The sequence below is a fragment of the Moorena sp. SIO3I6 genome, assembly GCF_010672095.1.
Genome location: NZ_JAAHHU010000039.1, coordinates 1 through 51719, shown reverse-complemented (window position 1 = coordinate 51719; position 51719 = coordinate 1). Strand labels below are relative to the sequence as shown.

General features: G+C 45.5%; 27 protein-coding genes and 1 pseudogene. 15 read left to right on the top strand and 13 right to left on the bottom strand.

Annotated elements, in window-relative coordinates; translation table 11 throughout:
* Positions 1 to 1248 precede the first annotated feature (1248 nt).
* From F6K49_RS14070 to F6K49_RS14055, 4 genes are all read left to right on the top strand, one after another.
* Complete coding sequence (locus F6K49_RS14070; RefSeq protein WP_293017305.1) at positions 1249 to 11430, top strand: type I polyketide synthase; 10182 nt, start codon at positions 1249 to 1251, stop codon at positions 11428 to 11430.
* On the top strand, positions 11427 to 14483 hold the full coding sequence (locus tag F6K49_RS14065) for a type I polyketide synthase (RefSeq protein WP_293017304.1): 3057 nt from the start codon (positions 11427 to 11429) through the stop codon (positions 14481 to 14483). The genes F6K49_RS14070 and F6K49_RS14065 overlap by 4 nt, the downstream gene beginning before the upstream one ends.
* Before the next feature lie 145 nt (positions 14484 to 14628).
* Entirely contained in the window at positions 14629 to 21462 is a 6834-nt protein-coding gene (locus F6K49_RS14060; protein ID WP_293097502.1) for an aminotransferase class III-fold pyridoxal phosphate-dependent enzyme, read from the top strand.
* Positions 21414 to 23420 carry a KR domain-containing protein gene (locus F6K49_RS14055; RefSeq protein WP_293097499.1) on the top strand — a complete coding sequence of 669 codons (2007 nt, stop codon included), beginning with the start codon at positions 21414 to 21416 and terminating at the stop codon, positions 23418 to 23420. The genes F6K49_RS14060 and F6K49_RS14055 overlap by 49 nt, the downstream gene beginning before the upstream one ends.
* A 76-nt stretch (positions 23421 to 23496) precedes the next feature.
* Here the strand turns inward: F6K49_RS14055 and F6K49_RS14050 are convergent, their stop codons facing one another.
* The 3 genes from F6K49_RS14050 to F6K49_RS14040 all read right to left on the bottom strand — a co-directional run bounded on the left by F6K49_RS14050 (position 23497) and on the right by F6K49_RS14040 (position 27171).
* Positions 23497 to 24996, bottom strand: a complete 1500-nt coding sequence (locus tag F6K49_RS14050) for a reverse transcriptase domain-containing protein (RefSeq protein ID WP_366514178.1) — start codon at positions 24994 to 24996, stop codon at positions 23497 to 23499.
* A 678-nt stretch (positions 24997 to 25674) separates the two neighbouring features.
* Positions 25675 to 26064 (bottom strand): zinc ribbon domain-containing protein, encoded by a 390-nt coding sequence (locus F6K49_RS14045; RefSeq protein WP_293097493.1) that lies wholly within the window; start codon positions 26062 to 26064, stop codon positions 25675 to 25677.
* A gap of 471 nt (positions 26065 to 26535) precedes the next feature.
* Positions 26536 to 27171: a hypothetical protein gene (locus F6K49_RS14040; protein ID WP_293097490.1), complete on the bottom strand. Its 636-nt coding sequence runs from the start codon at positions 27169 to 27171 to the stop codon at positions 26536 to 26538.
* 95 nt (positions 27172 to 27266) lie between these two features.
* Here F6K49_RS14040 and F6K49_RS14035 point away from each other — a divergent pair, with 95 nt between their 5' ends.
* The 3 genes from F6K49_RS14035 (at position 27267) to F6K49_RS14025 (ending at position 31319) form a co-directional block, all read left to right on the top strand.
* The gene (locus F6K49_RS14035; RefSeq protein ID WP_293097487.1) at positions 27267 to 27911 is read left to right on the top strand and encodes a class I SAM-dependent methyltransferase; all 645 of its coding nucleotides are present in this window, start codon (positions 27267 to 27269) and stop codon (positions 27909 to 27911) included.
* 15 nt (positions 27912 to 27926) lie between these two features.
* Positions 27927 to 29780, top strand: a complete 1854-nt coding sequence (locus F6K49_RS14030) for a KR domain-containing protein (RefSeq protein ID WP_293097511.1) — start codon at positions 27927 to 27929, stop codon at positions 29778 to 29780.
* Positions 29781 to 29933: 153 nt separating this feature from the next.
* Positions 29934 to 31319: a condensation domain-containing protein gene (locus F6K49_RS14025; protein WP_293097484.1), complete on the top strand. Its 1386-nt coding sequence runs from the start codon at positions 29934 to 29936 to the stop codon at positions 31317 to 31319.
* 127 nt (positions 31320 to 31446) lie between these two features.
* Here the strand turns inward: F6K49_RS14025 and F6K49_RS14020 are convergent, their stop codons facing one another.
* The 3 genes from F6K49_RS14020 to F6K49_RS14010 all read right to left on the bottom strand — a co-directional run bounded on the left by F6K49_RS14020 (position 31447) and on the right by F6K49_RS14010 (position 33828).
* Positions 31447 to 32073, bottom strand: coding sequence for a hypothetical protein (locus F6K49_RS14020; protein ID WP_293017300.1), 627 nt, complete (start codon positions 32071 to 32073; stop codon positions 31447 to 31449).
* A 78-nt stretch (positions 32074 to 32151) separates the two neighbouring features.
* Complete coding sequence (locus tag F6K49_RS14015) at positions 32152 to 32760, bottom strand: MFS transporter (RefSeq protein ID WP_293017299.1); 609 nt, start codon at positions 32758 to 32760, stop codon at positions 32152 to 32154.
* Between the two features lie 636 nt (positions 32761 to 33396).
* Positions 33397 to 33828 (bottom strand): RidA family protein, encoded by a 432-nt coding sequence (locus tag F6K49_RS14010; protein ID WP_293017298.1) that lies wholly within the window; start codon positions 33826 to 33828, stop codon positions 33397 to 33399.
* A gap of 400 nt (positions 33829 to 34228) precedes the next feature.
* Here F6K49_RS14010 and F6K49_RS14005 point away from each other — a divergent pair, with 400 nt between their 5' ends.
* Entirely contained in the window at positions 34229 to 35563 is a 1335-nt protein-coding gene (locus tag F6K49_RS14005; RefSeq protein WP_293017297.1) for a glutamine synthetase family protein, read from the top strand.
* Positions 35564 to 35941: 378 nt separating this feature from the next.
* On the opposite strand, the gene F6K49_RS14000 is transcribed toward F6K49_RS14005, so the two are convergent.
* Entirely contained in the window at positions 35942 to 37840 is a 1899-nt protein-coding gene (locus tag F6K49_RS14000; RefSeq protein WP_293083496.1) for a tetratricopeptide repeat protein, read from the bottom strand.
* Between the two features lie 268 nt (positions 37841 to 38108).
* On the opposite strand from F6K49_RS14000, the gene F6K49_RS13995 reads away from it, so the two are divergent.
* From F6K49_RS13995 to F6K49_RS13975, 6 genes and pseudogenes are all read left to right on the top strand, one after another.
* Positions 38109 to 38750, top strand: a complete 642-nt coding sequence (locus tag F6K49_RS13995) for a hypothetical protein (protein ID WP_293069240.1) — start codon at positions 38109 to 38111, stop codon at positions 38748 to 38750.
* On the top strand, positions 38751 to 39239 hold the full coding sequence (locus F6K49_RS13990) for an amidohydrolase family protein (protein ID WP_293097508.1): 489 nt from the start codon (positions 38751 to 38753) through the stop codon (positions 39237 to 39239).
* A gap of 496 nt (positions 39240 to 39735) precedes the next feature.
* Positions 39736 to 40044 (top strand): annotated as a pseudogene (locus F6K49_RS53355) (anhydro-N-acetylmuramic acid kinase); the annotation flags it as partial.
* Positions 40045 to 40098: 54 nt separating this feature from the next.
* A complete protein-coding gene (locus tag F6K49_RS13985; protein WP_366514180.1) occupies positions 40099 to 41481 on the top strand; it encodes an anhydro-N-acetylmuramic acid kinase in 1383 nt (460 codons plus the stop codon).
* Between the two features lie 271 nt (positions 41482 to 41752).
* The gene (locus F6K49_RS13980) at positions 41753 to 42199 is read left to right on the top strand and encodes a hypothetical protein (RefSeq protein WP_293017293.1); all 447 of its coding nucleotides are present in this window, start codon (positions 41753 to 41755) and stop codon (positions 42197 to 42199) included.
* Between the two features lie 248 nt (positions 42200 to 42447).
* Complete coding sequence (locus tag F6K49_RS13975; protein WP_293017292.1) at positions 42448 to 43980, top strand: serine/threonine-protein kinase; 1533 nt, start codon at positions 42448 to 42450, stop codon at positions 43978 to 43980.
* 290 nt (positions 43981 to 44270) lie between these two features.
* Here F6K49_RS13975 and F6K49_RS13970 read toward each other — a convergent pair whose 3' ends face one another.
* The 5 genes from F6K49_RS13970 to F6K49_RS13950 all read right to left on the bottom strand — a co-directional run bounded on the left by F6K49_RS13970 (position 44271) and on the right by F6K49_RS13950 (position 48982).
* Positions 44271 to 45089: a tetratricopeptide repeat protein gene (locus tag F6K49_RS13970; RefSeq protein ID WP_293017291.1), complete on the bottom strand. Its 819-nt coding sequence runs from the start codon at positions 45087 to 45089 to the stop codon at positions 44271 to 44273.
* A gap of 242 nt (positions 45090 to 45331) precedes the next feature.
* Positions 45332 to 46795: a Re/Si-specific NAD(P)(+) transhydrogenase subunit beta gene (gene pntB / locus F6K49_RS13965; RefSeq protein WP_293069238.1), complete on the bottom strand. Its 1464-nt coding sequence runs from the start codon at positions 46793 to 46795 to the stop codon at positions 45332 to 45334.
* A gap of 63 nt (positions 46796 to 46858) precedes the next feature.
* Complete coding sequence (locus tag F6K49_RS13960; protein WP_293097472.1) at positions 46859 to 47056, bottom strand: hypothetical protein; 198 nt, start codon at positions 47054 to 47056, stop codon at positions 46859 to 46861.
* A gap of 166 nt (positions 47057 to 47222) precedes the next feature.
* A complete protein-coding gene (pntA, locus tag F6K49_RS13955; RefSeq protein ID WP_293097505.1) occupies positions 47223 to 48788 on the bottom strand; it encodes a Re/Si-specific NAD(P)(+) transhydrogenase subunit alpha in 1566 nt (521 codons plus the stop codon).
* Between the two features lie 56 nt (positions 48789 to 48844).
* Positions 48845 to 48982, bottom strand: a complete 138-nt coding sequence (locus F6K49_RS13950; protein ID WP_229423957.1) for a hypothetical protein — start codon at positions 48980 to 48982, stop codon at positions 48845 to 48847.
* Between the two features lie 1013 nt (positions 48983 to 49995).
* On the opposite strand from F6K49_RS13950, the gene F6K49_RS13945 reads away from it, so the two are divergent.
* Complete coding sequence (locus F6K49_RS13945; protein ID WP_293097466.1) at positions 49996 to 50529, top strand: DUF2808 domain-containing protein; 534 nt, start codon at positions 49996 to 49998, stop codon at positions 50527 to 50529.
* Between the two features lie 253 nt (positions 50530 to 50782).
* Here F6K49_RS13945 and F6K49_RS13940 read toward each other — a convergent pair whose 3' ends face one another.
* Positions 50783 to 51025, bottom strand: a complete 243-nt coding sequence (locus F6K49_RS13940; RefSeq protein ID WP_293097459.1) for a hypothetical protein — start codon at positions 51023 to 51025, stop codon at positions 50783 to 50785.
* Positions 51026 to 51719: the final 694 nt, after the last annotated feature.

The following is a 51719-nucleotide window of genomic DNA, read 5'->3' as shown; positions in this document are numbered from 1 at the left end:
GTACTTAGATAGATTTTCTTTGGCTTAAGTGCTCTTCATGGCTTATGATACACTGTCAAGTTTTCACTGTCAAATTTTCGGTCAATTTACAGTGATTTTATCACTTTCTTTCAATGCGATTACCCTGACGCACCATGGGATTGGTTAAGAATGGTTTGGGTTCAATTTGTATACCGATGGTGCGTTACATTTCATTAACGCACCCTACAAGAGCTTATTCACTCTATTTTTGTATTTATTTCAGTATTAATAGATCCAAAATGACAGGTGTTTACCCTGTTTATGAGGTTTGAGCTGAGGTTTATGAGGTTTGAGCTGAGGTTTTATATGAGGTTTTATATGAGGTTTATGAGTTGAAAAATACTTTTAATTAGAGTTAACCTTTATAGTCAAGGAAGTAAACTTTCCTTTCTTGAATACAATTACGAGTTGTGATTATGATCAAAAAAACGTAAGCATATGCGCTACGCGCACGCTGCGCGAACAGCAGTCAGCACTCAGCAGTCAGCTTTATGACATAGGCCACAAGTCCTGTGACAACACTGCAGCATTATTCCAATGCTTACCGATTTTATTCAAAAGCTGTTCGGTGTAGCTTGCCCTATGCTCATAAGCACATCAAGTAGTGTGGCACAGGCTTTGGCCTTTGGCCACGCTGTGCGACACTACTTGATGTGACTGATTAGCACCTCAAGTAGCGTGCGCATTAGCTGATAGCTGATAGCTGATAGCTGATAAGTACCTGGACAAAAATAAACCTAACTGTATTAATTTGTGTAAAGTTGCCAAAAGTCCCTCTGCTCCCTGCTCCGAAGTCCCTGCTCCCTATTTAAAGAGTTAATTTTAGTTTTGTCCGACTACTTAGCTGATAGCACCTCAAGCAGCGTGCGCGTAGCGCATTAGCTGATAGCTGAATACTTACAAAAAAACTCATGCCCAAGCATGTCTAGCACGTACTAACCAATCTGTTGCTGTGGGAACAGGTCAAAGTTGCTGAACAAATGAACTATCTACCATCAGAGCAAGCTTACACCCACGAGGGGGCATGAGATTTAGTTCAAATGTTCTGCAATTGTGACATGCTCCCGATTTAACCCAAGTGTCTTGCAGGTTACAGCAGTAAACGTTAGGGGTAAACAGGGAAAGGGAAGAGTAAGGAGGATAGCAGGAGAGTAGAAGTAAAGTAGGCAAAAGGGAAGAGATGGAAAAAGTGAATTGTACTTGACTTGGGGGAAGCTAGAGAAGCAAATGTTAGATCTAATTAACCGCTATGCTCATGGATTTGTGGCTATACCAGTTATTTGGGCATGTAGAGAACGAGGAATATTTGAGTTACTGGCTCAGAAACAGTCACTGTATTTAGAGGAGATAGTAGAGCATTTCCAGGCAAATAGCGGGCATCTGCAGGTAGCCCTTAGACTTCTACAGTCACTAAAAATCCTAGAAAAAAATGATGTGGGGGCTTACTCGTTTGGGGATAGAGGTCAAATTCATAAAAAAATACCTAACGATATGGTCAGCCTCTATAAATTCCCCTTTGATTTGTATTTGAAAGGAGAACATAAAAAGGGAATAGGAAGCTGGATTGAGCGTTCGGAACGACGATGGTATATTAATGATTCAAGGTTAAGTGATTTTCTAGATGGAGTATTAGTTGTTCCTATACTGTTAGCCTTGAAAAAAGAGAAGTTAATTGCGGGTAAGTCTGGTTCGCTGTTTTCGGATTTGAAGGATTCGGTAAAGCAAGAATTGACGACTCTGTTTGTTAATTTAGGATGGGCGATCGCGGAAAAGGAAGGTATAAATTTAACGAACGTCGGTCGTTTCATGTCACAGAGGTCTATGAACTTAGGGGTAACAGCATCCTATACTCCGATGTTGTTACAGATAGACGATCTGCTATTTGGGAATCCTCATAAGGTGTTTCAGAGAGATGATGGGGGACATGAAATACATGTCGATAGAACGTTAAACGTAGTGGGTAGTGGTTTTCAACACGAGAAATTTTTTGCGGATACAGAAGAAATTATTATATCTATATTTAATCAACGACCTTTTGAAGAGCAACCTAGCTATGTAGTTGACATGGGTTGCGGCGATGGAACGCTTCTCAAGCGAATTTACAATGTAATTATAGGGAAATCTGCTCGTGGGGAAGTATTAACAAAGTATCCAGTTTATATCGTGGGAGTAGATTACAATCAGGAATCATTGAATGTAACAGATAAAAATTTAGCTGAGATTCCTCATCGGGTTATTCAAGGAGATATTGGAAATCCCGAACGATTATTAGCAGACTTGAAGGCAGAGGGGATAGATCCAGAAAAGGTTTTACATGTCCGCTCATTTTTAGATCACGATCGCCCATTTATTCCTCCGACAGACACGGAAACGGCGGGATCGCGTTCCCGGTTGGATTATCAAGTTGTGGATGTAGACGAAGAGGGAAAACTGATAGCTCCTCACATTGCCGTACAAAGTTTAGTGGAGCATTTAGGAAGATGGTCGAACATTGTGACCAGACATGGATTATTGCTGTTAGAAGTTCACAGTTTAACTGCTTCAGTGGTACAAAAATTCCTAGATGAAAGCGAATCTCTACATTTCGATGCGTGTCAAGCTTTTTCAAAACAACATTTGGTAGAAGCAGATGTTTTTCTAATGGCAGCGGCTGAGGTAGGTCTATTTCCGAAAGCAAAATATTTGAGAAGATATCCAAAGATTTTACCATTTACCCGTATTTCCTTAAACTGCTTTGAGAAGAGAGCCTATAAAATTAGACATCCCTATGCTGAAGATATTGCAGCATTGGTAAATATTGAGAAAAAATGCTGGCCGGAGCATTTACAATTGTCGGTTGGCGAAATTCAGCAACGACTAGAAGAGGGATATAGTAACCATCTGGTCCTGGAAATAGACAGAGAAGTTGTCGGTGTAATTTACACCCAAAGAATAAAAAGCGTTGAAAGCTTAAAATCGGCAAATTTCAAAACTTTGCCAGAACTACACGTAAAGGATGGTCCAGTGCTTCAACTTCTGAGCTTGAATGTAAATCCAGAAAGGCAAGGCTTGGGGTTGGGGGATATGCTACGTCAATTCACCCTTCAATGGGCAGAGTTAAAGGAGGGGATTGAGTGCGTAGCAGGCGTGACTCGTTGCAAGGACTATGCAAATCATTCTCATATTTCAATCAGGGAATATATTGAAAAACGCAATGAAAGAGGTCAAATATTCGATCCAATACCTCGGTTCCATATAGAAGGTGGCGCAACAGTAGTTAGTATTGTCCCTAACTACCGCCCAGAGGATGTGGACAATCAAGGGTTTGGGGTACTGATCAAATACGAACTACAGGAGAAGCTAGAAGCTCCAAAGGCGGAGTGGACGGCAGTTGAGTCTCTGGATAAGCTTGACGATACCGAAAAGCTTGGGGATGTCACGGTTTTAATAGAGCGCTCTATTAAAACTGTGTTGGGGAAAAAACGGATGGAGGCTTTCTCATATAAGCGACCCCTCAGGGAGATGGGTCTCGACTCTTTGGATTTACTAGAGATAAAAAGTCTACTGGAGAAGAAGTTAGAAACTTCGTTGGATTCGACATTTTTCTTCGACTACGGCACGCCAGCAGCGATCGCGGGTTACTTCAACCAGTTAGGACGTGAGATTTCGTTGCCAGATGAAGTATTAACACCGACAAGACCTCGTGGAAGAGACGGGAAGGAAGAGGCGATTGGCCAAAAAGTCAAGACTGGGAGGAAATCGCAGAGGAAAAGCGGTGCTATTCTTCCAGAGGACGGTGTGGCAATAATTGGCATGGCTTGTAGGTTGCCTGGAGGGGTAAATAGTCCCGAGGATTATTGGCAGCTACTTCGGTTGGGCAAGGACGGGATATCGGAAGTGCCTCAAAGTCGGTGGGATGTTAACAGTTACTTTGACCCCGAACCGCAAAAACCAGGCAAAATGGTAAGTCGGTTTGGAGGTTTTATAGACCGGGTGGACTCTTTTGATGCGGGTTTCTTTCATATAGCACCGCGAGAAGCAACCTATACAGACCCACAACACCGTTGCTTGCTTGAGGAAAGTTGGCATGCGCTAGAGTATGCGGGAATAGCTCCCGAATCTCTGGTCGGTAAGCGAGTGGGGGTGTTTGTGGGAATAATGTCCCATGACTACGAACTGCTCTTTGTCAAGCAAACTCAACCTGCTGATTTTGGGGCATACTTTAGTACTGGCAACTCGGCATCGGTGGCAGCGGGTCGTATAGCTTATTTCTACGGACTGCAAGGAACGACTATGTCGGTGGATACGGCTTGCTCGTCTTCGTTAGTAGCGGTTCATCTGGCTTGTCAAAATCTGCTGCATAATGAGTGTCACCTGGCTTTGGCAGGGGGTGTTAATCTGCTGCTTTCTCCGGAATTGAGCATAACTTACTCCCAAGCCAGCATGCTTTCTCAAGATGGTCGTTGCAAAACTTTTGATGCTTCCGCAGATGGCTATGTCCGCAGTGAGGGCTGTGGGGTAGTGGTTCTCAAGCGCTTAAAACAAGCAATAAAAGATGGGGACAATATCTTAGCAATAGTGCGGGGTTCGGCTGTCAACCAGGATGGGGCAAGTAATGGTTTAACGGCACCTAACAGACAGGCTCAGGAAAGTCTGATCAAAAGGGCTTTGTCTGAAGCGCGGGTTTCACCCCACGAAGTGAGCTATGTCGAAGCTCATGGTACGGGAACTTCTTTAGGCGACCCGATCGAGGTCAAAGCTTTAGAAGGGGTTTTCGGCCAAGGGCGATCGCAAAATAACCCCCTAATGATTGGCTCGGTGAAGACGAATATCGGGCATGCAGAGGCAGCCGCAGGTATGGCTGGATTGATAAAAGTGGTTTTGTCACTCCAACACCAGCAGATACCCCCGCACTTGCACTTTAACAAGCTCAATCCCCATATCACGGGAGATGGGTTGCCTTTGGCGATACCTACTTCTCTCTTGGACTGGAAACAGATTGATCGAGAAAAGCCCCGCTTGGCAGGAGTCAGTTCCTTTGGATTTAGCGGCACTAATGCGCATGCGATCGTCCAAGAAGCACCAGTGTTAGCACCGAAGCAGGAGGCCAGACCCGATCGCCCTTGGCATATACTCACAGTTTCGGCAAAGGAAGAAACAGTCCTGGGAGAGTTGGCGGGCAAATATGCAACCTTCTTAGAGGAAAACCCGGAACTGGCTTTGTCGGACATTTGCTTTACCGCAAATACAGGTCGATCGCACCTAAAGCATCGCCTGGCTGTAGTGGGAGAATCATCGGCGGAAGTGATGGAACAGTTGCAGGACTTGCACTCGGAGACAGGGGCGATCGTAGGTCAAGCAGAGGAACGGGTTCCAAAAGTGGCGTTTCTGTTTACGGGACAGGGGTCCCAGTATGTTGGCATGGGACGGGAACTGTACGAAACAGCACCGGTATTCCGTCAGGAACTCGATCGCTGCGAGGTACTGTTGCGAGGCGAGTTGGAATGCCCGCTGCTGGAAGTATTAACCGATGATAGTCAGGATGAGTCGGTACTGCATCAAACTGCTTACACCCAACCAGCTTTGTTTGCCATTGAGTATGCCTTGGCTAAGTTATGGGAATCCTGGGGCATAAAACCGGATGTGGTGATGGGTCACAGTGTGGGAGAATATGTGGCAGCTTGTGTGGCAGGGGTTTTCAGTCTCGAAGATGGTCTGAAATTAATTGCGGCACGGGGCAGGTTGATGCAGCAGTTGCCTGGTGGAGGCGCGATGGTTTCCCTGATGGCTTCTGAGTCCAAGGTACGAGAGGCGATCGCGCCCTACGTAGAGCGAGTAGCGATCGCAGCCATCAACGGACCGAAAAGCATAGTAATTTCTGGGGAGTTGGAAGCAGTAAACCAGATCCTCAATACCCTAGAATCACAAGGAATCAAAAGCAAACAACTACAGGTGTCCCACGCTTTCCATTCCCCGATGATGGAACCAATGCTGGGTGAGTTTGAAGCCGCAGCTAAAGCAGTAACCTATAGCAAGCCTCAGATAAAACTGATATCTAATGTCAGCGGACGTCAAGTGGAAGATGAAATCACGGAAGCTGCATATTGGACCGGTCATGTTCGACAACCAGTACGGTTTGCTGACAGTATGCAAACTTTGCTGGAGCAAGGATATGAGTTATTCCTAGAAATAGGACCCAAACCCATTCTGTTGGGGATGGGGCGTCAGTGCTTGGGGGAAGATAAGGGAGTATGGTTGCCAACGCTGCGTCCCCCAAAAACAGAATGGCAGCAGATACTTGAAAGTTTGGGACAGCTATATGTGCAGGGATCCCAAATAGATTGGTTTGGGTTTGACACAGAGTACGGGCGTCGGAAAGTCGTAGTTCCTACTTATCCGTTCCAGAGGGAACGTTATTGGATAGAAAATTTAAATAAATCCTATAAAAAACGGTATGTGTCGAAAAAAAGCCACCCTCTGTTAGGTGAAAGATTAAATTGTGCAGGGGAACAACAAATTTTTGAATCGTACATCGAGGAAAACTCTCCAAGCTACCTGAGCCACCACAGAGTATTCAATAAAGCCCTATTTCCGACAACAGCCTACTTGGAAATGGCAGCGTCAGCAGCTCATTACCGATTTAAGACTCCCAGGGTCGTGGTAGAAGATCTAGTAATTGGACGTGGATTGAGTTGGTCTCAAGGGGAACAGTTTTCAGTTCAGACAATACTGACACCATTAGATCAAGAAACATACAAATGGCAAATATTCAGTCAGAAGTCAAGTGCAAGCAAAGAAGGGGAAGTATGGCCCCTCCACGGAACAGGGAAAATAAAACCCCTGCCGCCAGAGACAAGCAAAGCGAAAGTAGACATAGAAAAGTACTTGGCTGATTGTAACCAAGCCATAGAAGTAAAACAACATTATCAAAAATGTCGGGAAATAGGGCTTAACTACGGCAGCAGTTTCCAAGGCATTAAAAGTTTGAGTGCTGGCCCAAACCAAGTGCTAGCGCAGATAAAATTACCCGAAGAGCTAGAAGGAGAAGCAAGACAGTATCAGTTTCATCCGGCACTGTTAGATGCAGCGTTGCAGATAACCTATCACCTACTGCCTGAGACAAACAATGACAAAACTTACTTGCCAATAGGGATAGACAAGTTAGAAATACATACTCGTTCGGGAGTAGAGCTGTGGGCGATCGCGTCCCTAACGGAGTCTGAGGTCAAAAGTGCAGAAAGTATCAGCACGCAAGTGACCCTGGTCAGTCAAGAGGGAGAGATAGTTGCGAAAGTAGAAGGGTTGCGAGTAAAACAGGCAACCCCTCAAACGCTACTGGGAACAGAAGCGAAATCTATTGATGACTGTTTGTACGAAGTAGAATGGAGAGCAAAAGGGCGTTTGGGTAGACTGCTCCCAACCTCGGATATGCTGGAACCGTTAGAAATAGAGGAGCAGTTGAGTCAGAGTCTAATAGAATTAGTAGCAACAGTAGACCAGAAAAGATCCTCCCAAAGCGCTGCTAGTTTAGAAGAATTAAGTGTAGAGTACATAGTGCAAGCATTGCTGGAGCTGGACTGGCCGTACTCGGTAGGCGATTGCTTTTCTACAGAGGCAGTTAGCCAAAGGTTAGGTATAGTTCCCAGCCAAAGACGACTATTCAAGCGAATGCTAGAAATAATGGCTTCTGAGGGAATAGTGCGGTATTCCCAGCAGGAGTGGCAAATGCAACAGACCTTAGACCCAGTCCAGCTGGGAGAAAAAATTGAGACTCTAATCACTCAATATCCCGATGCAGTGGCAGAATTGACTCTACTGAATCGTTGTGCATCTCAACTAAGTGAGGTTTTGCGGGGAACGCAAGATCCAGTGCAGCTGGTATTCCCATCAGGAGATTTGACTACAGCAACACAACTGTATCAAGATACCCCCATAGCTAAAGTGATGAACGCGATCGTGCAGCAGGTGATCGTCAAGTCAATAGAGAAGATCCCGCAACAACGAGGGATAAGGTTGTTAGAAATAGGAGCGGGAACGGGAGGGACGACAAGCTATATATTGCCCCATCTAAATCCAAATCAAACAGAATATCTGTTTACGGATATAGGGAAATTATTTACAAGTAAGGCTCAAGAGAAATTCAAGGAATATCGATTCCTGCGCTATGCAGCATTAGATATTGAGGAGGATCCGACAACTCAAGGATTTGACGCTCATCAATACGACGTGATTATTGCAGCCAATGTTCTTCATGCAACCAGGAGTATGAAGCAGACATTAACAAACGTGCGGAAAATGCTGGCACCAGGGGGCATGTTGGTATTACTGGAAATAACAAGTTGTCAACGATGGCTGGATTTAGTATTCGGATTATTGGAAGGATGGTGGAGATTCCAAGATAGTGAATTGCGACCGGACTATCCGCTGTTGAGTAGAACTACATGGAAGCAATTACTTGGTGAAATGGGTTTTACTCAAGTAGTCACCATGCCGGAAATAGAGGGAATGCCGGAAATATTGTCTCAACAAACGGTGATAGTGGCTCAAGGGTCGAAAACCAGGTTTTCACAAACAGCATCAGAACGCAAAGGTTGGTTGCTGCTAGCAGATAAACAAGGGATAGCCCAAAAGTTAGCAAAGCAACTGCGAGCACAAGGAGACTCTTGTACGTTAGTATTTGCAGATGAGCAATACAAACAAATAACAGCAGAAGAATTTACCATTAACCCCAATAACCCAGAAGATATAGAGCAAGCCATTGCTCAGGTAACCGACAAAAACCCGTTCCTCTATGGAGTGGTTCAATGTTGGACAGCGGAAACGGGAATGGCAGAAAATATGAATGCTGAGGAATTGGCTAATTTATCCTTACTGGGGTGCGGCACCACCTTGTTTTTGGTTCAAGCATTGGTAAAAAGGAAATGGGTCCAAACACCACGGTTGTGGTTAACGACGTCAGGCTCTCAAACACTATCGGGAGATCGAGGGATAATCCCAGGAGTGAGCCAATCTTCAGTCTGGGGAATGGGGAAAGCGATCGGCTTGGAACACCCAGATTTACACTGCACGCTGATAGATTTAGACCCAAACCAGACAGTAGAGCATCAAGCAGATGTACTGTTCCATGAAATTTGGTCAGAGGATATAGAAAACCAGGTGGCATTACGAGGAGACAAACGTTACGTACCTCGGTTAGTTGCAAGTCATCATCGTCAAGCAGCAGCACGACAACTGAAAATTCCATCAGAACCTTTCAGACTGGTAATGTCAGAGAGGGGAAGTTTAGACAACTTAACTTTAGAGCCATTAACCAGGCGTGCTCCAGCAGCAGGGGAAGTAGAAATTAAAGTTAAGGTCACGGGGCTAAATTTCCGAGACGTGCTGATAGCTTTGAATATATATCCGGGAACTCCGATAATGGGCGGAGATTGTGCAGGGGAAATAGTAGCTGTGGGAGCAGGGGTAAAAGAGTTTAAGGTGGGAGACGCGGTGATGGCAATGGCTCTGGGAAGCTTTAGTCAATACATCACCGTTAAGGCGAGCTTAGTCGCCCTCAAACCAGAAAAAATCAGCTTTGCAGAAGCGGCATCGATTCCGGTTAATTTTTTAACAGCATATTATGCTTTGCATCATTTAGCTAAGATTTCAGCAGGTGATCGGGTTTTGATCCATGCCGCTGCAGGAGGAACTGGGATGGCTGCAGTGCAAATTGCCCAGAATGCAGGAGCGGAAGTATTTGCCACTGCTAGTCCACCCAAGTGGGAAACCCTACGACAAATGGGTGTCAAACATGTCATGAACTCTCGCACAGTAGAGTTTGCGGACAAAATAATAGAAAGCACTCAAGGAAAAGGAGTAAACATCGTACTAAACTCTTTGACATCAGGGGAATTTATTAGCAAAAGCCTCTCAGTATTAAGTTCCCAAGGTCGGTTTGTGGAACTGGCGGTTCGAGATATTTGGGAAGCAGAGCAAATGACACGGAATAAGTCAGACATTTCATACTTTCCAGTGGATCTCACCCAAATAGCTCGGGAACAACCAGAGTTAATCCAATCAATGTTCCAGCAGTTAATAGAAAAGTTCGAGCGAAGTTGGCTAAAACCACCACCATTAAAGTTATTCCCCATAGAGTCTGCCCTCGAAGCATTCCGTTACATGCAACAAGCCAAACATATTGGCAAGATTGTGGTAACTCAAACAGAACAACCAGGGGTAGACACCAAGGAAAAGCCTTTAACTTTCCGTGGAGATGCAAGCTACTTGATTACAGGAGGTATGGGCGGTTTAGGTTTACTGGTTTCCCGTTGGATGGTGTCCAAGGGAGCCAAGCATTTAGTATTGGTAGGACGCAGGACACCGGATGCTGCTGCGAGGAAGAAAATAACTGAGTTAGAAAAAGCAGGAGCATCGGTGGTAGTAGAAAAAGCAGACGTGTCAGATTTAGAATCTATGACAAGAGTGCTCTACAATATAGAGCAGTCAAAGATTCCTTTAGCAGGGGTGATCCATGCGCCAGGGATTTTATCAGATGGAGTTCTTCAAAACCAGACTTGGCAGAGTTTTGCTAAGGTGATGGCTCCGAAAGTGCAAGGGAGTTGGCATTTGCATAAATTGACCCAACACCAACCATTGGACTTTTTTGTACTATTTTCTTCTACAGCATCTCTTTTAGGTTCAACCGGTCAAGGAAATCATTCGGCAGCGAATTCGTTTCTAGATGGTTTAGCCCATTATCGTCGTAGTATGGGGTTACCGGGGTTGAGTATACATTGGGGTACGATTTCTCAAATAGGAAAAGCAGCAGAACGCGGTGCAGATATAAGTTTTCAGCAGCAAGGTATCCAACCAATCGCGCCACAACGGGTTCTAGAGTCACTAGAGTTACTAATGAGTGGTGCCAGTGTGGAAGTAGCGGTAGTGCAGATGGACTGGTCTGCTTGGCAAGACCGAATGGCACAATGGCCGTTTTTGGCAGATTGGAAACAAACAGCTATGACAACTGCCGAGACCGTGAAATTAGGGTTGATACAGCAGTTGAAAGAGGTGGTTTCCAGCCAACGAAGAGAGATGTTAGTAGAGCTTGTGCGCAGTCAAGTAGGCCGAGTGCTAGGAATAAAGCATCCAGAATCAATTTCATTAGAAAAAGGCTTTTTTAGTATGGGAATGGATTCATTGACATCGGTAGAGTTGAGGAATAGGTTGCAAACAAGTTTGGAATGTGGTCTGCCATCAACGCTATCTTTCGACTATCCGACAGTTAATAAGCTAGTAGATTATTTGCTTAAGCATGTACTGGTTGAAAGAGATCTGGGATTAGATGATGGCGAAGTCTCAGAGGAGGACAAGGGAGATTTGGTTATAAAATTGGAACAGACTGCTAAAAAATTGGCAGAACAATTAGGTGCAGATTGGGAGGATATGACATGAGCAATAACCAGGAACAAGGCTACGCCAAGCTAATGGAAATGGCCTCTAAGAAGATTGCTAAGTTAGAAGCCGAACTAGAGGCAGTAAAAGGTAGGGACAAAGCAGAACCGATCGCGATTGTTGGGATAGGTTGTCGCTTCCCCGGAGGTGCATCGACTCCAAAGAAATTCTGGGAACTATTGGAAAACGGAGTAGATGCCATCACTGAAGTGCCAAAAGACAGATGGAATGTTGACGATCTGTACGACCCGGATCCGACAACTCCTGGCAAAATATGTACTCGTTATGGAGGGTTTATCGATGGCGTGCAGGAGTTTGATGCTGATTTTTTTAGCCTGACTCCTAAGGAAACGATAAGTCTAGACCCTCAACAAAGAATATTATTAGAAGTAACTTGGGAAGCTATAGAAAATTATGGGAAAAATCCCGAAGAATTGAAGGGGAGCAAAGCGGGCGTATTTATTGGTATATGTAGTAATGAATACATGCAACGTGTAGTCAGTCAAGGTAAGGAAAAAATTGATGCCTATATGGGTACCGGGAATATCAACAGCGCAGCAGCTGGGCGAATTTCCTATACTTTAGACCTGGTTGGACCTTGTTTTGCCGTAAATACAGCTTGTTCATCTTCTTTGGTAGCCATTCATTTAGCCTGCGCTAGTTTGAGAAATAAAGAGTGCAATCTAGCATTGGCTGGGGGAGTGAATCAATTGGTTTCTCCAGAGTTGAGTATTAACTTTTCTAAGGCTCAGATGCTATCGCCAGATGGTCGGTCCAAGACTTTTGATGCTTCTGCCAATGGGTTCGTCCGTGGTGAAGGATGCGGGATGATTGTACTCAAACGTTTGTCAGAAGCAGTAGCTGATGATGATAATATCCTGGCGGTTATTCGCGGAACAGCTATTAATCAAGATGGTTATAGCAGTGGTTTGACGGTACCTAAAGGTCCTTCTCAGCAAGCAGTTATTCGTCAAGCTTTGGAAAATGGGGGAGTAGACCCGGGAAATGTCAGTTATATCGAAGCTCATGGTACAGGAACTTCCTTGGGAGACCCCATTGAAATAGGAGCGATCGGAACCGTATTTGAAAAAAACCACTCTCAAGAACGACCTTTGCTCGTCGGTGCAGTTAAGACGAACATTGGTCACTTGGAGGGGGCTGCAGGCGTAGCAGGTTTGATTAAAGTAGTCCTGCAATTACAACATCAAAAAATAGCGCCTTTACTGCATCTGAAAAAGCTGAATCCTTATATTAATTGGTCAGAATTACCAGTAAAAGTACCGATCCAGATCATGCCTTGGCAAACGAATGGAACTCGCATTGCCGGTGTTAGTTCCTTTGGTTTTAGCGGCACAAATGCTCATGTAGTCTTGGAAGAAGCACCGCTACTCGAAAGGCAAAAGTCAAAAGGCAAAAGTAGCGAAGACATAACAGAACGCTCTTTCCATCTATTAACGCTGTCGGGGAAAAAGTCAACAGCACTTCGGGAGTTAGTCCTTCGTTATCAAAAATATCTAGCAGAACGAAGCAATGCTGAGAAAGAAGAGTTGGATAACATTTGCTATACAGCGAACGCAGGACGCGCCCATTTCAACCACAGACTAGCAGTCATAGCCTCTAACGAACGAGAATTAGCGGCCAAACTGGGAGAGTACCAAAAGGGACAGGAAGTAGCGGGAATATCGTCGGGGGAATTTTCCGGCGAGGCAGCACCGAAAATAGCCTTTTTATTCACCGGTCAAGGTGCTCAATATGTCAACATGGGCAGGCAATTGTACGAGACGCAGCCGTTATTTAAAAAGACTGTAGACCAGTGTGCCGAAAAGCTTTCATCCTACATGGACAGACCAATATTGGAAGTTCTCTACGGATCGGAAACAGACGAGTCGGTTTTGGAACAGACGGCTTACACTCAACCAGCTCTATTTGTTATAGAATACGCTCTATGCAAACTATGGCAATCTTGGGGTATCGAACCGGATGCAGTCATGGGTCACAGCGTGGGTGAATATGTAGCTGCAACTGTGGCGGGAATTTGGAGTTTGGATGATGGTCTCAAACTCATTGCAACCAGGGGACGGTTGATGCAACAGTTGCCCCCAGGTGGCGTGATGGTTGCAGTCATGGCGTCAGAGTCCCAGGTGCGAGAAGCGATCGCATTTTGTAGTAAGCACTTTAGTGCTTCTGTTAGTGCTTCTGTTGGTAGTAAACACTTTAGTGTTTCAATCGCAGCGATCAACGGACCCCAAAGTGTGGTAATATCTGGGGAGGCAGAGAAAGTAAAGTATTTACTACAAACATTAGAAGCTGGAGGAATCCAAACAAAGCAACTGCAAGTATCCCACGCTTTTCATTCACCGTTAATGGAACCCATGTTGGCCGAGTTTGAAGCAGTGGCGAAGCAAATAACCTACAGTCAAGGGCGGATCCCAATAATATCTAACGTCACGGGAGGTAAAGCAGACAATAGCATTGCTACGAGTAAATATTGGGTAAATCACGTGCGCCAACCAGTCAGGTTTTCGCAAAGTATGGAAGCTTTGAGGCAAATGGATCTATTCCTGGAAATAGGACCCAAACCAATATTATTGGGTATGGGAAGGCGATGTTTGCCGGAAGGTGTAGGAGTGTGGTTGCCTTCATTGCGTCCGGGTATGGATGAATGGCAGCAGATGCTATCGAGTCTCGGTGAACTATACGTGCGAGGGGTGAAGGTTGATTGGTTTGGTTTTGACAAAGACTATCTAGGGCGGCGCAAAGTCTCTCTCCCCACCTATCCCTTCCAGCGACAACGCTACTGGGTAGATGAGACTCGCTTTGATAGACCACATCTGCTAGAGGAATCTAATAACGAATCTTCAGAAATAGAAATAGAGCAAATCATCACCCAACAGGAAGAATATAATAACGGATGTTCAGAAACAGAAATAGAGGAAATTATCATCCAGGATGAATATGATGATAACGGATGTCCAGAAACAGAAATAAAAAAAATTATCACCCAACAGATAGAGATTATGTATCAACATCTAGATTTATTGCACGCAGAATAAAGCCATTATTTGGGTTGGGAACTACAACCTATCTCAAAGGAAAAATTTTGCTCAACGAGTATCAGGTAATTTCATAAAATAAATAAATTTTATTTATTTATTTTAAATCGCCATACATACATAATAGTTAATAATAGTTAAAGCCATGTCAGAACAACATCTCAAAAGCGATATTCAGGCAATACTTAAGGAAATTTTTGCCCCCTTAATTGTGGGTAAAAGCGCAGAGGAATTAGACTCCCATGCCAACATTTTCCAGATGGGACTGGAGTCGATTGCCTTTGTAGAAATCGCAGGAGCAATTAAAGCAAAACTAGGAGTGAATATTTCACTTCGCTCGATGTTGGAGAATAATTCCACTATCAATGACTTGTCTGAGTACATCGCCGAAAAAATGCCCGAAGCCACGCGATTATCCTGGGCACGGACAAAACCCGAGTCTTTATCTTTAGAAAAACAAGAGAAGCCAAGTAAAAATGGCGGTGCTGCTAGCAGGGCTCTAGCGAAACAGATATCGGAGCCATTAACTTCTCACGGACCATTAACTTCTCAAACGGCGATCGAACGGGTTGTGAGCCAGCAGCTTCAGCTGATGTCCAAACACCTAGAATTGCTACGCAACGGTTCTTCGGGGAATACCCCAACTCAGGCACGACTGCCTTCCCAACCCTCTAGCAACAAACAAAAGAGCCTACAGAAGCAGAGCCTAGAGTTGGAAACGGGTCGTCCAGAGAGCATAAAACTGTCCCCAAAAACCGAGAAATCAGAAGGTGCAGGGTTAGTCGAAGCGCCTGACTTTATACCTAATCCAGCCTTTATAGCGACTCGCTTGCAACCCGAGGTGCAGGAACTGGTGGTGGAAAACAAAAAGTTACACCATTACATCACCCAACTGGTACCACAACTGGAACAGGTGAGTCTGACCTTTATAATCCAAGCACTAAGGAATCTGGGTTGGTCTTATCAGGTGGGAGAGTCTATTAGTTTAGCTACGGTGGCTCAACGGTTGGGAGTTGTGCCCCAACATCAGCGGTTGTTGGTTCGATTGCTACAGATTTTATCATCGGAAGGAATCCTCAAACCACATCAGGGTCAATGGCAGGTACTGCAACCGTTGCCGACGTGTGATGACCCTGCCCTACAGAATAGTCCTGCTCTGCAGCAGCTGCCAGAATGGCAGTTATTGTATCGCTGTGGCTCCCAGCTCAGTTCAGTGTTGCGAGGAGCAGTGGATCCGGTGAAATTGATGTTTCCTGCTTGGGACACGAGCACCGCTACCCAACTGTATCAAGATTCTCCAAGGGCTCAGGTGTTCAACAAGCTAGTGCAGCAGGTGGTAACCACGGCAGTGGCAGGGGCTCCCCAGCAAAGGGAACTGCGGATCTTGGAAATTGGTGCTGGGACAGGGGGCACCACCAGTTACCTCTTACCCCATCTGCCAGAGGATCGAACTCAATATTGTTTTACCGATGTGGGAGATCTGTTCACTGCATTGGCTCAGGAGCGTTTTGGGGACTATCGGTTTGTGGAGTATCAAGCTCTCGATATTGAACAAGACCCCAGCTTGCAGGGATTTGAGCCTCATTGCCAAGATGTGGTGATAGCAGCAAATGTGTTGCATGCCACGCAGAACATGAGGCAGACCTTGGCGAATGTGAGGCAGTTGTTAGCACCAGGGGGAGTCTTAGTGCTTTTAGAGGGAACCCATCGACAACGGTGGGTTGACCTAACATTTGGGTTGTTAAAGGGATGGTGGCGATTTGCGGATGTGGATCTGCGATCGGATCACCCCCTGATCGATAAAAGGCAATGGCTGCAGCTTTTGCAGGAGAGTGGTTTTAGTTCGGTAGCGATACTGCCAGATGTTGAAGCAGACGATAACCTGGGACAGGTGGTGATACTGGCTCAAGTAAGTGGGTCTAGTTCCTCCAAGCTGGTGTCTAAACAGGGAACCAAGAAATCAGAAGGTGCAGGCTTCACTGTCCAGCAGCAACAACATTTGGATGGCTTAATAGCTCGAGTAGTCCAACGCACCCAAGAATCAAAACAATTGACCCAAGCTGCTCGTAAAGTATTAGCTAATCCTAGGGCAGCCAAATGGTTCGATAGCTCTATCAAGGAGATGATATATCCCCTCCACATTCAGCGCGGAGCTGGTGCGAGAATCTGGGATGTTGATGGCAATGAGTATATAGACCTGACCATGGGGTTTGGTCCGCTCTTATTTGGTCATTCGCCACCTTTTGTTATCGAGGCTATCCAAGAGCACATTCAACGAGGGCTCCAAAATGGTCCGCAACCGCATCTTATAAGCAAAGTTGCCGAGTTAATGTGCGAGCTAACTGGTCAAGAGCGGGTTTGCTTTTGCAACTCAGGCACCGAAGCAGTGATGGGAGCAATCAGGATAGCCAGAGCCACTACAGGACGCACTAAAATTGCTTTTTTTGCTAATTCTTATCACGGACATTCAGACGAGCTGTTGGTCGGCAAAATAGATAATCAAGACGGAACATCCCGTACCATTCCAGCTTTTCTAGGAGTTCCAAAGCATAAGGCAGAACAAGTCATAATGCTTGACTACGGAAATCCCAAATCTCTGGATATTATCAAAGCTCATGCCCACGAGTTGGCAGCTGTTTTAGTAGAGCCAGTACAGAGTCGTAAGCCGGATTTACAACCCCGAGAGTTCCTGCACCAGCTCAGAGAATTAACCCTCTCAACGGGAGTTGCATTGATTATAGATGAGGTAATTACAGGTTTTCGGATGCACCCCGGCGGCATCCAGGCATTGTGGGGGATTAAAGCTGATATTACTGCCTATGGCAAGGCCTTGGGAGCTGGACTGCCCATTGGAGCAGTAGCTGGTAAGGCTAGTTTTATGGACGCATTGGACGGTGGATTTTGGAGTTATGGAGATCAGTCTTCTCCCTCCCCAGACGTCACGTTTTTTGCAGGCACCTTTTTCAAGAATCCCCTTGTAATGAGTGTTGTATGGGCAGTTCTCAACCACATCAAAGACCAAGGACCCCAACTGCAAGCGGAGTTAACAAAGAAAACCACGAAATTAGCCAACCATCTCAATGATTACTTCAGGGAAAAGCAGTTGCCAATTCAGGTAGTTCATTTCGGGTCATTGTTCCGGTTTACTTACCCGGAGCACCTCTGGATGAATTTGCTTTTTTATCATTTGCTGGAGCGAGGGATTTACGTGGCGGAAGTGCGCAACCTGCTTTTGTCTACGGCTCATACCGATGAAGATATCGAACAGATTATTCGGGCGGTAAAAGCAAGTATAGAAGATATGCAAGCAGGGGGATTTTTACCGAGTTCGCCATCTAAGCTAAGTAAGCCGAGTGATGAAGACAAAAAAGAGGTTCAGCTACCCCTTACAGAACCCCAAAAAGCAGTCTGGATGGCCTCTAAAATAGCAGAGGGAGCATCCAAAGCTTACAACGAATCGATGGTGATTCACTTGCGGGGCCAGTTGAATTTGGAGGTGATGGGCAAGGCAGTCAGGGAATTGGTCAATCGTCACGAAGCCCTCAGAAGCACTTTTAGCCCAACGGGAGATTACCAGCGGATTGCTCCGAGCGGGGGCTTAGATATTCCTCTGGTGGACTTTTCTGGTTTAGATAATGACTTGCGCGATCCAGAAGTATCCCAGTTTTTGGTGCAAGAAGCCGGAAAAACTTTTGATTTTGAAGTCGGTCCTTTGTTCCGCCCTTTGGTTGTAAAGCTCTCGGAAGAACACCATATTTTGGTTCTAACTTTTCATCACCTGGTTGTTGATGGTTGGTCCATGGAAATTTTGTTTCGAGAACTGGGTGTAATTTATTCAGCGCAGTGCCAAGGGGTTTCCTACGATCTGCCGGAACCCATGCAATATAGCAAGTACGTTCGACGGATTGAGGCTCGGCGGCAAAGTCCGGAAATGGCCTCTGCGGAGGCTTATTGGTTGCAGCAATTTGCTGATTCCGTTCCTGTACTGGATTTGCCCACCGATCGCCAGAGACCATTGGTCAATCGATACAGGGGCGATCGCAAAACTCTGAAACTGGGTAAATCTCTGTGCGATCGCCTCAAAAGCCTGAGTGGGCAATGTCAATGCACCCTGTTTACAACGCTGCTAGCTGGATTTATCTTGTTGCTACATCGGTTGAGCGATCAGAACGACATTGTTGTAGGCATTCCCACAGCAGGACAACTGTCTGTAGGTTGTGAATATATGGTGGGTCACTGTGCCGATCTCTTGCCATTGCGCGTGAAGGTGGGTTCCGATCCGAAGTTTAAAGACTATGCTAGTACGGTCAAAAAGGTGTTTTTGAATGGTTACGACCATCAAATTTATCCTTTTATCGACTTAAGTCAAAAGTTACAGCTACCGCGCGTTCTGAGTCGAACTACCCTAATTGGAACTACATTTAATTTAAACAAAATTAGCGCCGATCCAGAATTTTGGGGTCTGGAAGTTGAATTGGCACCGAATCATGGGAAGGGAGCTAAGTTTGATCTGGTTTTCGATATTTTTCAGACAAACAGCGAGCTGATTGTGATGTGCGATTACAATAGCGATCTATTCGACTCCCAAACAATTCGGCTCTGGCTGGGTCATTTCCAAACTTTATTATTGGGCGCAGCCGCAAATCCAGAGGCACCACTGTCACAGTTGCCTCTCTCCACAGAACCAGAAGGTCGAGAATTGCTGAAGGAGTGGAATGACGCATATGCCGACTATGCCCAGGATATGTCCATCCACCCGTTGAATGAGCACCAGGACAAGCGCACCCCCGAAGCAAATGGAGGTTACGTACCGTTAGACCCAGATTATCCCAGCAACCCTATCGGTAATATCTTAGAGGATTCACAGGCCGAAATGCTGTTAACTCAAGAGCCTCTAGCAACAAAACTGAACACTCCTGAACAGGAAATTCTTCAGGCGATCTGGTGCGAAGTGCTTGGGTTAGAGTCGGTCAGTTTGCATGAGGACTTCTTTGAAATCGGCGGGCACTCCCTCCGAGCAACCCAAGCTATCTTTCGTATTCGTAAAGTATTCTCGGTCGAACTGCAATTATCAGCTCTGTTTGAAGCTCGAACAATAGCACAACTGAGTGACCGGATCGCAGCTATGCGCCGTGCTCCTGCCGAGGTCCTACCCCAGATTTTTCCCGTTTCGCGAGAGGGCGATGTACCCCTCTCCTTTGCTCAAGGACGTCTTTGGTTTCTTAACAATTTCGCTCCGGGCAACCCAGCTTACAACATTCCGATCGCCTATCGCATTGAAGGATTCCTTAATGAGGAGATCTTAGCAAATGCCCTAAATACCATTGTTGAGCGTCAAGAATCGCTACGTACCAGTTTCCCTGTTGTCAATGGCTATCCAGTGCAAAGGATAGAGACATCGGTGGAAGTAGGGCTTAACATTATTGACCTCACAGGTATGGGGGATAGTGAGACCCAAACAAAAATTGTAGAGATAGCGAAGACCGAATATCTCTGGCATTTCGATCTCAACAACGGACCACTTTTTCGCTTTACACTGGTTCGACTCACAGATGAGGAACGCATTTTCTTCGTCAATCTGCATCATATCATAGCCGACGGGTGGTCGATTGGGGTGTTTAACCGCGAACTTGGTCAGTACTACCATGCAGCTACAACAGCAGAGGCGTTGCACCTTCCTGAACTGCCAATTCGTTACACTGATTTCACTGTAGGTCAGCAGGCCTGGCTACAGGGTAAGGTACGGGAGAGTCAGCTGGCTTACTGGAAAGACCAATTAGCAGGACTTGTTCCCTTACAATTGCCTAAAGATTATCCACGTCCAGCGGTTCAAAGCTTTGTTGGTAAAGCGGTGCAGTTTGGCCTTAAGCCCGAGATAACAACATCTCTCCAAAGGCTAAGTCGTGATCACGGTGTAACTCTCTTCATGACTTTGGTAGCGGCCTTTTTCCTTCTGCTCTATCGATACTCAGGTCAGGAAGACCTAGCCATTGCAACACCAATTGCCAACCGCAACCGCCGTGAAATCGAGCATCTCATTGGCTTCTTCGTCAACACGCTAATACTTCGTTGCCACGTTTCTGGAGACATGACTTTAACAGATTTGTTGCAACAGGTACGCCAGGTCTCGCTTTCAGCTTATGCACGCCAGGACTTTCCTTTTGAGCAAGTGGTTGAGGCTCTTGCCCCAGAAAGAGACAGCAGCCAAAATCCGCTAGTGCAAGTAATTTTTGCTCTTCAGAACGCGCCAATGGAGCCACCAATCTTGCCAGGTCTCAATGTCGCATTGGAAACCTTTGAAGAATACACTGCACGCTTTGATCTGGAGATACATTTGTTCCAGGTTGAAGATGGATTAACTGGCTATATAGTTTACAACACCGATCTGTTTAAGTCATCAACAATCGAGGGATTAACAAATAACTTTGTAACTCTGCTGCAATCTCTAAGCATCGATTCGAGTCAAAGTATTCAGCAGGTGCCAATCCTAGAGGCGTCTGAACAGATGGAACTGATAGGTGCGGGGCTTAACAATTTCCAGATTCCATACCCACGCGAGAAGACAGTCCACGAATTATTTGAAATCAAAGCTAAAGAAAAAGCAGAAGCAGTTGCACTAATATATGGCCAACAGATACTTTCCTACGAGGCACTGAACGTCAAGGCCAATCAGCTGGCTCGATATTTGAAAACCCTGGGTGTGAAACCAGAAATGCCGATCGGGATCTACCTTGAACGTGGAATCGACAGCATTATTGCCCAACTTGCAATTCTTAAGGCTGGTGCATGCTATGTTCCTCTCAACCCAGAAGATCCAGCAGCCCGAATCCGTTTTATCGTGCAAGATACAGAGCTTGAGATCATTATTACTGACAGTAAAACCTCGCAACTGCTGCCTGCAAAATTGAACAACGTGGCACCAGAGCTAGTTTGCCTCGACCGATCTCAAGCAATCATTATGGCTCAAGAGGAGGACTGAACTCTTGGAGTCAACAGCCATCCTCTCAGGCAACTTCCCAATTTTCCCTGACCCCGGAACAATTACCGATTTATCTCGGACCGACGGTTCTTGTGGATGACTCTCCTGGAATTGAGGTTTTCAGCGTCGGATGCCTTCCTCAGGACAGTGAAGAAGTCATCGGTCATATTCTGGCTCAGGCTTGGTGTGGAGGCAGTTCCATTGATTGGGCTGCTTTCCAGGGTGACGCAGCCCCAAGGCGAGTGCCTCTTCCCACCTATCCCTTCGATCGCCAACGCTATTGGGCTAAACCGGCTGGTCCGATTGTTGCTAAATCGGTTCATACTCCCATAGCAAAACCGATTACCCCTTTGCCCCTATCCAAACAGCCTGATCTGGGAGGATGGTTCTATCGGCCTCACTGGGAGCAGAAGCTGCCCTTAGCCCCTGTTAGCCCTGCTACCATCGCCCAACGGGGAGAGTTCTGGTTGCTGTTTTTGGATGATTGCAGCATTGGAGATGGTTTCGCCCGATATCTGCGGGAAGCTGAAATCGGGGTGGCTACGGTAAAACTTCAACCAGGTGCTGAATTTAAAGCCCTCTCAGATTGGGACTATTGCCTGAACCCCGATAGAGCCCAACACTATCGGGATCTGTTCCAAATTTTGGAGCAACGTCATAGCACCCCTCAACAGATTTGCCACTTTGGGTCTGTTACTGCTCCTGAAACAGAACCCAACCCAGAGGTTGTCTTTAACTCCCTCCTTTTTTTGGTACAAGCATTAGGTCCCCAAGCAACAGCAAACTTAATTATTATATCTACAAATCTTCATGGAATTGAACCGAGCGATCTACCTTGTCCAGCTAAAGCACTTGTTCTCGGTCCTGCCCTAGTCATTCCCCAAGAATATGCCAAAATCAACTGCCGCAGTCTTGATATAGAGCTACCAAAAAACGAACTTCAGAAACAAAACCTTCTCGATCGGATTTTGGCGGAAGCGGTTGCCCCTGAGGAGGATGCAGTCATTGCCTATCGGGAAGAAACTCGGTTGGCACGAACCTACAAATCGCTGCAGCTCCCAGAGAGCAGCAACGATCGAACCGAACCCCGACTGAGACAGGGTGGGGTTTACCTGATTGCAGGAGGACTAGGGGGAGTTGGACTTACCCTGGCTACCTTCCTGGCAAAGTACTACGCAGGGAAAATTGCTCTCCTCACCCGCTCGTCATTTCCTGATCGGGATTCCTGGGAAGGAATTTTGAAGCAGAAGCGGTTGCCGGATTTAAGTTCCTCGATTGAGGAATTGCGAAAGGTTGAAGCTAAGCTTTCTGATCAACTAGCTATTGCAGCAATCTCCGATTATCCAGGATTGACCGAAAAATTAACGGACTTGTGCTGCGCCCATGGGTTCAATTATGTAAAGACTGCCTTTGTACAAACCGATTCTTCCCAAAGTCTTTCGTATAAAGCTATTTTGGAAAGCCTAAGGGTTTTGCCGGAGTTAGAGGGATGCGTTCTTTATATCCTCGACTTACTAATGGCAGCAGAAATTATTAGCTATAAGGATGGTCTCTATTACCTCGGAGCTAAGGCAGATCGGGTCAAGGAACCCGAAGAGCTAAGTGCAAACCTGCGTCGTCATTATCCAGATTTTCGGGGTTTGGTTGAACTCTTAGACCATTGTGCGATCCATTACTCTGCTGCCTTGACTGGAAAGATTCCGGCTATTAGCGTGCTTTACCCTGAAGGACGCTCCGACTTTTTAGCCAAAACCATGGAAAACACCATTGAACACAGTAGGGAACCCATCTATCGTCAGGTGGCAGCAGAATTGGTAGCCAAGCTGGCTTCCCAGCAGCAAGGGCGTCCTCTACGCATTCTCGAAGTGGGTGCAGGCAATGGCTTGCTTACCGAGGTAGTAGCCTCAGCTTTGAAGCAGTTAGAGGGGGTTGAGTGCGAGTACTGGGGATACTCTTAGTTAGAGTCGATGCCTGGTATTACCCAGGGCACCTCTCCTTCAAATCCGTACGTGCGACTTTCACCGCATACGGCTCCTAAGTATCGCTGCTCCAGTGTAATTGTTGGTGGCAACTTTGGTGGATAGCCATTAGGTTGTCATTTTTCCAGTTGTCATGATTTCCGTCGATGTGGTGTAGGTGAATCCTTTCCTCATCTACGAATTTCAGACCACAATATCCACAGGAATGGTTTTGCCTTTTCAATGCCTTGGAAGTTGCGTTATCGTATAATTTGGACTTTCTTCTACTCCAGTAGACTGTGTCCCCGTCGTAAGGGGACTTGGTCCCCTTGACGTTCACGTGTTGATTTTGTTTATACCCCACTGCTGGGAAGCCTTTCTTGCATAGTTCGGTGGCTTTGTATCGGTTCACCTTCTTTTCTTTTCGGAATTTCCGGTTTGCGGTTTCAGCCATAAACCATAAACTATCTCGGGAACTGCTCATGTCGCAGCTTTTATGGTAATTCCTCCATCCACGTACGATTGGTGCTAGTTTCTTGGCTTTTACTTCGGCCCCATAATTCGAGCTGTTGACTACGGCCTTAATCTTCTTCCGTATATTCCGGTAGTTTTCCTCAGAGGGAATGCACCGGAATTTTCCGTTTTTCTGGACGCGGAATTTCCACCCCAGGAAGTTGAATCCGTCTGTCGTTTTAGTTAGCTTTGTCTTTGCCTGATTAACTTCTAATCCTCGTTGGGCTAGGAAGTTGTTCACTTTTTCTAGAATCTTCTCGGCGTTATCTTTTGGCTTGAGGATGAATACCATGTCATCCGCGTATCGGATGCTGGTGTGTACATTCTCTATTCCATCAAGTGCAATATTGGCTAGAAGTGGGCTGACTACACCGCCTTGGGGTGTTCCCTGCTCCGGGAATTCCGGATTGATGCCTGCTTTTAGACATCTAAATATTCCCATCTTTAGACCCGCAGGTGCTAGCAATCTATCCATGATGGAGCTGTGGGAGATGCGGTCAAAGCATTTCTTGATATCCAGTTCTATTACTCTCTTTTTAATGCCGTTGCTGTTAGATTTTAGATGTATAAATAGTCGTTTTTGTGCGTCTTGGGCACTCCGACTTGTCCTAAATCCGTAGCTATCGGCACTGAACGTTGCTTCGTGGGCAGGTTCGAGGGCGTATTTTGCTAGACATTGCCATGCTCTATCTTGGATGGTTGGTACCTTCAGTATTCTCGTACTCCCGTCTTTCTTAGGTATTGGGATTTCCCTTAACCCTTGGTGCGTCCAGTTTTCCGCACTGGAGCCTAACATTTTAAGTACCTCGAATCGCTGTTTGTAGGTTAGGGAGGCTTTCCCGTCTATGCCAGCGGTTCTTTTTCCTTGATTTAACTGTGTCACTTGATGGACGGCCAATAACTGTGCTGAGCGGGATTTTAGAATCAGTTTTTGCAGAGACCGTGCTTTTCTTAAGTCTCCAGCTTGAACCGCTTTATATACTCTCTTTTGTAGGCGGAAAAGGTTTTGGCGGAGTTTCTTCCACTTCTGGCTTTTCCATAGGTCACTATATCTTTTTGACATGTGTCTACCCATGCTCTCTTCTAGTTTGTATATTCTGGATACCCGTGCCCAGTTTAGGGACACATCCTACCCGACAGTGGGGATTAGGTTTGGCATAACTTACCGTAGGTACGACCGGCCTACAGACCCATTTTTGCTGTCGTTTTTACTCGTTCCATCTTCCAGATTGTTTTGGCGATTTAGGGTGGTCCATTCTGCCTATTCCCTTCTCAGAGATTACAACTATCCCGGTTAAGACGTTGTGAGAATGAAGGAATAAAGTCTCGCATTTGTTGTTCAGATTGCGGCTTTTAATTAAGACATTTTTCTAGGACCTATTTACCCATGTCGCCTCCCCGTTAACAGCAGTGTGGATAATCTGTTTCACCTCTGATTCTGTCCTGGTGCCAGCTTCACTCTGTGGGTTGCCGCCCGCTCGGTGTGGCCAAGGTAGGGAGTCACTTATCTCTTAAAGGAGTGGATTTTCACCACCATCCGAAGGATAGTTAAGATTTTTGGGATATTAATCCCGCGAATCTCCCTAGTTTTACCCCTTCTGTTTCAGAAGGCTCTTCCTAGGAACGAGCCGCACAACCGTAATTAATCGGGATAAACCCGTACAAAACAGTCAAGGTGCAATTTATTGTGGTCTAAGTGAGAAATGGTCATACAGCAATTGGAGTTAAGCCTGCCATTCATCTATTTAGACGTTCCTGGCATCCCGACCAGGAGTTGCTTGAAAGCCTTAGTTTTGCTATGTTTGGGGTCAAGCCATCCCAGCTCGACTGCATCAAGCAGACTCAGTCCCATCCCTTTCAAGAAACGCGCGGTACGGCGCAATAACACTGCTTGCACCTCAGTTTTATTCATGTACCGGGTGATCTCCTTATCGGTACCACGAACAAGGATATTCTTGGCAGCATTATAGTCAGCCTGCAACACGACCCCGTCAAATCCGGTAAAATTGTCCCCAGTCCTTTTTCCCAATAGGGTGCCATTCCTAGAGTCAATTTGCGACGTGTAACTAGGCTGAACTTCTGTAACAACCGAGCCAGTCCAATCAGCCCATTTCTGCAAAGAGTCCCGCATAGCCCCTTTCATCCAACTATTAAGTTTCCGGGACACGGCTTTAGACTGGCGTTTGTTTCTGATCGGTTGTGTTAAATCTTCTGCAAATACTTTTAAGGATTTTCCATCAAAAAGAGACTTAGAAGCTGCTCCTATTATTGCCGTAAGTTCTGATTGATTTTTTCTGTAACGGCGATTTTCTGTTTTTCTAGTTAGGTTATTTTCGAGTATTCTAGCCGACTTAGCTGGGTCTATCTTTTCTGACTTTCGGTGAAGCGCCCAGAGCTTCCCTCTGTTGCGGTTCTTGGCACATATACGATGGCCAAAAGGCCACGCTACGCGAACGGATTTTTGGGTAGTAACTTTCCCTAGTCCTTTACCGTGAGCTTGCCCTTCTGAATCATAGAAAGCTTCAGTGTAGCCTTTGTCTATCCCAACAGCTTTACGGTTTGCAGGAATATCTATAGTCCCATGGTCTGCTAGGAAGTGAATTTAAAAGTGCCCAATGTCTGTGTTGTATATTAATCTAATCTGACCTTTAATTTTGCGATTAGACTTAACAACTATTTTATTTCTTTTTCCTCTTCTTAATCCAGCTAATTCTAGTTGATAGGTATTGCGGGAGAGCCTTTTGCATTTGTACCCTCCTTGTTGATATACTATTTGATTTTTGACCCAAGAGTGCCCTCTCTGGAACTCCTTCCTGACCAGTCGATGGAGAAGTGGGTTATCCAGTAAGGCCAAGGTTTTTAGCTGTTTACAAAGTTCCTTTCTGTTTTTTTTGTTCTCTTTTCCAGGGAACCTTTTGTAAACTTTTTTAATTACCGCTTCAGTGCAAGCAGCTTGTTGAGCCGTAATAGTTTTAGCTACATCACTGACAGTCCACTCCATTAATTTCGATGGCAGTCCTAGTGATTCAGGAGTTCTAAAACTCCTGACTTCTGGATAAGCTTTTTTCCAGTCAAGTCCCCAATGACTAATACTGCCCAGCTTGTTGTAAGATTCAGATCTGACGGTGCCCAGTTTCTTCATCGTGGACAACAACTCAATCTCAACCGGCTCAGTCATCCCCATCACAGGAACAATCTGGGTCGATATTCTTTTTGTTGCTCCTACACTTTTGGGCATTATCAAATCTGAGTCCTATACTTGAATATTACTCTAGCGCTAGCAAAATGTCAATGTCCATTTTATGGTATTAAATACCGATTTATACCTATTTTTTGGGGTTTAATTGCGAGGCTACGGATATCAGTCCTACCTTCGTAGAACAGCTCAAACAACGCAGCCAAGAATGGGGATTTGATTTCATCGAAACTAAGGTGTTTGATATTTCTGACAATCCTCTGGATTGGGGCTTTAAATTAGGTCATTTTGACATAATTTTGGCCCTCAATGTGGTTCATGCAACCCCTCAGATTGAGAGTACCCTCTTCAATCTCCAGTCCCTCCTGGTTCCTAGTGGAACCCTCGTACTAGTGGAGGCCACTCACACCCCACCTTGGGTAGATATGGTTTGGGGTTTGTCCAAAGGCTGGTGGCAGTTTGAAGATCGGCATCTTCGTCAGCGTTCGCCTCTCTTAAGCCAATCCACTTGGGAAACTCTTTTGAGGGAGCAAGGATTCGCTCTGGTGGAAAGCTTACCTCAAGATTCCAAGAACCAAGCCGCAACGGATACAGCCCTGATTATAGCCCAGTTTCCGGCGCGAGCTGGGGAAGCTTGGGATAGGGAGGCAGATCCAGAAGAAATTACCCGCCATCGCATACGTCGCCTTCTGGAGATCGAGCAGCTTGGAGGCCAGGTGCAGGTTTTGACCGCCGATATCGGCGATCGCGATGCTCTCCAAACCCAAATTGCCACAGTTTAAACTCACTTCGGGGCCATCAATGGAGTCATCAATTGCGCTATGGTTCTGGACGATGGCTTGATGCAGCTGGAAACCCCGGAAAAGACCCATCGGGTGTTTCAACCTAAGGTATGGGGAACTCAGTTTCTGTTTGAATTGACCGATAATCCCCAGCGAGATTTCTTCGTCATGAGTTCTTCTCTTGCTTCTACCATTGGGCTTTATGCGCAAGCAGACTACTGTGCAGCTAATGCTTTTCAGGATGTTTTTGCCCATCGAATGAACTCACAGAGCGATACCTTTGTTTGTTCTATAAACTGGGGGATTTGGAGCGAAGCGGGGGCTGCCATGCGTCTGCTGATGGATTCGAGCATTGCGGCAGCTCGCCAAACCTGGGTTAACCATCCCCTCTTTGAATATTGCGTAGATGCTGGACCGGGGCGAAGAGTATATCATGCTCGGCTTTCCACCCAACGCCATTGGATTGTGGCCGAACACCGATTGCGCGATCGCCCCCTAGTGCCGGGTACCGGTTTTCTGGAGCTTGCTCGGGCAGCTTATCAGGATTGGCAACCCTGCACCAGCGTGGAGCTGCGGGGGGTTTATTTCCTGGAACCCCTATTAGTTCCCGAATCTACCCACAAGGAAGTAAGAATTGTCCTTGAAGAAAGGGAAACGGCTTGCGACTTCACTATCTTTAGTTTGGAGCCCGAGACAGGTTGGTATGAAAATGCTCGGGGAAATCTGGTTACCCTATTGCCAGAGGATAACAAAACCATAGCATATAATCTGGAAGCTTTAAAGCGGTCTCTTACTCAGGAGCGGCCCAGAGAGATGGGAGTTGCGGCAAGCATAAAGGAACTAAAATGTTTTGGTGATGTTTGTGTGGGTCCGCGTTGGTACAAATCAATGTCGAATATCTTTGTTGGGCAGAACCAAGCCTTGACAGAAGTTATCTTGCCCGACGAATATAAAAAGGATTTGGAGCATTACCATCTCCATCCGGCCATGTTGGATTTGGCGACGAGCTTTGCTTCGACTCCTGAGGCTTTTTATTTGCCCTTTAGCTATAAGAAACTGCGACTCTATCACCCCCTGCCCCAGCAAATAACAGCCTATGCCCGTTATTTAGATAAGGGCCAATCGGGTGCGGCAACTCTCTCTGTGGACATTTTGTTGCTAGATTCTACGGGTGCGACTTGTGCCAGCATTGAAGGTTTTACCTTGAAGAAAGTGACCGCTGAAGTTTACGAGACTTCATCAAGTCCCGTTGCCCCTCCAGACCTTCATCCTGAGCTGCGTCAGGGGATGAGTGGAGTTGAAGGAGCTGAAGCCTTCCGACGCATCCTCAACCAATCCTTACCCCAGGTTCTAGTGTCTACCCAGGATTTTGCCGGGGTTCGGGCCCGGAACGAAGCGAAGACAATGGTGCGTTTCAAGGAAAGCGCTTTGCCTGAACTGCGGGAATTTACGGCAGCCCAATGGCAATCTCACAGAGTGGAGGGAACTGAGACGGTCCAAGGTTCGTTTGAATCCCAACAAGGGATTTCAGCGGATACCGGAGCAAAAGTGGTTGAGATATTTTGTCAAGTGCTTGGGGTGAAGAATATTGGACTTGAGGACGACTTCTTCGAACTCAATGGTGATTCTTTGCAAGCAATTATGGTGACGTCCCGCATTCGAGATATTTTTGGTGTCGATTTGGGTCCCGATGCTCTGTTTGACTATTCCACAGCCGCAGAATTAGCGAAGGCCATTCAAACCCAGAATAAGCCCGTAATTGATCAACCTCCAAACCAGAGCCAGGATGTTGAGGAAATGTTTCTGCGTCAGCAGGTTTACAACCTCAGCGATGAGGAAGTGGAAGCCATGCTCGGTCGGTTGAGTTAGGGGAAGCGGTGGTAAGCTGTCAGGCTACCAACGTAACCAGGGACAAATTCGGCCTAGGGAATGGCCTCTATCCCTGTGGGCTGGAAGCCTTGCACCATTGGCTGTCCCGGCTTAAGTTGGTAGCCTTCAATTTAGATGCGTGTTAGCTTAATTATGGATGATAAAAGAGAACAGTTGCTCAAGTTATTGAAACGAGAACAGAAAAAGTTTTTGCCCCTTACTCCGGCACAGGAAAGATTATGGCGGATGGAACAGGGCTGCAAGGGGCGACCTGTATATATTATCCCTGGGGCGATTCGATTTCGTGGTGAACTGAATCTTGTGGCTTTTCGCCGTTCTTTGGATTATCTGGTGGAGCGACAGGAAGTTCTGAGGATAACTTTTACTGTGGTACAGCAGCAGGTTTTGCAGGTGCTCACTTCTATGAAGGCGGCGCTGACCGTTCTGGACTTGGAATCTTTTCCGCCTTCACAGCGCCAATCTTTGTCCCAAAATTATTTGGTACAGGAACTGGAAACTCCTTTTGATTTGTCCTGCGGTCCGTTATTTCGGACGCTATTATTGCGGCTATCTTCCCATGACTGGATTGTTTTATTCAATCTACATAACATTATTGTTGATGGGTGGTCCATGGGAATTTTTTACGAGGAGTTAAGTCAAGTTTATGATGCATTTTGTAAGGGGCTTCCAGCTCCTTTATCGCCATTGGGGCTGCGCTATCAGGACTTTGTTCGGGAACTGACCTCTGAGTTCAAGGGTACTCGTCTGGCTGAAGCTACAGCTTATTGGCGGCGGACGTTTCAGAATCTGCCTGATTTGACCTTGCCTCCTGTGCGGAATCGAGACCTTAACAACAGTCATAATGGAGGTAGCCTTGATGTTCGCATTGATAGGACTCAAACAATCGCTCTCCAAACCTTCGCCCAAAGCCAACGGGTAACGCTATTTATGGTGCTGTTAGCAGTATTTAGCATTTGTCTTCATCGTTATTTTCAAGTTGAGAAGCTGGTAATTGCCACACCAACAGCCAATCGGGATCGGAGCGACCTGGAGGGCTTGATGGGACTTTTAGTAAACGTTCTTGTACTCCCCATTGATTTGCGAGGAAACCCAACCTACCGCACTATTTTGTCCCGAATTCGAGCGGTGACTGTTCAAGCCTATGCCCACCCCCAGGTTCCTTTTAACCAACTGCTCCCCGATCTGCCGTTTCCAGAACCCGATGCCCGCAATCCCCTTGCCCACTTCCTGCTGGCGTACCACGGATTTAGCCTCAAACCCCTCGCCTTCCCCAATTTAGAGATGGAGTCATTGAAGTACCCCATCAAAACCAGTCGCTACGAACTAGGACTGCACCTCTGGGAAAATACCAAAACCCATCTCTCCTCAACATCAGCGGAGCATGGGGGACTGAGTGGAACCTTTTTTTACGGCAGTGCGCGTTTTGATTCGGTGATGGTCGAACAAATCATCAGCAAATTCCAGCAGGTACTCCAACAAATGATTGCTCAGCCAGATGCTTGTTTATCAGAAAAGTGAGGATTCGGGGCACTGGAGAGCATCCAGTTCAATGGAAGCTCGAAAGCTTTACACCGTCAGTTTGATACGATGGGGTAAAAATCATTCAAGCCTTTAATTGGTAAGGGATTGAGCTGATTCAAGTTAATTAGGCTGAACCAGTAGCGGATTCGGGGGTGGGGATCGCATCGGGAAGTTCATCTTCAATAAACCGCAATCGCGGATACTGATAAGCGCCAATGGTTATCATCACAATCAAGATCCCCACCACAATAAAAATCAAGTCAATACCTCGGCCAGTTCCAGTACCTATAATTTTACCGAGGCTATTGGCTAATTGTCCATTAACCGCCATAAGGGGTTCAAAGACAAGTTCGTCTAAAGGACCTGCTATAAGGGCGGCCAGAGGAATACAGGAACGGGCTACCATACGTCTTAGCGCAAATACCCTTCCCTGGAGTTCAGGGGGAACCTTTTGTTGCCAAATGACCTGACTGCAACTAAAGATAATTGGCGCACAGAAATAAAGCGCAAAATTCGCGATCGCCAGCAAAAGAATTGAACTATGGCATCCCGTTACAATTACAGATAAAGCGAGCGCCAAAAATAGCACGAACATAGTATCGATATATCGTTTTGTTCCCGACCAGACAATCAATGTCAAACTACCTAACACCATTCCCATTCCCCCAATGGATTCGATCCAACCAAAGGCGACCGTTGAGAACAAGGATAAAACTAGAGGCGCAAACAAAACTGCAATAAAGCCAATCAAAAAATTACAGGTGGCAAAAAAAACAAGCAGGCTTAATAACCCTGGTCGCATGGCTATATAATTCCAGCCATTAAAAAATTACCCAAGCAAAGCTTTAATGCTAATATTTAAACTCAAATCGACGTTCTTGGGTTCTGGAAAGCGAACCAGCAGCAACGTTAGCAAAGCAAAACTAAACGTAATCAAGTCAATGGCAATAATCCCCTGTAGTCCAATACTAACCAGCAATACCGCAGCTAATACAGGGCAAAACAGCTGTCCGATCGCTTCTGCTACCTGGGTCATACCGCTGGCTCGACTGAGCTGATCGTGGGGAACCAAAAGAGTTGTGGCTGCCGCATAGGCAGGCCACTGAAATGTATTGAGTACACAGTTTATTGCTGTTAAAAGGTAAACATAATAAATGCTCAAGCTGTTGTTTACAAGCAGAATTGCAATTCCTAAGGTACAAATACAATTACCAGAATCGCTGAGAATCATCACCCAACGGCGGGGCCAGCGATCTACAAGAGAGCCTGCTAGAGGAGTAATTACAATCAACGGAAGTGTATTGCATAGAGTGATTAGGGTAAACAATGTGACAGACTGCGTACTTTGATAAACCCAGACTCCTAAGGCGAAGCGCGTTAGCCCAGAGCCTATTAGGGAAACTAATTGCCCGAGCCAAATCAAAATGAAATATCTCATGGTTTCCATCCTGTGTATGGATTGTATTTTAATCCAGAATTGTTGATTGTTATAACCCACATTACCCACTTCCATATGTAGTATTAAGATTTACATAAATTAAAATAAGAATCATGAGCAAAAAAAAATCAACCATGGTTGATTTTTCGACACAAACTTACTCTTGTCATTTTTGATGTCAAAAATCGTACCTGTGATTTCCACCCCTTGAGGTTTAACGACTTCTTCTAATCCGTCAATTTATTTCTCTGAAAGCGCTCAGTCCACTTTCGCTAAGGGTGATGGGGTAGGCTCTGTAGTTAGAGAAAGAGATAGTTATGGGATCACTGCGACGGTTATAAATGTTAGGGTAATCCCAGTGATTTGGTATAAATTGTACTTGACAAAACTAAGTTTTTACAATTGCAATTCGGACTATAAAATCTCTCCATAATGAAGGAAACTGCATAGAGAATAGGGCTTGTCTGCAAAGTAAATTCTCCAAGGTATTTGGGTAGCGATCTCCCAGAGAGCTCGTTTCGCAAATGGGCATGATTATAGGCATGATTACTGAGCGATCGCCAAATTCCAAATTCAATATCGAATCGATTAGATAAATACCATTGATTTTTCTGTATAGATTAAGACAGACAAGCCCTAAATCACAGCAATACATTCAATCTCGACTAAAACATCCTTAGGTAGTCGGGAAACCTCAACACAGGCACGAGCTGGAGCCTCTTCCTCGTTAAAGTATTTGGCATAGATCTGATTTACTGTGGCAAAATCATTCATATCTGCCAGAAATACCGTGGTTTTGACTATGTCCGGGATTTTAGCTCCAGCAGCGACTAGGATAGCTTCAAGATTAGCCATTACCTGTTCTGTCTGCTTGGCGACATCATTACCACCAACAATCTCACCGGTGCTAGGGTCAAGGGGAATTTGACCAGCGACAAAAATCATTTGACCGCTGACTGCGATCGCTTGATTGTATGGTCCTACGGGTGCTGGGGCATTGGGGGTACGGATAATCTTTCGTGTCATAGTCTTCAGTCGTTCCAGGATGGACAAGTTGACACATTCCAAGATAGCAGTTTGAGCATTCCCATCTCAGCTTTATCCCTGACCGATACGTCTTGACCTTGGTAGTAAGGAGGTCAAGAATAGGGGGATGATGGGTAATAGTGGTATTAGTAGGATGAGGGGCAAGAAAGTGCTATGTCATCAATGCACCTCATTATCAGTAGTATCAGTAATCAGCACTAACGCACCAAGACCCTTCAAACCGGGTTTCTGGTTATAAATCAAAGGCTGATATCCAGTAATTATATTAAGAAACCGGGTTTATGCTTAAGTCCTGTAACCATTAACTAGTAACAATAGTAACCATTAATTATTAATTATTCTATACTGAGTCTAGATTTTGGAGAGGATATTTGCTACTAGTTAAAAACCACAAAAACTAATAACTTAAAAAAAATTTTTAATGAAAAATAAAATCCTGAACACTATAGATGAACTAGGTATTCGATTTGTGCGTATCCTCTGGTGCGACAATGCTAACATCATCCGTGGTAAAGCAGTCCACTGGAAAACCTTACCAGACTACCTCAAGCACGGTGTGGGCATTTCAGCAGCCCAGCAAGCTCTACCGGTGATGTATGATGTCCCAGTCCCAGGCAGTGGCTTGGGACCCATCGGTGAAATCCGCTTAGTACCGGATTGGGAAACCTTAACCCCCTTACCCTATGCTCCTGGTCATGCCCGTGTGTTTGGGGATATGGTCAACAATGGTAGCCCATGGCCGTATTGTCCCCGAAACTTCCTCAAAAGGATGGTAGCAGAAGCGGAAAGTGAGGGCTTACAAGTAGTTGCTGCATTTGAAAATGAGTTTTACCTGCTGCAGCCAACCCCTGAGGGTATTCTACCGGTAGACAATACCGTATTTGCCTCGACGCTGGCAATGGATCAACATCAGCAGGTGATTGACCACATTGCTGAAGCCTTGGTCGAGCAAGGCATGCCCGTAGAGCAGTATTACCCAGAATGTGGTCCTGGTCAACAGGAAATTTCTATACTATACACCCAAGCCCTACCAGCGGCAGATCAACAAATAGCCTTTCGGGAGACAGTAAAAGCGATCGCATTTCAACATCACCTGGTTGCCTCATTTCTGCCCAAAATCCTAGCTGACCAAGCTGGTAATGGTTGTCACCTCCACCTCAGCCTATGGCGGGATGGCAAAAACCTGTTACTCAATCCAGAAGGGGATGGGGGACTTTCCAAAGTCGCCTGTCAGTTTATTGCTGGAATTTTACACCATTTACCTGCTTTAATGGCACTAACCACACCCAGTACTAATTCTTATCGACGGATTCGCCCTCATTGTTGGAGTGGCGCGTTCCGTTGTTGGGGAATCGATAACCGAGAGGCTGCGGTCAGGGTACCGAGTAACCCAGACGGTGAGAGTCCAACCAATTTTGAACTGAAAACTGTTGATGCTTCTTCTAATCCTTATCTAGCCTTGGGAGCAGTAATTGCGGCTGGCTTGGATGGAATTCGTAACAGTTTGGAATTGGGAGAAGCCGTAGCGGTAGATCCAGGACATTTGACAGAATTAGAACGTAGTCAGAGGGGTATTGAGTTATTGCCAACTAATTTAGGGGAAGCGATTGGTAACTTAAGTGCTGATCAAGTACTTTTGGATGCCTTAGGAGTAGAATTGGCTCAAGCCTATCTAGCGGTAAGGAAAGCCGAGTGGGAGGCAATGAAAGATTTTGAGTTGGAGGAGGAAGTCGAGCTTTTATTAGAGCGATATTGAATCAATTGATATTGGTAAGCATTCAGCCGTCAGCTAATGCGCTACGCGCACGCTACACCGAACAGCTAGCAGAAGCTTAAAGCTGATAGCTGAATGCTTAGGCATACTTGTTTATATTTTAAATTAGAAAGGGGACGTGATAGGATAAAAAATCCCACTTGATCGTAAGCATTCAGCTATCAGCCGTCAGCCGTCAGCTTATTTTATTCACAAGCACCATTAGTAGCCTAAGCTATGGGCATAAACTGTTCGCGTAGCGTGGCCACAGACCTTTAGCTGTTCGGTGTAGCGTGGGCGTAGCCCATTAGCTGATACGCGACACGCTGATAGCTGACGGCTGAATGCTTACACTTGATCTAATCGCAACCGTCCCTATCTTTAATTGGCAAGAGGGTAACGTTTCACTTTGTATGATGCCTGTTGTGTCCCCCTGATTCCGCTTATTCCTAACTCCAATTCACTCAGCTTTTTTTGTAAACCACAGTACTGAATTTCTGCAACACGTAGATTCTCGGCTGCAACTTGCTTTTTATCGTTTAATTGACGTAATTTTCCCTGAGATACATTTATTTTCTCTTCCAAACTGCGTATTTCTCCTCGAAGAGCAACGAAACGTTCTTGTGATGTCTGTACTTCAGTGCGGAAAGTGTTTCGTTGTTGTTGTAGGGTTTTGATTTCCCCTCGCACAGCCACTAGTTTCTGGTCTAAACCTCGTTGTTCACGGCGAGAGGCTTCTAGCCGTTCTTGGGAAGTTTTGATTTCCCCTCCCACAGCCACTAGTTTCTGGTCTAAACCTCGTTGTTCACGGCGAGAGGCTTCTAGCCGTTCTTGGGAAGTTTTGATTGCCCCTCCCACAGCCACTAGTTTCTGGTCTAAACCTCGTTGTTCACGGCGAGAGGCTTCTAGCCGTTCTTGGGAAGTTTTGATTTCCCCTCGCATACCCACTAGTTTCTGGTCTAAGCCTCGTTGTTCACGGCGAGAGGCTTCTAGCCGTTCTTGGGAAGTTTTGATTTCCCCTCGCATACCCACTAGTTTCTGGTCTAAACTTTGGCGTTCTGCCTTGAAGGATTTAAACCGTTCTTGGGTAGTTTTAATTTCGCCTCTGAGAGCCACTAACTGTTGCTGAGATTGACGCACTTTTACTTGAGAGGATTCTAGTTGTGACTGTGCGGTTTTAATTTTGCCTCTGAAAGCGACTAACTGCTGCTGAGATTGACGCACTTGGGCTTGAGAAGATTCTAGTTGTGACTGTGCGGTTTTAATTTTGTCTCTGAGAGCCACTAACTGCTGCTGAGATTGACGCACTTGGGCTTGAGAAGATTCAAGCTGTGCTGTTGCTGCCTGGGTTTCACTGCTAAGGAGAAGGAGTTTTTCTTCAGCCGTGCTGATCTCAGTGCGAACCGCAACGAGTCTTTGCTGTGAGGTTTGTAACTCCCTTTGAGATTCTCCTGAAGTTTGTAAAACTGTCAGTAATCCAGCTACTTCCACATCGTCAGGCTCGTATTTTGCTGCTTTTTTAAAGGAAGCGATCGCATGTTCGTAGTGACCGATGCGATAGAGGGCAAATCCTCGCTGTTTCCAAGCCAAAGAGTTTCGAGCATCAAGTTGAATCGCCTTGTCAAAATCCGTGATTGCTTTTTCATATCGACCAAGTTTGTAAAAAGCCGTGCCTCGGTCAATCCAAATTGAAGCAGCCTTGGCATCCAGTTCCAGTACTTGGTTGTAGAATGCGATCGCCTCAGAATACCGTTTTAAATCATAAAGCAGCACACTGGCAATTTTTTTAGGAATAATTGTCTGTACCAACTGCTGTTCAAATTCTGATGTGGCTTGAATTGAAAGTGCTTGCTTCCAGGCAGTAATCACCGCATCGTATCGTTTGAGTTCATGGTTTGCCTTGCCTTTCTCAAACCACGCTAAAAGGTAATTGGGCTTAATTTTAATCGCTTGATCATAGGAAGCGATCGCGGCTTCGTACTTGCCCAAGCTACTCAACGTATCCCCTCGCCAATACCAAGCTAAGAAAGAGTCTGGCTGAAGTTTTACAATCTGCGACCGTATCGTTATCTCTTCACTATACTTACCAATTCCTCGTAACTGACTGGCTTGTTGCCACAACTCATTGATTATTCTCCCTTGTGCCACAAGTTTCTCTGTCGAGGCGTTACGGCGGTCAAAATCCATCTGAGCAACGACAGTTTGAGCATTACCACTAGCCATACTTGTCGTGAGCAAAGTAGCTAGGGATACTACTACTTTAAACGGGAAATTTTTCATCTTTGGTGGTTAAGCAGTATTCTAGTTGAATTAAAATTAGGGATTACTGTCATAATATTACCAGCAATCTTAGCAAAGACACAGTTACCAAATACACAGTTAGAGGTATCACCATCCAAATGGTTTACCCCACCAACAACTAAAGCGATCGCTACCAATCCTCCAAACAGACCCTAGGGGTCTTCGGGGACTTCCTGCCTTCGTAGTTCAATAAACTTTTTTTTACGTTAACTACCAGACAATTATCTCTAGCATCTAATAATGTGAAATGATTAAGCTGTGGACTATCACCGCTATTGACCAACACGCTCACAACCTGCTAACTCCTGAAGCTGCTGCGAATTATCCCTATCCTGCCTTCTTCAGTGAAGCCTATGACCCTGATATCATTAATCATCATGCCCGTCACAGCCTTTTCTACAAACGAAGCCTTCGGGATATTTCCCAACTCTTAGAGTGTGAACCAGAGGAAGAGGCAATTCTTAAACGTCGCCAGACATTGGGCTTGAAAAAACTCACCCAGGAGTGTTTTAAATCATCTCAACTAGAAGCAATTTTCTTAGATGATGGTTTGCTACCAAATAAAATTATTCCTAGAGAATGGCATGAACAATTTGTGGCAGTCAAGCACATCCTTCGTTTGGAATATCTAGCAGAAAATCTAATCGCTGAGATAGATGACTTTGCTACCTTCCTAGAAACTTTCCGCTACAACATTGACCCACCCCTACCAGAAGTGGTAGGCTTCAAGAGTGTTGCTGCCTATCGTACAGGTTTGGATATCCAAATGATACCACAGGAGGTAGCTCAGGAATGTTTTGATGCCTTCAAGCAAGAAGTCTTGAGGGGAAAACCCTTGCGGCTGGTAGATAAGCCTTTAATTGATTTTTTGATTACCCAAGCGCTATAAATTGCAGCTAAACATGGAATACCTGTGCAGTTTCATACAGGGTTTGGTGACCCAGATTTAGACTTACCGCTGGCTAATCCAGTTTATATGCGTTCGCTTTTGGAAGACCAACGCTTCCGTAACGCTCCGATTGTCCTACTGCATAGCTCTTATCCTTATACCCAAGAAGCCGGTTATCTAGCAGCCGTCTATCCTCAAGTATATTTAGATTTCGGGTTAGCGGTGCCTTTTTTAAGTGTAGCTGGGATGCGTAGCGTGGCGCAACAGTTATTGGAATTTGTCCCAACCAGTAAACTGATGTATTCTTCTGATGCTCACAATATCCCGGAATTATATTACTTGGGAGCCAAGTGGGCACGGATAGTATTGGCACAGGTTTTGGAGGGAGCGATTCAGGATGGGGATTTGACTGCTAAGGAGGCGGAGTCAGTTGCTATGGGGATTTTGTGTGATAATGCTCGTGTGCTTTATGGGGCTAATGGTTCTTGATGAAACTGCAAAAGCCCATAGACGCGCTAGCGCTTCGGTGCAGGGTAGGACGGGAATAGGAAAAGGACTATTTGAGTTTCTGTTTTCCGGATACAGTGGCAGAAATGGTGGAGTTAAAAGAAGTAGATGAAATTTAATTACCACCCTGAGCCGTTCCTTCGGGCTTAGGGTTTTTTTGCTGCACTTTCCGCCAAAATCCAACGATTACCCAAATCTTAAAATAGCTAAGCTAAAGTTATTATCAACTTATTTTGATTCCTGCGCTTAAAGTCTTAGGGGTTTTGTTATTGTTAGGTGGTAATATTAGAAATGAACAATAAATAGTTAGCGATAGACTAACTAAACATTAATTGCTAGTCAGTAGCTAACATAAGGCTAAAAATAAACCTGTTTTTATTTTCCCTCTCCTCCTATCCGTTACATCCGTTACCCATCAGTTGCAGTATTTATCCTATATTGGTACTTTTAGCTTACCTTAACCCAACACAATTTTAAGATGACCCGTGTAATTGGCTTAATGAGCGGTACATCTGTAGATGGCATCGATGCTGCACTAGTAGAGATTTCTGGCTCAGACTTAGATTTAAAGATTGAGCTACTGGCTGGTGCTACCTATGGCTACCCCACTGAACTCAGGGAGAAAATTCTAGCTGTCTGTACTGGCACTCCCCTATCCATGGCCGAATTGGCAGCATTGGATGATGCGATCGCATTTCAATTTGCCCAAGCAGCATTGGCAATTGGGACTGGGTTACCCCCCGCTGAGTTAATTGGTTCCCATGGTCAAACAGTATACCATCGACCATTAGGGGTCAAGGGTGTTCGCGTAGCGTGGCCTTTTGGCCAAGGTTTTTCCGAGTTGAAAGTTGACAGGTTGAATGTTGAAAGTTCTTCCGAGTTGAAAGTTGGCCGGTTGAATGTTGTTCGCGTTCGCGCAGCGGAGGCCGAAGGCCACGCTACGCGAACGGCTTTGCCGAAAGCGTGGCCTTTTGGCCAAGGTTTTCCAGACAACCTGCAACCTGATAACCTTCAAGCTGGTAACCTACCCTTCTCGAACGCCAAAGGCGAACAACCTGCAACGGAAACTAACCTTGGCCAAAAGGCCACGCTACGCGAACAACCTGATAACCTTCAACCTGCTAACCTTCAACCTGCTAACCTACCCTACGGGAACGCCAAAGGCGAACAACCTGATAACCTTCAACCTACTAACCTACCCTACGGGAACGCCAAAGGCGAACAACCTGCTAACCTTCAACCTGCTAACCTTCAACCTGCTAACCTACCCTACGGGAACGCCAAAGGCGAACAACCTGATAACCTTCAACCTGCTAACCTTGGCCAAAAGGCCACGCTACGCGAACAACCTACTAAGCTTCAACCTGCTAACCTTCAACCTCTAACGACTCTGGGATATAGCCTTCAACTGGGACGGGGAGAGGTGATTGCTGAGATTACCGGTATCAAGACCATCAGCAATTTCCGTGTGGCTGACATTGCTGCTGGGGGAGAAGGTGCGCCTCTGGTTCCTAAGATAGATGCCTGTTTGCTCCGGTCATCTACCCATAACCGATGTATCCAAAATATTGGTGGTATTGGTAATGTTACTTACTTGCCAGTTAGTGAAGGGAACTGGTTGGAACAGGTATATGGCTGGGATACTGGTCCGGGGAATGCCCTGTTAGATCTGGCTGTCGAGTATTTTACCAACGGTAGAAAAACCTATGATTACAATGGAGAGTGGGCAGCAAGTGGCACTCCCTGTGAGGCTCTCGTCGAACAGTGGCTTGCTCAAGAGTTCTTCAATATACCGCCCCCAAAATCTACCGGACGAGAGTTGTTTAGTCGAGATTATCTCAAGCAGTGTTTGGTAGAAAGTGAAGCCTATAACCTTGCTCCTGCTGATTTCCTGGCAACACTCACAGAACTCACTGTTGCCTCTATTGTTGAGAGCTATCGCAACTTCTTGCCTCAAATGCCAGATCAAGTACTATTGTGTGGTGGAGGGGCAAGCAATTTATACTTGAAGCAACGGTTGCAAATTAGACTAGATTCGGTGCCAGTATTAACCACTGACCAGGTTGGGTTAAGTCGGGATTTTAAAGAAGCGATCGCATTTGCTGTTTTGGCTCATTGGCGTAACCTGGGTATTCCCGGCAATCTCCCTCAAGTAACCGGTGCTTCAGAGGCTGTATGTCTAGGAAACCTGTATTCTCCGAGATCGCAACACCACTCATCCTAAAACTGGGTATTTTAGGGTTCCTATGCGTTGTCAAATGCAGTTAATAAGCTGCTCTTGCCATATCAGCTTAGAATCCCCGTTGGCTGAGACTGTGGGAGAGTTCAACTAGTTTGTCTGTTACTCCGTAGGAGTCGGGCTACTCCCGGAAGTTTGCCAATGGTATAACCTGAGGGGGTAAACCCCACAACCTTAAGGATAGCAGCTAGAATGAGTGGGGAACGATGAGAGGGCTTGTAGCAGTAATATTCAGTAACAGATAAAGAGTAACACCGTGGCTCACACCTTTTTATTGGAGGCAGGATGCTGGAGACTTCGGGGCAATTGGCTGGAACGCAATGGAAAATTAATTGTAGTCAGAGGTGGGACGATGGTTACCTGGAGTCGGGAAAACTGGTTTACCATGGTCACAAGACTGGTTTTTCCCAATCGTGAACGGGAGGATATCTCTTGCCAGTATCTAGGGCGTCTCGATACTGGCGACCAGAAGTATACCTTTGTCTTACAGCATAGCCTCCTAGGTCGTGTCGAGGGAGAAGGCTGGGTGGCTCGAGAATCCATTGTGCAACGGTATTGGGTATTAGGGGATCCCCAACGACGCAGTGGTTTTGAAACCCGGTATCAACGTAATGAAAATATATACTACCTCTCCAGTAGCATTATGGCAGGTCATTATCTCAGTAGCACAATGGAAGCAACTTTGGAACGTCAGCCACAATAGAAGTATTCTGGAATTAAGGGAGTTTTAATAGCAGTACACCTGTGACCGTTGCTATTTAGTTCATCTTCCTTAGTCCTTAGTCAGTTTAGTCCTTAGTCTTTAGTCCTTAGTTTTTTGTGATCCACATTAAGTCTGCTGGTATTTACAAAAGACCAATGACCAATGACCAATGACCAATGACCAATGAGCGATGACTAGAGACTAATGATTCATGAACACGTTATTTTCCAGATTTCACCAAGGAACTTATGATCACAGACCCTAACAAAGGTCGTCTACTCGCCAATCGCTATCAACTGGTCAAGTTGATCGGCAAAGGTGCTATGGGTCAAGTGTATCAAGCCAAAGATATGCTCCTCGGAGGTGTAACCGTTGCTGTCAAGTTTCTCTCCCATACATTATTGAACCAAAAAATGCGCGATCGCTTTGAGCGGGAAGCAACGATTTGCGCTTTGCTTGGTGAGAAAAGCAATCACATCGTGCGAGTTAGGGACTATGGCATAGATGAAAACGATATTTCCTTCTACGTCATGGAATACTTGGCAGGGGGAAATTTAAGCGCAATAATTCACACTAAAACCCTATCCTTACCCCGATTTTTGCATATTGCCCGTCAAATTTGTCTGGGATTACAATGTGCTCACCAAGGCATTGTATTTAAAGGCACACTCACTCCAATTGTGCATCGTGATATTAAACCCAGTAACATTATCGTTGTCGAAGATTCCTCCTTCGGTGAACTGATCAAAATCCTTGACTTTGGCATTGCTAAGCTTCTTCAGTTTGATGGTGCTCAAACCCATTCTTTTATGGGTACCCTAGCCTATTGTTCACCGGAACAAATGGAGGGAAAGGAACTGGATAAACGCTCTGATATCTATAGTCTAGGGGTGATGATGTTTGAGATGTTAACTGGTCACATGCCCATTCTTCCAGAAGATCATTCCTTTGGTAGTTGGTACAAAGCTCATCACTTCAGCCCACCTAAATCATTTGCATCGATTAACCCCAAGCTAAAGCTGCCGAAGTCCCTAGAGAAGCTAATCATGACCTGTATAGCGAAAGAGGTATCTGATCGTCCTCAAAATGTCGGGATTATCCTACGAACATTGGATTCATTAAACGAAGGTCATGATCGCGGTCGCTATCTGGGTCATCGGATTCAAACAATACTATCCGAGAAGCCTCTGAGTAAGGTAACACAAATACTTCCCGTATCAGGGAATGATATTTGTCGGCAAACCTCCTGGCCCGATGACAAGCCTAAAGCATCTATTGTCTTTTCTAAGATAATTCGTACCACAAGCCAAACCTTTCCTACCCTCTGGGTGATGCTGACTAAAGAAGAGATTGAGAACCGTCAGGTTAGTACACGCTACAACCAATTCTTGTATCTTATTCTACCTCATCCAATGGTGCTATGGATTACCGCAGTGCATAATCGCTACCACGGTGCTTGTTGGCTTCCTTGCTACTTAGACCTCAAAACAAATCAGGGTCAGAACATAATCAGACTTTTGGGAGATACTGGATATTACAGTATTTTGTTTTTTGATCAATCAAAACCAGAAAAGTGTGCTAATGTCATGACCTCAACCATTGCTCCTGCCCAACGCCAGCTATTCATTGATTGGGCGAATTCGTCTAAGACAATAAACTCAACTAATCAAGCAATGTTGAGCAAACGCATACTTAAGCAAGAGTTTCAAAAGCTGAAGCCAAAGATTTTGATGAAGTTAGAAGCTGCTCATACAGATTACCCTACTGATATTTCAGGTTAAAACAAGTTACATGCAACCAGTTACTGGTAACTGGTTACTTGATAAGAGATTTATTTTTTTTATTGGTTCTTCAGTACCTTTTATGCTAAAGTTCCAGTTAAAAAAACTCATAAAGCTTACTGTACAAGGAAAATTATGCTATTCAACTAACAAAAGTTACTGAATACAGCCTCTTCCCACTGTTCCCTATTCCCTGTTCCCTGTTCCCTATTACAGACTGTTTATTTAGCATAACAATTACGGAAGAGCATTCTTATTTTCGATTTTCCCTATTAAACCCTTAGCCAAAACTAATATAGGGATAGCATCAACTCCCGCTGATACTTTTTCGTCAGGGGATGGTCATTACCCAGCACATCAAACACCGCAATCATGGATTTTCTTGCACCATCATCTCTATAGTTACGATGTTTACTGACAATTTCTAAAAAGATTTTCAGGGCTGCTTCATAGTCTCCCTCTACAACTAACCGAGATGCCTGAGCAAATAACTGATCTAATTCACTTTCCCCAATAGGATTCGCCTGCTGCTTAAATTGAATCAATGCTCTGATTGCCTGAGCTCTGGGGAAATATTCTCGATCATTGTATTGAATGGTTTCTAAGAGTATGGTTGCCTCTTCTGGCTCATTAATGTGAACCAAAAAATTGGCCACTTCAATGACTAAACTTTGATTCTCTGGATACTTGGCAATTAGCTGTTCAAACAGCTGTTTGGCTCGGGATATATCCTCAGTTGCCATGGCAACCCGAGCTTCTTCTAGTCCAATGTCTAGCTCAGACTTCAGATTTAACCTAGCTAACATTTCCCGCAACTGAATCTCTGGCAAAACCCCGACAAAACCAGGAATCATATCACCATTGGTGACAATTCGGACATCGGGTACTCCCTCAATTTGAAAGTTATTTGCTAAATCTTGGTTGCGGTCAATATCAACTTTGGCTAAAACAAAGTCGTATTCTTTAGCTAGTTTTTCTAAGGTTGGTTTTAGGAGTTGACAAGGGCCACACCACGTAGCAAAGAAGTCTACTAATACAGGCTTCTCAAAAGACTTTTCTAAAACTTCAGTGGCGTAGTTGCTGCTAGTAACGTCTACAGAAAAACCCATATCAATTATTTCCGTTATCTTGCTGTTGAAATCAAAGATAAAATGTAAGCATATGCGCTACGCGCAGGCTACGCCAACAGCTAATGCTTACGAAGATAGGGAAGAGGAAGAAGAAGGAGGAGAGAATCGCAGGGAATTTTTACCATAAAATATCCCCTTTCCACACTCCTACCTTCCGCCACACTCGACATCAAGTCAAGGTTTGAGCCTTAACGAGGGTGTCATTCCCCTCTAACCCTTACTCAGCCCGCAGAGGATGTAGCTAAGACTTTTCCTGAGCTAGATGCTGCACTGTCCCGGCTAGATTCTACGAGCTTGCCTAGGATAGCGCTAACGTTAGTCTTGGCATCACCGAAGAGCATATTGGTGTTTTCTTTGAAGAACAGGGGATTGCCAACGCCAGCATAGCCACTGGACATTCCCCGTTTCATCACCACAACTGTACCAGCTTTCCAAACCTCTAAGACTGGCATCCCAGCAATTGGGCTACTGGGGTCTTCCATGGCACTAGGGTTAACGGTATCATTAGCACCAATCACGAGTACTACATCGGTTTCTGGGAAGTCCTCGTTAATCTCATCCATTTCTAGAACGATATCATAAGGCACATTTGCCTCAGCTAGCAGCACGTTCATGTGTCCTGGTAGTCGTCCAGCAACTGGATGAATGCCAAAGCGAACATTGATACCAGCATTCCTCAAAATCTTGGTAATATCGGACACCGGATGCTGAGCCTGAGCTACTGCCATGCCGTAACCGGGAACAATCATAACACTCTTGGCCCCTTGTAGCAGCTCTACGGTATCTTCTACTGTGGTCTCGGTGACTTGACCTTCCGGCTGATCACCACCTTTAGCTTTAGCTGTAGTTCCTGCACCTTCGCCGAAGCCTCCTAAAATCACGCTGATGAAGGAGCGGTTCATGGCTCGGCACATGATGTAACTGAGGATAGCACCACTACTACCTACTAGGGCACCAGTGATAATTAACAGGTCATTGGACAGCATAAAGCCTGCTGCTGCAGCGGCCCATCCGGAATAACTATTGAGCATGGAGATGACCACTGGCATATCAGCACCCCCAATAGCAGCTACCAGGTGGATGCCTAACACTGATGCGATCGCAGCCATAATCAACAAGGGTTGCAGACCAGCCGTCCCCTCTGCTGTCATGAACTGGTAACCCAGCCCGATTACAGCCCCAAGCATAGCCAGATTGAGTAGGTGGCGTGCTGGTAACATTAGGGGTTTGCTGCTGATGATAGCTCGTAGTTTACCAAAGGCTATCACTGAACCGGTGAAGGTAATTGCCGCAATGAACACACCAATATAAATTTCTAACTGGTGAATAGTTACTTCTGCACCCGTTAGGGATTCCCCCCCTTGCAGGTAATTGGCAATACCCACCAGTACAGCTGCAAGACCGACAAAACTATGGAGAATTGCTACCAGTTCTGGCATGGAGGTCATGGCTACCCGAGATGCCACGATCGCACCAATGATCACTCCTGGTAGAATCATCCCTCCCAGAGTGAGGTATGCCGTTACATTGCTACTTAGGGCAGTCGCAACAAAAGCAATCAGCATTCCAAGAATCCCGTAAATATTACCTTTACGGGCGCTTTCCTGGTTAGATAATCCCCCCAGGCTGAGAATGAATAAAGCACTAGCTGCAATATAGGCAACTGTCAACAGATTATTTGACATAGTCTCCTTAGTTTTATGGTGTTCAACGTTAAGGTTGAAGGTTAGTTGGTTGAATGTTTAAGGTTAGTTGGTTGAATGTTGAATGTTGAATGTTGAATGTTGAATGTTGAATGTTGAATGTTGAATGTTGAATGTTGAATGTTGAATGTTCGCGTAGCGTGGCCAATAGGCCAAGGTTAGTTGGTTGTTGGCCTTTGGCGTTCGGTGTAGGGTAGGTGGTTTGGTTGTTGGCCTTTGGCCTTCGGTGAAGGGTAGGTTCATAAGATAACCTGTAACCTTCAAACCTTCAAACCTTCAACCTTCAACCTGTAACCTTCAAACCTTCAAACCTTCAACCTTCAACCTTCAAACCTTCAACCTTCAAAGCTTCAAACCTTCAAACCTTCAACCTTCAAACCTTCAACCTTCAAACCTTCAAGGGTCTAACCTATTTCTGAAACATCTTGAGCATGCGTTGGGTTACTAGGAAGCCACCGGAGATGTTGATGGTTCCAACTAAAATTGCGATCGCACCCAGAATAGTAGTAGGTGAGGTGGCTGCGCCGGAAATTTGCAGCATTCCACCAATGATGATGATGCCGCTAATGGCATTAGTAACACTCATCAACGGAGTGTGCAGGGCTGGTTTTACGTTCCAGATCACTTGCCAGCCTACGAAGCAGGCCAGGATAAATACCGTGAAGTGGGAGAGGAAAGAAGGTGGTGCTCCGATTCCCAAGCCAACTAAGGCGAGTCCCACTAACACTGGCCAGAGCAAGCCCATGATACCCTTTGATTTCTTAGTCTCTGGCACAGACTCCTCTTTAGTTACCGCAGTCTGGGGTTCCGGTGCGGGTTTGGGAGGTGCTGGAGGTGTAGGCCGCTTGGGTGGGGGCCAGGTTACATCCCCAGCGTTTAGCACTAAGGCTCCCCGAACCACTTCATCCTCCATATCGACACGGTAATTTTCACTACCACCCATGTCCTTGAGGAGATGACAAAGGTTGGTGCCATAGAGTTGGCTAGATTGAGTAGCCATACGGCTGGGTAGGTCAGTTAAACCAATGATGGTCACACCTTTGTATTTGTAGACCTCATTGGCTTTGCTAACTTCACAGTTACCCCCTTGCTCAGCTGCCATATCTACGACCACTGAGCCTTCTTTCATACTCGCTACCATTTCTTCAGTGATCAGCAGCGGTGCTTTTTTACCGGGGATCAGGGCAGTGGTGATGATGATGTCCACTTCTTTAGCCTGTGCAGCGAACAATGCCATCTCCGCCTCGATGAACTCTTTACTCATCACCTTGGCATAGCCCCCAGATCCTGTACCGTCTTCTTTGAAGTCCAGTTCCAGGAACTCTCCCCCCATGCTTTCCACTTGTTCCTTAACCACGGGGCGGGTATCGAAGGCGCGCACAACAGCACCCAGACCTTTAGCGGTACCAATAGCAGCTAGTCCAGCTACCCCAGCACCAATCACCAACACTTTAGCTGGGGGAACTTTCCCTGCTGCAGTAATTTGCCCAGTAAAGAAGCGACCAAAGTTATTGGCTGCCTCAATCACAGCCCGGTAACCAGCAATATTGGCCATAGAACTGAGGGCATCCATCTTTTGCGCCCTCGTGATCCGGGGTACCGCATCCATAGCCAACACTGTAGCCTTACGGCTTGACAGTTGTTCCAGCAGTTCTTGGTTTTGGGCTGGCCAGATAAAGCTGATTAAAGTGCCATTTTCCGATAGCAACTCAGACTCATGCTTGTTTAGAGTTGGATGCATCTCAGGGGGACGCACTTTTAAGACAATATCTGCCTCTGACCAAAGGCTGTTCGCATCAGGGATGATTTGGCATTCTGCTTGTTCGTAAGCATTGTCAGGAAAATTAGCTGTCTCTCCTGCTCCCGATTCAATCAGCACATCAAAGCCAAGTTTCTGGAGCACCTTCGCTGTATCCGGTGTAGCAGCTACCCGGCATTCACCTGGGTAAATTTCTTTCGGGATACCAACCTTCATGCGAGTTTTGGTTGGCTGTAAATCTGACGTTTCAGCCTCTTTGGGAATGGCTAGGGTCATTGACTCTCCTTCAGTTGTCTAAATGGAATAACGACGGAAAATTCATTGATCACTAAGGTGGGTCTAGAGGCATCAGGCAAAGGATGTCCAGACCAGCCACTTTCAGGGGCTAAGGCCACCGTATCTCCTAACATAGCTTTTGGTCATGGGTGACAAATACTCCTTAGGTGAGGACAACAAGAATCAGGAAAACTGACGATAATAACTGTTTTCCGTAACTATTTTCGGTAAATAGAATCAGGTAACAACTTCTTTGAAAAATGTTGTCCCTTGTTGACAATCTATCCTTCTATTTCTTTTGATTTCGAGTGGTTTTTAGCAACTGGTAGCTTCTTCTTGCTGGGGGATGTTCACCCTGTTTAGAGGATTCCCAAGTTCAACTAGAACGGGATCAGTTTGCTCCCTGACACCGCCAATGCTTTTAAGCCTGGGCGATTAACTCACTTATGATCAGCTGACTGGCTTCCCATCTGTGCTACTTGTCCTTGTATGCTACTTGTCGTGGTATCCAACACCAGGCATGGCCTCTTGCTGAATTTGAACTGCTGGCATCAATTTCTCTATATAAATTTCTCTGACTGTTCAAATACATGTTTCCCCATAACCGGATCTCTTTTTGGATCCTATGGTGATCTGCCAAAAGAGAGGATTATTTTTAACTTGTTTTAGGAATTGTGCTGTTGCACTCAGTTGTCGTAGGTAATCTTTACTAGTCAGATCGATTTATAGGTGATGGGGTAATAGGGTGTAGTGAGTGATTAAGGTGTAGCGATAGGGTTTGAAATTGGTATTAGGGTAAGCTATCAGCTATCAGCGATTAGCGCTACGCGCACGCTACTTGAGGTGCTATCAGCTATCAGCTATCAGCGATTAGCGCTACGCGCACGCTACTTGAGGTGCTATCAGCTATCAGCTGTGGGCCTGTGGCCAAGCTACACCGAACAGCTTTTGAATAAAATAAGCTGACCGCTGACCGCTGACCGCTGACCACTGACCACTGACTGCTGACCGCTGACCGCTGAATGCTTACGTATTAGGGATATATTGCGTATATATATATATTTTTTTTTGCGTATATATATATAAGTAGTACAGTGAAAAAACAAATAACTGTTAATTGTCAGCTCAAGTCAGCAGCATTAGATTTATGCTATCCACACAATCTTCCATCAAACGTCTGATTTCCGCGATCGCATTAGCTGGTTGTGTCTTGACCGGGCTATCGGTTCGGAGCTTAGCCCAGAGTAATCCCGGATTGGTACTCTGGAGTGGTGTTAAGCGGGAAAATATCCTGAGATATCACCTAGATTTTAACGGTGCCCCCAATTACTGGGATCGTTACCGCTTGAAGATTCCCAAGAAGAAACTGGAATTGGGAGTTGCTCAGTTTTCTATTTCTTATCCAGATTACTACGATGGTAAGTTCGACGTGGACAAAATTGAGGTGCGCGTTGACGGTAAATCCCTCCCGGTCTCTGAAGTAGTCTGGGACAAAGAGAATTATAGCCTTCAGATTTACATGGAAGAGCCAGTTCCAGCCAATGAAAATGTGGAATTAGTATTTTCCAATGTCAAAAACCCTGATGGGGGTACTTATTACTTCGTTTGTTATGTCTTAGCTGCTGGTGATATTCCACTACCCACTTATGTCGGTACCTGGATTGTGAGTATTGGTCGTTAATCTATTGTAGTTCTGAATTGGGTCAGGTAACTCGTCCTAGGTTTTAGGGAGCAGGGAACAGGGAGCAGGGAGTAGGGGAAAGAGTGTGGGTTTTCCGGTGTAGGGTAACCGTCACCCCGTCATAGCCTCTGCCCATCTCCCCAAAGCGCCCCGATTCAGAATTTAAATCGCTAACAGCTTATTCCCACTCCCCTCCTCACTACACCTGCCATACCCCCTTGTTGATTAGACCTCCCAGAAAAACTAGCGAAGTCTATTGATCGCTTGTCCTAATTTGATTTGTTTTTGATTTGTTTGTGATTTCCCTTTTGTCTACATCAGTCATGATTTCGAGTTCCTTGGGAGTAGCCTTTAGGTGAAAAAGGTAGCGACCGTTGATCATATAGATTGTGGTGATAGCTCCTATAGCAAAGATCAGGACTCCACAGAGCGGTAAAGTAATCTGCCAAACTGGGAAGTTGTGGTTACTTGGTTTTTTCTGGTGATTCTTTGACATAGTAATTGAGCAATCCAAGACGAGTGTTAAAATAGCGACGATTTCCTGTTGAGTACCTGCCTAGACGCTACAAACTATCCAGCAGGTTTTAACTCAGAGTAGAATTCCTACCCCAAAGAATTTTTGCGCAAAATTAGTACGCATGTTCTTTCAGCGCCTACTAGCAGCTTTAGAGTCTGATCGCCAGGCTATATATTAATGTGCCTTTTCAAGGATTCTGTGACATTGACTGGCTCATTCCTCTAGAGGTGCTGCTATTGAAAATTCAAGCACCCTGTTTTTTTTTTTGAAAATTTTTTCGGGAGGGTGTCACACTTTCTGACAGTTCTGCACATATATATAGAAGAGGCAATCTGATGATGATTTGCGTAGCAGCATATTCTGCTAAGCATAAAAAATATTTCGTCTCTTCAAGTAGTAAATAGCGCTAGCTTTTACTTGCAAAACAAACCCTAAAATAAGAGACAGTTTACCATGCAAAAAAAATAAAAATTTACAAAAGCTTACAGCAACTTATTATATAGCAATTCTAGGACTTGTGAGGTACAAATATCCGGGTTTTAGGGAGCAGGGAGCAGGGAGCAGGGAGCAGGGAGCAGGGAGCAGGGAGCAGGGAGCAGGGAGCAGGGAGCAGGGAGCAGGGAGCAGGGAGCAGGGAGCAGGGAGCAGGGAGCAGGGCAGAGGGAGAAGGGAG

Excerpts from the sequence above, each read along its gene's own strand:
- F6K49_RS13950 (WP_229423957.1), bottom strand. The coding sequence starts at position 48,982 with ATGTTAGGAGATACGGTGGCCTTAGCCCCTGAAAGTGGCTGGTCTGGA.
- F6K49_RS14060 (WP_293097502.1), top strand. The coding sequence starts at position 14,629 with ATGTCAGAACAACATCTCAAAAGCGATATTCAGGCAATACTTAAGGAA.
- F6K49_RS13975 (WP_293017292.1), top strand. The coding sequence starts at position 42,448 with ATGATCACAGACCCTAACAAAGGTCGTCTACTCGCCAATCGCTATCAA.
- F6K49_RS14015 (WP_293017299.1), bottom strand. The coding sequence starts at position 32,760 with ATGAGATATTTCATTTTGATTTGGCTCGGGCAATTAGTTTCCCTAATA.
- F6K49_RS13960 (WP_293097472.1), bottom strand. The coding sequence starts at position 47,056 with ATGAACCTACCCTTCACCGAAGGCCAAAGGCCAACAACCAAACCACCT.
- F6K49_RS14065 (WP_293017304.1), top strand. The coding sequence starts at position 11,427 with ATGAGCAATAACCAGGAACAAGGCTACGCCAAGCTAATGGAAATGGCC.
- pntB (WP_293069238.1), bottom strand. The coding sequence starts at position 46,795 with ATGTCAAATAATCTGTTGACAGTTGCCTATATTGCAGCTAGTGCTTTA.
- F6K49_RS14050 (WP_366514178.1), bottom strand. The coding sequence starts at position 24,996 with ATGTCAAAAAGATATAGTGACCTATGGAAAAGCCAGAAGTGGAAGAAA.
- F6K49_RS13945 (WP_293097466.1), top strand. The coding sequence starts at position 49,996 with ATGCTATCCACACAATCTTCCATCAAACGTCTGATTTCCGCGATCGCA.
- F6K49_RS14005 (WP_293017297.1), top strand. The coding sequence starts at position 34,229 with ATGAAAAATAAAATCCTGAACACTATAGATGAACTAGGTATTCGATTT.
- F6K49_RS13995 (WP_293069240.1), top strand. The coding sequence starts at position 38,109 with ATGATTAAGCTGTGGACTATCACCGCTATTGACCAACACGCTCACAAC.
- pntA (WP_293097505.1), bottom strand. The coding sequence starts at position 48,788 with ATGAAGGTTGGTATCCCGAAAGAAATTTACCCAGGTGAATGCCGGGTA.
- F6K49_RS14045 (WP_293097493.1), bottom strand. The coding sequence starts at position 26,064 with ATGCGGGACTCTTTGCAGAAATGGGCTGATTGGACTGGCTCGGTTGTT.
- F6K49_RS14025 (WP_293097484.1), top strand. The coding sequence starts at position 29,934 with ATGGATGATAAAAGAGAACAGTTGCTCAAGTTATTGAAACGAGAACAG.
- F6K49_RS13970 (WP_293017291.1), bottom strand. The coding sequence starts at position 45,089 with ATGGGTTTTTCTGTAGACGTTACTAGCAGCAACTACGCCACTGAAGTT.
- F6K49_RS14000 (WP_293083496.1), bottom strand. The coding sequence starts at position 37,840 with ATGAAAAATTTCCCGTTTAAAGTAGTAGTATCCCTAGCTACTTTGCTC.
- F6K49_RS13940 (WP_293097459.1), bottom strand. The coding sequence starts at position 51,025 with ATGTCAAAGAATCACCAGAAAAAACCAAGTAACCACAACTTCCCAGTT.
- F6K49_RS14070 (WP_293017305.1), top strand. The coding sequence starts at position 1,249 with ATGTTAGATCTAATTAACCGCTATGCTCATGGATTTGTGGCTATACCA.
- F6K49_RS14040 (WP_293097490.1), bottom strand. The coding sequence starts at position 27,171 with ATGCCCAAAAGTGTAGGAGCAACAAAAAGAATATCGACCCAGATTGTT.